The organism is Gordonia jinhuaensis (assembly GCF_014639795.1).
Classification (GTDB): Bacteria; Actinomycetota; Actinomycetes; order Mycobacteriales; family Mycobacteriaceae; genus Gordonia_B; species Gordonia_B jinhuaensis.
The window spans coordinates 1-50,223 of record NZ_BMGC01000029.1; the positions used below are offsets into that span (position 1 = coordinate 1).

Consider the following 50,223-nt stretch of genomic DNA (forward strand, 5'->3'; position numbering starts at 1 on the left):
CAACGGCTGGAACGACCGCAAACACCCCTTCGTATGGACAAAAACCGCAGACGAAATCCTGAAGAAAGCTCAACCCAAAACGTATTAACGAAACGAGACACTAGAGGGACTTGATGACCTTGGGTTTGCCGTGCTCGGTGTACCAGCGCTTGGCCAGCGAGACCCGCGACTGCGGGTCTTGGATGTCTTCGACGAAGTACCACTCCATGGTCGCCCGCTCGGGCGTGACCCCCAAGATCCCGAAGCCGTGGCTCGTCAGCTCGACGTCCTTGATCCACGGGTCGGCCGCCTTGATCGCGCTCTGCGCGACGGAGACCGCGTCGGCACATACCGACGCCGCGGCCTCGTTGAGCGCGATCTCGTCGTATCCGCTCGGTGCGGTGATGCTGGGTGGGGTGAACTCGCATGCCACCACACGACCCTTCGCATTCTTGCCGTAATGGACTGTGTTCAGCGGAATCTCACTCACCCAGGAGCTGTGGATGTCGCCGGTGACGAAGACGACGCTCTTCTTGCCCGCCGCGTCGATCGCCGACAGCAACTCGTGGCGCTCGTCGGCGTACCCGTCCCACTGGTCGTTGTCGACCAGCAACCCGTCTCGCGGGATATAGTCGAACTTGCTGTGCAGGAAATCGACGAGGTCGGGATTGATCACCCACGGGACCACCAGCGGGACGATCATCACCTCGTTGCCGACCACCTGCCACCGCGTCTTCGACGTAGTCAGCGAGGTCCGCAGCCAGTCTAACTGTGCGTTGCCGGTGATCGTCTGTTCGGGGGTGTCGGTACCGATGTAGGTCTGTTTGGAACGGTACGACCGCAGGTCCGGGACCACCAGATCGACGAGCTTGCCGAAGGTGAAGCGGCGATACAGGTGCTCACCACCGTCGATCGAGTTGGGGCGCACCGGCATCCATTCGAAATATGCCTCGTCGGCGGCCCGCTTCCGATCGGCCCAGCTGCCCTGGAACTCCGGGAAGTGGTCTTCGGCGCCACCGTCGTAGGAGTTGTCGGCGGTCTCGTGGTCGTCCCACATGCAGACCCACGGGTGCAGCGCATGGCAGCGCGCCAGATCCGGATCTTCGTGATGTTTGCCCTGCCGGATCCGGTAGTCCTTGAGCGTCACCGTGTTCTTGAGCGGTTGCACCCGGCGCACGATCTCCAGATACTTTCCGAGGTACTCGCCGCTGGCGTACTCGTACGTGTAGTCACCGAGGTGAAGCACGAAGTCGATGTCGTCGCGGTCGGCCATCGCCCGGTAGGCGTTGAAGAAGCCGGTCTCGTAGTTCGAGCACGAGCACACGGCGAACTTCAGCAGATCGTTGTCGGTGTCGGCCGGAGGTGCGGTCTTCGTCCGGCCGGTGACCGACGTGACACCCTTGTGCGGGCCGTCGGCGATGGTGAACCGGTAGAAGTAGCGGGACGCCGGCCTCAATCCGGTGGCGTCGACCTTCACCGTGTGATCACGATCGGGTGAGGTAACGTAGTCGCCCGACGACACGATCGCGGCGAACTGGGGCGATGTCGAGACCTCCCAGTGCACGGCCGTGGGACGTCCGGTACCGGAGCCGGGTACCGCGGCGTCATCGGGAGTCACCCGCGTCCAGAGGATTACCCGATCCGGAAGAGGATCGCCGGATGCCACCGAGTGCCGGAAGACGCTACTGGCCTGAGGTCCGGAGCCACCGGAGGTGGCGGCGTCGGCCGAAGCCGCGCCGGCCGTGGCGAGCGCGGCGGCACCCACGGCGGCAGATGCCGATCGCAGAAATGCGCGCCGGTCGAGTTGTGTTGCGGGGTCGCGTTCACCAAGAGTCACGAGTCATGATCGAATACCGATCCGGTTGCCGCCCAACCAACGACACGTGAATTCCTCACCGATGTGGAGTGGACCGGCGATTGTCATTCCGCGGCCTCGACATGAGCAGCGAGACGTGCTGCGGCGACCATGAACACCGCCACACACCGCCCGGCGTGTGCGGTCACGCCAAGTCCCTTCCCGACTCACACCGCATCTCCTTGGCGCCAGACCGGGCGGGCGCCTGTCAGATTGGCATCAACAGCTGCTTACGGGGCGGGATGGGACGCTGCTTGTCACGCAGTTGCCGCAGCGCCTTGCGCAGCTCGAGCCGGGTTGCAGACGGCTCGATGACGGCGTCGATGTAGCCGCGCTCGGCGGCGAGATACGGGGTGGCCATCATCGTGTTGTAGAACGAGATGAACTCACTGCGGATCCGATCCGCCTCCGCGGGTGTGGCATTCGCGGTCTGTCGGCGGGTGAGGATCGCCGCCGCCGATTCGGCACCCATCACCGCGATCTTCGCGGTCGGCCACGCGAAGTTGATGTCGGCGCCGAGCTGCTTACAGCCCATCACCGCATAGGCGCCGCCGTAGGCCTTGCGCAGCACGACGGTGATCTTCGGGACGTCGGACTCCACGTAGGCGAACAGGAAGCGTCCCGAACGCCGGATGGTGCCCTTCTCCTCCTCGGCCAGACCCGGCAGGATGCCCGGGGTGTCGACGAGGAAGATCAACGGGATGTTGTAGGCGTTGCAGATCCGCACGAAGCGGGTGGCCTTCTCCGAACTGTCGGTGTCGAGGACCCCCGACATCACGTTCGGCTGGTTGGCCACCACACCCACCGAATGCCCGTCGATGCGCGAGAATCCGGTGATGATGTTGGGGGCGAACAGTTCCGCGATCTCACAGAAGTCTCCGTCATCGAAGATCTTCACGATCACGTCGCGCATGTCGTAGCCGGCGTTGTCGTTGTCGGGCATGAACGAGTTGAGCGCGAGATCTTCCTCGGTGACCCCCGGTTCGAGCCCCGGGTTGATGATCGGGGGGTGCTCATGGCAGGTCGAGGGCATGTACTGCAGGTAGTTGCGCACCCACTCGAATGCGCCCTGCTCGTCGTCGGCGAGATGATGCAGATTCCCCCAGCGGGCCTGATTGTGGGCACCGCCGAGATCATCGGCGTCGATCTCCTCGCCGTTGACCTGTTTGAGCACGTCCGGGCCGGTGACGAACATGTAGCTCTCGTCCTTCACCCCGACGAGGATGTCGGTGTTGGCCGGGGTGTACACCGCGCCACCGGCGCACTTACCCAGGATGATCGACACCTGGGGTGCCATCCCCGACAGCAGCAGGTTGCGCCGGCCCATCTCGGCGTACCACGCCAGCGAGGTGACCGCGTCCTGGATGCGCGCACCGGCCGAGTCGTTGATACCGACCATCGGACAACCGATCTTGGCCGCCCACTCCATCAGCGCGGCGACCTTGCGGCCGAACATCTCGCCGACGGTTCCGCCCATCACGGTCTGATCATGGGAGAACGCCGCCACCGGACGGCCGTGCACCATGCCGTGACCGGTCACCACACCGTCGCCGTACCCGGTCTCGGCAGCACCGGCCATCTTGACCAGTGCACCCATCTCGACGAACGTGCCCGGGTCGAAGAGCATCGCCAGCCGCTCACGCGGCGAAGGGATCCCCTTCTTCGCCCGCTTCTCGTCGGCCTTGGCGCCGCCGGGATTGTCTGCCAGCGCGAGCTTCTCGCGCAAATCGGCCAGCTTCTCGGCCGTCGTCGTCAGGTGGGTCACTTGACACTCCCCTTCTCGCCTGAGGTCGCAACCGGCCCCACGTTCTTCATCCGTTTGGTCAGATCGGCACCGACCGAGGCGATGTAGGGCTCGTCGATGATCGCCAGGTGGTCGGGTGCACCCGTCTGGATGACCTCGAGGTCGGCGACGTAGGCACCCCAGCCGCCGTCCGGGTCGATCTCGGCGAACTGCGGCTCCAGCTCGATCGCACCGTCATGCATCTTCTCCGCCCGGTACAGCACGACCTTGCCGTCGTAGGCCGTCGGCTCGATGCTGGCCAGCGCACGGTTGTCGAGAAAGGACGTGCGCTGGTGTTCGATGATGCCGCCGGGGATCTTGGTGTCGCTCATCGCGATCATCTCCATGATGATGCGGAACTGCCCCTCGTCGTCGGCGTCCACGAGTCGGTCCATCGGCATCGGCGCATCCGGATCGATGCCATAGGTCTTGACGGCGAACGCCTTCCACCGCTCCAACCGGGCACGCTTGGCATCGGCGTCCTCGGGCACATGGTGTTTGGGCATCACCAGGTCGATGAAGCCGACCAGTGCCACTTCCTCGCCGGCCTCGCGCAGCGCCTGCGCGCAGCCGTAGGCCAGCACGCCACCGAGCGACCAGCCCACCAGCACATAGGGGCCGTGTGGCTGCACTTCGCGCAACTTCGGAAGGTATTGGGCCACACGCTCTTCGATACTTCCCTCAACTCGGTCGAAGCCGATCACCGGCTGCGACTCGGGCAATCGCTTGAGCAGCGGCTCATAGGCCGCGGTGGAGCCGCCGGCAGGATGGAACACCAGCATCGGTGTCGGGTCGTCGGGACCGTAGCCGTACCGCTTGCCCTCGGGGATCCGCAGGAAACGCAGGAAACCCTCGGTCGGTGCACTGTCCTCGAGGTGTTCGCGCACATAGTTCGCGAGCGTCTCGATGGTGTCGGCGTCGATGACGTCCTCGATGTCGATCTCGCCGCCTGCCCGCTCCGACAGCTTGGCGGTGAGCTTCTCGGCGGTCTCCTCGTCGAGGACCGGCAGCGGCGTGAAGATGCCTCCGGCCGACTTGCCCGTCACGCCGGCCCACACCGCGAAGGTGAGGCGCTCGGCCGCGTCGCGCGGCGGAACGTCGGCGCCGGCCGCCTCCGCGACCTTGGCCTGATCGGTCAGTACATCGGCCTGTGCCGCAGGCGCCTGGACCGGCGATGCCGCAGCAGGCTCGGTCGCAGCGGACTCGGCGGGCTCGGCGACAACGGGCTCGGCAGCAGCAGGCTCGGCCTTCGCCGACTCCTCGGCCAGCAGCTGCTCGCGCTGCTCGGGCGATGCGTCGATCATTTCCGAGAGTTTGGCGGTGTCGAGTTCCCCCTTGCCGTCGGCGTTCTCGGCCAGCGCCGCGATCTCGTCGCGGTTCTCCACGGCATAGGTCACGAACTTCACCACGTCGGCGAGGTTCGCCTCCCGCATCGCCTGCAGCTGCAGCTGCGGGATGTCGAACTCGTACTCCACCCGGTTCTTGATGCGCACGGCCATCAGCGAATCGAGTCCCAGCTCGATCAGTGGGATCTCGCGCGGCAGGTCCTCGGGTTCATATCCCATCGACTCGCCGACGATGATCGCCAGCCGGTCGTCCACCGACTCGCCGGACTCCTTGCTCCACCGCATACCGATGTCATCGGTGACGTCGGGCTCGCTTTCCACCTTCTCGGTGGCCGCCGGATCGGCGCCCGCCACCGCGGCGGCCGCGGGAGTCGTTGTCGCAGAACCGGAGTGGACCACCGCATGGGCCAGCGGGACGAAGTCGGCATCGGCGCCGACCCCGCGGACGTGCACCTGCACCGATGCGCCGCCGGGATGGCGGGTGAGCGTGGTGGTGACCGTTCCGGTGGTCGGCACCGTGCCGAAGACCTCGGTCGCCCCCAGCGACACCGCCGGGAGCACCTGCCCGGCCGCAGCGGTCACCAGCGCCGCGACGTCGGTCACCGCGGTGGCCGCGACCTCCCACACGTGTCGGCCGTCGGGCAATGCGACATGGGAGCCGGGAATCCGCCCCGACGAGTCACCGGCACTGATGGATGCGGTGAGCCAGAATGGCTTTCGCTCGAAGCGGGTGCGCGGGATGTTCGCGAAGTCACCGGGACCGAACAACGACGCCACATCGATGTCGGAGCCGTGGACGTAGAGCTTCATCAGCGCAGTGATCACACCGGCGCTCTCGTCCTCCTTACGCTTGAGGGTGTCGATCAACTCGACGTTCTGCATCCCCGCCCCGAAGGCGACCGCGGCAACCGACATGAGCACCACCGGATTCGGCGACAACTCGACGAAGGTGGTGTGCCCGTTCTCCACGGCCTTGGTGACCGCCTGCGAGAACCACACCGAGTGCCGCAGCCCCTTGGTGAAGTAGTCGATGGTGTGCACCGGTGCGTGGCCTGCCCGGTAGAACTGCTCACGATCGACCGAGCTGTAGAGACCGACCTCGAGCGGGCGCGGTTCGATGCCGGTGAGCTCGTAGGCCAGTTCGCCCAGCAGCGGATCGGTCTGTGAGGTGTGGCTGGACCCCTTGGTGGCCAGCCGGCGGCCGAGCTTGCCCTCGGATTCGGCGCGCGCGACGATCGCGTCGACCTGGGCCTCCGGCCCGCCGATCACGGTGTGCGTCGGTGCGGCGTAGACGCAGATCTCCAGATCGGGGAAATCGCCGAGGACGCCGGTGATGTCGTCGGCGCTGTACTCGACGATCGCCATCGGCCAGATGTCGTCGCCGGACAGACCGGCCTCGCCCTCGCCCATCAGCCGCGACCGCTGGGCGATCACACGCACGGCGTCCTCGAGCGAGAGCCCGCCGCTGAGATAGGAGGCGGTCGCCTCACCCATCGAATGGGCGATCAGCACACCGGGTTCCGCACCGTGGTGACGCAACAGCTCGGCAAGTCCGATCTGGATGGTGAAGATGCCGATCTGCGCGGTCTCCACCCCGTAGGTCTGCGAGTCGTCGAGGAACATCTCCACGATCGAGTAGCCGAGCTCATCCTGCAGGTAGCCGTCGACCTTGTCCACGGCGGCGGCGAAGATCGGGTTCTCGGTGTAGAGCTGTTTACCCATCTTGCGGTGCTGGGAACCGAATCCCGACAACAGCCACGCCGGCGACGCCGCATCGGGTGAGTCGACGGTGAACACAGTCGGGCTGATCTTGCCCTGCGCCACCGCGCGGACTCCGGCGATGGCCTCGTCGTGATCGTGGGCCATCACCACCGACCGGGTACGGCCGTGGTTGCGGTGGGCCAGTGCACGGCCGATGTCGACCAGGGGGGTGTCGCGGGCCTCGTCGGTCTCCAACCACTCGAGCAGATCCTGCGCGGCCTTGCGGCGTCGCGAGGAGATGAATCCACTGATGACCAGCGGGATGACCGAGCCGGGCACGGCGCATTCGGCGAAACCCGCTGTGGCGTCGGCCTTCTCGCTGGTGTCGGAGGTCTCCTCCGGTGCGCTGCGCTGGGCAGCCAGCGCCAGGCGCTCGACGTCGGTGAGGAAATCGTCCTCGTCGGCGTCGATATCGATATCGCCTGCCGTCTGCGCCGCGATGCTCGCGGAATCGTCTGCAGCGCGGGCATTCTCATCGCCGGTCAGGTCACTGGGCAACACCTCGCGGACCACCACGTGTGCGTTGGTGCCGCCGAAGCCGAAGCCCGACACGCCGGCGATCGCATGGCCGCTGTAGCGCGGCCAGGCCGTCGCCTCGTCGACGACCCGCAGATGTGTGGCGTCGAACTGGATGTAGGGGTTGGGGCCGCTGTAGTTCAGCGACGGCGGCAGTACGTCGTTGCGCAGCGCCAGCACCACCTTGGCCAGCGCTCCCGCGCCGGCCGCGGACTCCATGTGCCCGAAGTTCGTCTTCGCCGAACCGAGCAGTGCGGGGGTCTGGGGTTCGCGCCCCTTACCCACCACGCGGCCCAGCGCGTCGGCTTCGATCGGGTCGCCGAGGATGGTGCCGGTGCCGTGCGCCTCGATGTAATCGACCTCGCGCGGCTTGATCGCCGCGTCGCGGTATGCCGCACGCAGCACGTCGACCTGCGCCTCCGGGTTGGGCGCGGGCAGTCCGTTGGACCGGCCGTCGGAGTTGACCGCCGAGCCGGCCACGATCGCGAGCACCTCGTCGCCGTCGCGGCGGGCGTCGGAGAGTCGCTTGAGGACGAACAGGCCGCCGCCCTCGGCGCGGATCATGCCGTCGGCGTCGGCGGAGAACGCCTTGATGTGACCGTCGGGAGCCTGCACGCCGATCGAGTCGAAGCCCAGGGTCGCCGCAGGCGTGATGATCATGTTCACGCCACCGGCAAGGGCCACATCCGACTCGCCGCTGCGCAGCGACCGCACCGCCTGGTGCACGGCGACCAGCGACGACGAGCAGGCGGTGTCCATCGCGATCGACGGACCACGGAAGTCGAAGAAGTAGGAGATGCGGTTGGCCACCACCGACGTCGACGTGCCGGTGAGGGCGTAGGCGGCGGTGTCGCCGGAGGACTCGGGATCGGAGACCGCGAGCATCTGGTAGTCGTTGGTGGACGTGCCGACGAACACCCCGACCTGCTCGCCCTTGAGGTCGCTCGGCGGGATGTGGGCGTTCTCCAGTGCCTCCCAGGCCAGCTCGAGAGCCAGGCGCTGCTGCGGGTCGACCATCGTGACCTCGCGCGGACTCATCTGGAAGAAGTCGGCGTCGAAGCTCCTGACGTCGTCGAGGTAACCGCCGTGCAGGTTCGCCTTGTCGAGGATCTCGGCGATCTTGGGTACGGCCTTGAACTCCGCCCACCGATCGGCGGGCAGATCGGAGATGCCGTCACGACCGTTGATCAGCAGATCCCAGGTCTCCTCGGGCGTATGACCGGCCTTGGGGAACCGGGTCGACAGACCCACGATCGCGATGTCCTCGTCGTCGCCGCGTTCGCGTGAGTACCACTCGTCATCGGCGGTGGCGTCCACGTCGGGTTCGAGATCGCCGTCGATGATGCGCTGGGCGAGCGAGGCGATGGTCGGGTGCTGATAGACCACGGTGGCGGTCAGCACCACGCCGGTCTTGTCCTCCACGTCGGCGCCCAGGGACACCGCATCACGCGAGGAGAGCCCGAATTCCTCCATCGGACGGTCATCGGAGATCTGCGCCGGCGACATACCGGTCGCCGTGGCGACCCAGTCACGCAGCCAATCGCGCAGTTCGCCGACGGTCAACTCGCCGGCGGTCTCGCCATCGGTACCCGACGCATTCTCGATCTTCTGCGGGTCCACGCTGTCCTCAGCCATAACCTTCCAAGCTAGTTGCCTCGTGCCCCCCGATGTCGTCGACCCGGTGATCCGGCCCCGATTCGGGTGACGATGTGTGTCACGCGCACGAGCTCATCGTGCGCGCCCGGGTCATTCGTGTGGGGCGTCGGGGAAGGCCGTCTGCTGGTAGCCGCCGCGCAGCGTTCCGTCGATGTAGGCCGCCTTCGTGGCGCGGCGGGCGATCTTGCCCGACGACGTGCGGGGGATCGAACCGGCCGGCACCAGCAGCACGTCACGCGCCATCACACCGTGGCGGGCGGCGACCGCAGCGCGCACGGTGTCGGCGACCTCCTGCGGATCGACCTTCTTGCCCGGGCCGCGCTCGGCCACGATCACCAGCTCCTCCGATGCGTCATCGGCGTCGAAGGTGATACCGCTCGCGGAGTTCTCGAAGACCTCCCGCGGCAGTTCGTTGGCGGGCACCGCGAAGGCGGCGACGAAGCCCGGACGTAGCGCCGGCGACGCCTCCTGCGCACTGAACTCCACGTCCTGCGGGTAGTGGTTGCGTCCGTCGACGATGATCAGATCCTTGACGCGACCGGTGATGTAGAGCTCGTCCTCCCACCACACGCCGAAGTCCCCGGTACGCATCCACAGCGAATCTTCGGGCGCACCCTCGGAATGGCTGCCGGTCGACAGCGGGTTGAGCAGCTTGTTGTCGAAGGTCTCATGCGACTCGTCGGTCTTGTTCCAGTACCCCTTGCCCACATTCGCGCCGTGCAACCAGATCTCGCCGACATGGCCGTCGGGCACCTCGGTGGCCGTGTCGGAGTCGACGGTGCACGCCCACTGGCTCACCGACACCTTGCCGCACGACACCTGCGCGACCGCACCCTCGGCGTCGGAGTCGACCAGGGTGAACTCCCCGGCGTTCAGCGCGTCGCGATCGACGTAGATGACCTTGGCCTCGTTGTCGCGTGGTGTTGAGGAGACGAACAGCGTCGCCTCGGCCATACCGTAGGACGGTTTGATCGCGGTCTTGGGCAGACCGTAGGGACCGAAGGCCTCGTTGAACTTCTTCATCGAGCTGACCGTCACCGGCTCGGACCCGTTGATGAGGCCGATCACGTTCGACAGGTCCAGGCTCTCCCCGTCGCGCGGCAGGCCGCGTGCGGCGGCGTGCTCGAAGGCGAAGTTGGGGGCGGCGGCGAAGGTCTCTGCGCCATCGGACTCGGCGGCGAGCTCCTTGATCCAGCGACCCGGCCGACGGACGAACGCCTGCGGACTCATGATCGTGATGTATTTGCCGCCCAGCGCGGGCAGGATCACCGTGAGCAGCCCCATGTCGTGGAACATCGGCAGCCACGTCACACCGCGCGAATTGTGGTTGAGTTCGATCGCGTCGATCATCTGCAGCGCATTGGTCGCCACGCATTCATAGGCGATCTCCACGCCGGCGGGCACACGGGTCGACCCGGAGGTGTACTGCAGATATGCGATGTCGTCGAGCTGCGGCTTGGGTTGCACCCAGCCCTCGCCCACCGAATCAGGGACCGCATCGATGGCGATCACACGCGGACGCTCCTTGGCCGGCAGCGGCTTGAAGAAGTCGCGCACGGACTCCGCCGACTTGGTGGTGGTGAGGATCGCCGCAGGCTTGCAGTCGCCGAGAACCGCGTGCAGCCGGTCGGTGTGACCGGGCTCGTCGGGTGAGAACAGCGGCACGGCGATGTCACCGGCGTAGAGCGCGCCGAAGAAGCCGACCACGTATTCCAGCGACTGCTGCGCCAGGATGGCCACCCGGTCGCCGGGTTCGGTGACCTGTTGCAGGCGTGCGGCCACGGCACGGAGTCGCTTGCCGAACTGCGCCCAGGTCAGTTCCTGCGCCTCGCCGTCGCGCTCGCGGCTGTAGTCGATGTAGCGGTAGGCCAACGTGTCGGCCTGCTCACGAACGTTGCGTTCGACATAGTCGATGAGCGTGTCATCGCCCGAGAAGTGGATGTTGCCGGTCTCGTCGAGAAATTGCTCGAATTCGTCGTTCATTCAGTGCTCCTGGGGACAATCCGCTGTTCGCGGAGCGCGGCGGCGACCGGGGGTGCCGGTGCCGCCTGCTGTAGGTGCTGCTCTCACAAAGGTAAATGTCAGGCTGCGTGTGGTACGCAACCACCACACCCGTCAGTCGTCATCGGCCGACAGGTGTCTGGACGTCGACGGCGGTCACTGACCCTTCAGCAGGCCGATGACCGGCGCGAACGCCTCCATCTGGGTGGGGAACACACCGACATAGGACATCGTCGTCCGTCGCCGCACCTCGCGGATCTGTTCGGCGATCTCCTCGAAGGTGCCGAAGGCGAGGTAGGGGGAGTTGAGGATGTCCTCGACCGACAACCGGACATCCATCGCGATATTGGGCGGATACCCCTTGTCGAGAGCCGCCAGTGCCATCTCCGCGGTGGCCTCGCGGTCGTCGGTGATGACGATCGTCGCGATGGTCCAGTTGAGCTCGATCTCGTCGAACCGATCGCCTGCCGCCTGACGGATGACGTCGATGCGCTCGATCGTCTTCTCCATCGTCATGTCCGACAGCCGGAGCTTGCCCTCACGGGTGGTACCGGTGGCCACCGAGATGATGTCGGCATGTTTGGCGGCCAGTGCCAGCATCTTCGGGCCACCGCCGCCGACTGCGATGGGCGGACGCGGACCCTGCCGCGGGCGCGGCGAGCCGACCAGTCCCTTGATCTGGTAGAACTCGCCGTCGAAGTTGACCTCGTTGCCGCGCAGCAGCCCGTCGAGGATGGTCAACGACTCGTCGAGGCGACGGATGCGCGTGCCGGGTGACTCGAACTCGATACCCGCCTTGTCGAACTCCTCCTTCATCCATCCCGCGCCGATGCCCAGCTCGAGACGTCCTTTGGAGAGCACGTCGATGGTGGTGGCCTCTTTGGCCAGGATCGCGGGATGACGGAAGCCGTTGGCCAGGACCGAGGTGCCCAGGCGGATGCGTTCGGTGGACTGGCTCAGCGCGCCCAGTGCTGCGAGCGGGCCCACCTGGTTGCCGAGGTGGTCGGGAATGGCGAACGTGTCGTAGCCGAGTTCTTCGGCGGTCTGTGCAAGCTTGACGAACTTCCGCGCACCACCCTCGTCCTTGTTGCCTTCTCCCCCCGCCCCGAAACGGAATTTGCGCAGGCCCGATTCGGTCGGTTCCTGACGCGTTGCCGCTGCCGGAGATGTCATGGTTGGAATAGTCTCCTCACGCTTGGTGGTCCGCAAATCGTGGTCGTCGAGTGACCACCGCCACCCGGCCAGGCCGAGCAGCAGACAATGATGCCCGAATAATCGTATCGGCGACGAACCGGTACGGCGTTACGGTTCAACCAGACAAATGCCCCGTGTTCACGGCGGTTGTCTGTGACTGGTCACCACAGTGACCGGCAGTGGGCGGCCAGCGGAGTCCCTCTGAGCTCCCTCCAAGCCCCCTCCGAGAGCCTCGTCACGTCGCCGGGTCGGGCCGCGGCGCGCTGGTCGGGCCAGGCGCGATCAGTTGTGTGGCGGGTGCGGCGCCTTCTCGATGACACCCCGCGCCCACCCTCGCATCCACTGCACAGCCGTCTCGTCGCCGTTGATGTTCCAGTACTTGGGCGTTGCGTACATGGCGTGGATGGGGTTGTTGATCGCGCCCATCAGCTTCTGCACCCCGGTCAGCGGGTTGGTGATGGTCGGCGAGTCGCAGATGAGGTCGCCGGGTGCGCACAGCGAGTAGGTACGGTCGGCGACCGATCCGAAGCCGCCCGTGCGCGAACCGGTCATGGTGATGCCCGGGACCAGTTTGCCGATTCCACCGAGGGCCACCTCGGCGCCGACCCCCGACGGGTCGGGGCCCACGGTCCGTGCCTCACCCGGCTGACGACGCCCGTCGGCGATCAGGCCGACCCCCAGCAACCGGTCGGCCGGGATCGGGCCCTGACCGTTGCCGATCTGCGAGGCGATGTCACCGGAGATGACCGCACCCTGGGAGAACCCGAGGAGCACGAACCCGGTCAGCGGGCAGTGCTCGTGCACCTCGGCGATCTTGTCGGTGGTGCGCTGGGTGCCCTGTGCGCGCGAGTCGTTGTAGGTGGTCTGGTGATCGTTGAGGTTGGTGGGGTTGCGGAACTGTGCGACATACGGGGTCGTGTAGACGTCCGCCCGCGAGCCGTCGAACTCGTCCTGCAGGGTCGAGCTGACCTTGAGGATCAGTGAATTCGGATTGGCGTGGGGATGCTGCGGATCGTCGTCGGCTGAGGACTCCCACGTGCCCGGCACCGCGATCACCTGGACGTCGGGGCAATCGGCGGGCTGGGCGGTCGCGGTGGGAGCCGACGTCGTCGGCGCACCGGGGGTGGGCGCGGGACCCTGCGACGACGGCCGCAGCAACGTCACCACCAGAACGATCACCAGGATGATCGCGATGACGACGAGTGCGGCCACGCCCAGCAGCACCCAGGTGAGGGTGCGACGGCGGGAGGAACGACGTGCGGACATCTGTGGCGGTGCCTTATCTGGTCGGGCAGTAGTAGCGCTGCGCCGCGGCGATCAGCTTGTCGGTCTGGTCGTTGGCCTGTGCCGCATCCGTCTTACCCGACCCCACGATCGGCAGGACGTTGACCTTGATCTGGGCCGGTGAGACGTTGGCCTTGGTCTGCGCGCAGACCGTCTCGGCTGCGCCCAACGCGATCGAGTCATCGGTGTCGCCGAGCAGCGTCACCTTCTGGTCACGCAGGGCGTTGAGGTAGGCCTTGGCGTTGTTCGGCAAGGCCGCAATCGACCCGGCATTGCCCGCCGCCGGCTCGGTGGCCGGCAGCTGGGTCGGCGAACCCTCCGCGGCGGCCCCGGCGTCCCCGGAATCCGTGGCGCTGGCAGATGCCGAGTCGCGCGCAGAGCTCTCCGAGGCCGACTGCGTCGCCGGCGACGTTGCTGCCGCCGTCGTGGTCTGCGGTGCCGATGCGGGCGCACTCGCGGTGGAGTCGTCGCCGCAGGCGCTCAGCGCGCCGGCACCGATCAGCAGCGCGGCCAGTGCGGTGACACCGCCGGTCGTGCTGCGTGCCCGCGACCTGTTCCCCAGCGCCGTGCCCCCCACTGCCCTCATCCCACTTCCTCCACGATCTCTGCTCGTCACGCGACTCCTGCCCCCGCGGCGTGAACTCTCCGGCCGCAAGGGTACCGAAACAACCGAGACGGCCCCGCCGGTCGACGTGACGACGACTGACGGGGCCGCACTGGACTCACCCTGGGATCACCACTTACCGTGTACGACACCCGATTTCGGTGCCATTCAGCCAGATCGTTTTGAGCGCGAGCAGATCCCGACCGGCTACCTCCGGACGAGTGACCATCAGCGGACGACCACACCGGTACCGGTGGACTCGATCGAACCGTGCTGGAAGTTCACCCGGAAGCCACCCGGGATCTGCACCTGGTCGCTGATCGGATAGCCGAGTTTGCCGTTCTCGTAGCCTGTTTGACCCCAGGCGTCGAAGATCGGACCGGCCGGGATGGCGAAGGCGCCGCCCGTGGGCGTCCAGTAGATGTTGCCGCCGCCGAAGGAGTTGAACGCCCCGCCGCGCAGCGCGATCTCACTGCTGGTCGGGAACCCGAGCCAGCCCGCCTCGTAGTCGAGCGAGGCGTACTTGTCGAGGATCTTGCCCTGCACCGAGTTCGCACCGTTGGCGGCATTCCACCAGTAGGCGCCGATCTGGAAGCCCTGGACCTGCCCCTTGCCGTTGGGTGTGCCGATGACGTCACCGGTCGGATACCCGAGCGGTCCGCGTTCGTACCCGGCTTTACCCCACGAGTCGAGGATCTGCCCGGTCACCGCATGCGCACCGGTGGTGGCCGTCCAGTAGATGTAGCCGTTCTGGAACTTGTTGAACCGGCCCTTGCCGTCGGGTGTGACCGTCTCGTTGCTCACCGGGAAGCCCAGCGACCCGCCGGGGCCGCCCGCTGCCACGTAGGCACCGCCGATGGCCCCACCCACGATGTGGGCGCCGGAGGCCTGCGAGTAGATGATGCGTCCGCCACGGAAGTCCTGCGCGCGGCCGCCGGGTACCGCGTACTCCGGCGTGAGGCATTCGGCGAGTTCCGAATGCGCCTTGGCCAGCGCACCGATCGGCCCGCCGATCCCGCAGGAGGGCTTGTCGGCCGCGACGCCGAGCGCACTGGCGGCCTGCGGCCACGCCTGCTTCATCTCGAACTGCCAGTACTCCCACGTGTGCGTGCCCGAGGCGCGGTAGATCGCCTGTGCGGCGATACCGAGCTGGTTGAGCTTGGTGGCGAACTGCTGGCTGGTCACCCGAGAGAGCACCTCGAGCCCCACGCCGGCGTAGTTGGTCGCCAGATACGGGATGTCGGAGGGGGTGTCGTACTGACCCGGGAGTCCGTTACCCGACGAGATGTAGAGGCTGGTGCCTTTGAGCTTGGCCGCCAGCAGGTACGGGTCGTGTGCCTTCCACGCCGGATCGGTCGGCGGACCGAACATCTTGGCCGAGTCGTAGCCACCGGCATCGTTCATCGCGAACTGAACCGCCTGGGGCATGCCGAAACTCGACAGCTGCAGGATGCCCGAATACGACGCGACGAATTTGAAGAATCCGGGGTTGCGCGCGGCGAGCATCATCGCGGCGCTGCCGCCCATCGAGATGCCCTGCACACCGCGGACGTCGCTGGATCGCCACTGCCCCTGCAGAACCGGCGGGAGTTCCTTGGTGAGGAACGTCTCCCACTGGTAGTTCTTGCCGTTGTCGGGCTTCTGCCAATCGGTGTAGAAGCTCGACTCACCGCCGATGGGCAGCACGACGTTGACGTTCTTGTCCTTGTAGAAGTTCTCGATATCGGTGTTGATCGTCCAGCCGCTCTGATCGTCCTGCGCGCGCAGACCGTCGAGCGTGTACAGCTGAGGGAAGGTCGCCTTGGGATCGGAGTTCCAATCGCGGGCGAGCAGGATCTGCACCTGGATGTCGGTCCCCATCGCCGGCGAATGGACCCACAGGGCCACCCGGCGATCGGAATACCAGAAGGCGTTGGTCACCTTGACGCCGGGAACCGGCGCGGGGGCCGCCGTTTGATCGGCGGCGAGCACCGGGCTGACATGGCCTGGGGAAGAGGCCGGATGAACCCCGACTGCATGGAGCCCGAAGGCGGCCATGACGACCACCACCAGCCCCGTGACGCACGCGAACACATAGGTCCGCATCTGCCGCCAGATCGACACGACCACCCCTTCACCACACGACTGAACATCAACAGCGTCGTGAAGCGGTTCCCCAACGCTTCCCCATCGGAAACCCCAACGGCGACCACCCCTCGAGATGGCCCGACGCCCCCCGTGTCGAGAGACACGGTGTTTGCTTACACGGTGTTTCTTACACGGAGGGCGTCGCGTCGTGCGGTTGCCACACTGTTACGTGTGGGAATTTTGTTGTAGTTGTGACTCGAGAGGTTTGTTCACCTCAGTCGTGGAACCAACCCGAGTTCTTCGCGCGCCACACCATGTCGCTCCAATAACCCCAGGTGTGGGTGCCCACGATCGGGAAGTCCGTGGTGATCGGGACGTGGTTGACGAGGGCCTGAACCTGGAACGCGCGGGTCTGGGCCCAGGCCAGCTGCTCGAGCGGGGTGCCCTCGACGTTGCCGATGAAGTCACCGACGCTGCCCACGGCGTTGTACTGGCCCCAGAAGCCGCCGCCGGCACCGATGCGCACCTTCTTGTTGTGCATCTTGTTGATCTGCACGAAGGGATCGTTGTCATACCAGCGACCGCTCCACGGCGGTCCCCACATCGAGTCGGAGTTGAACGGTCCCATCCCGGCCTCGATACCGGCGTCGAGCATCGCCACGCGGATGGCGGTGCGCATACCGGGCGCCGACAGGTTCAGATATCCCGACATCGAGAACAGGTGACTGATACGCGGGTTGTTGGCGCCGATGATCATCGCCGAGCTGCCACCCATGGAGATGCCCATGATCGCGTACTTGTGCGCCGGCCCCACGGCCAGACCCTTCTGGTCGAGCATCGGGATGAGCCGGTTGTTGATCACACAGCTCCACATGTACTTGTACTTCTGGCCGTTGAGATTGCTCGGGGCATCCCAGTTGCTGTAGAAGCTCGCCATGCCGCCGATCGGCTCGATGACGTTGACGCCCGAGGACGCCATGTCCTGGATGCGGGTGTTGTACTCCCAGCCGCTCTTGTCATTGGTGGCGCGCAGACCGTCGAGTGCGATGACCGTCTTGTAGTTGCCGGGCCGCGTCCACGCGTGGACCTGAACCTTGGGCATGCCACAGCCGTCGAGCCACCAGGTCTGGCGGACCGGGGCCGCAGAGGCCGTGCCGGTGCCCACAGCGACCCCGAAACCGAGGACTGCACTCAACGCCACCAGCGCGGCGATCATCCGAGAGACCGGACCCGCCGATCTTCCTCTGGTGGGACGGGTGACGTTCTCAGATCGCAATCGCACGAGGTCTCTCTTTCGTCTCTTCATGCCGACCCCTGACAGAGGTCGACCTGACCGCCCGCGAGCGGTCGCCGCACACGATATCGGCCACACAACCGATGCCGTTACACTTTCGATATAAAAAAGTGCCGGATAACGGTCTGACATCGGCAGGCCCGTGTCCGAACCGTGACCTTACCTGCTCATTACTCTCGGCGACAATCGGGCCGGACCGAGCAGTTACCAGCGTCGCCTGATCGACTACTTTCCGAATCGCCTGATCGGGGAGGCGCCGGGTACAGGGTTGGGCAGCCCGCATTCCTGCAGCGCGTAGTACGGGATCCGGTTGAAGCGGTAGGCGGTCAGCTGCCGCGAGTCGCGCAGGTTCTGTTTGAAACGTGCCCACGTCATCGGCCCGGTGTAGGACTCGATCAGCTCCTTGGTCGCCGGACACCGCAACGCCGCACGCGCCTGCAGGGTCCACGACTGCGAGACCGCCCGGGGCAGTTCGGGGTAGTAGGGCACCGCGCGCGAGTCGGCGACCACCCATTCCGGGTCGAGATCCTTGTCGTGGCCGATACGTGCGTCGGGCAGTCGATGGGTGTGCGCGGCCAGCGGATAGGCCAGACCCATCTGGTCGACCACGCGCACCGACAGCGGCGCATTCATACTCGTCATGCCGAGGTTCAGGAAGTACACGGTGAGCTGTGTGGGGTGTGTTCCACGGATCTGCGGCACGTAATACCAGGTGTCGTAATCGCCGGAGGACAGCAGCACACCGCCGTCGGCCTGATGTTCTTCGATCGCGTCGACCATCGGCTGCATACGCGCGAACTGGCGGTAGTCCTCGGCGGTCAGCGGATGCTCGATACCCAGGTTCTGTGCGTAGTAGCGACGCTCGTCGACGATGCCGCTGCGCCCGATGTCGGTGCCGTTGCGCAATCCGTGCGAGTTCACGGTGATCACACCCCACACGACGAGCACGATCCAGGCGATCCCGAGCACACCGGTCGCCGCGGTCGAGAGCACCGCGGCACGGTCGCGACCCGGCCGCAACGACAGCGGGATCACCATCACCGGCAGGAGCATGAGGAACAGTGGCGCGAGCAGAACGCGCGCATGCATGAAGTCGCCGCCCTGGTGCACCCAGTAGACCGCCTCGGCGAGTCCGGCGACCACCATCACCACGACCACCGCACCGCGGCTGCGCAGCCGTGACTGCCCGGCGACCAGAACCCGCCGCAGGCGTGCCGGGGAGCCGTGGTCGGTCGCGTCGGCGGCAGTGTCGGTCGGGTCTGCATCGACCCCGTCTGTATCGGTGCTGTCGACTCCCACCTTGCGCCACTGGGCCCACAGCGCCAGTCCCGCGAGCACAGCCACCAGCACCGGCAGCAACAACACATACGGGCCGAACATGTTGGTCACATACGTCCACCCCTGCGACCACTTCGACCCGCTGGCGTCCTTGGCGACCGCGGTGTTGGGCACCAGCAGTCCGTAGTACCCCATCCGGAAGATCTGATAGCCGACCGGCACCAGCGCCGCGACGATCACGAACGCCACGCGCATCCACCACGACGGCATCCGTGAGAAGAACACCAGTGCCAGCACCAGCGCACCGACCAGCGCCAGTTCCGGCCGGATCAGCGGCGACAGGCCGGCGTTGAATCCGAGCAACAGCAGGAGCGTGATCTCCCGGCCGCGGGTTCGACGGGGACCAGCCGACCAGCTCACCAGCTGCGACCACAGCACCGCCGCCCAGAACAGGCACAGCGACACCTCCAGGCCGCTGGTCGCGAAGTCGCGCGCCGGGGGCAGGGCGATGTAGATGAGTGCGCCGAACGGCAGGAACATCGCCCACGACCGCAGCCGGTCGACGCGATAGAGACGCGCGGTGGCGATCATCGCGATGGGAAGTGCGAGCACCGACAGCACCAGCGCGATCCAGAGCACCACGTACTCGGGTTTGCCGCCGGTCATCCAGGTGAACAGCCAGATGAGATAGGTCCATGCGGTCGAGGTGTTGGCCTCCACGCGCTCGCCCTCATTGAAGACAGGACCGTTGCCCGCGAGCAGGTTACGGACCGTGCGCAGCACGATCAGTCCGTCGTCGGCGATCCAGCGACGTTCCCAGGCGCCGGCCGCGAACAGTGCCGCGACCACGAGCACACTCGCGGTCAGCGAGCCGATCGGCAGCCAGCGGCGCACGGACACGGCCCGTCGCGAGCCGTCGGTGCGCCCGGCGTCGGCGATGTGGGTCAGCTCGGTCGGCGACAGCTCAGCTGACGACATAGACCGCGACACCCACGCATACTAACCAGGCGAGGGCCAGGAACTGCAGGACGTGGTCGTGAAGCGCGATCGTTTCCGGTTCGCCGGCCTCTCCGCCGTCGATGTCGACCGCATAGCGCAGGATCGCGATGGTGAACGGGACCATCGAGATCGCGTACCAGACGTTGGATTCGTGACCCTCGTGTTTGTCGAAGGCCCACAGTCCGTAGACCACCACCTCGACGGTCGCGGCGAGTGTCCACACGAAACGCAGGTAGCTGCTCGTGTAGTACTGCAGCGATTTCCGGATCTTGGCACCGGTGCGTTCGGCGAGGATCAGTTCGGCGTACCGCTTGCCCGCGGCCATGAACAACGACCCGAAGGCCATGAGCAGCAGGAACCACTGCGACAGACCGTTGGGCAGTTCGGCGGCCACACCACCGGCGATGGCACGCAGCAGGAAGCCCGACGACACGATGCAGATGTCGAGCACCGGCTGGTTCTTCAGCCCGAAGCAGTACGCGAGCTGGATCACCAGGTAGACGGCGATGACCACCGCGGTCTGCCAGTTGGCGAGCGCGGCGATCACGAGCGCGGCGACGCCGAGGATCACCGCGATCGCATACGCCAGCTTCACCGGCACCACACCCGCGGCGATCGGACGGTAGCGCTTGACCGGGTGGTTGCGGTCGGACTCCACGTCCTTCGCGTCGTTGACGAAGTAGATGCAGGACGCCGCGAAGCAGAACGCGACGAATGCCAGCGCACAGCGGCCCAGCACGTGGACGTCGGTGATGTCACCGGCGGCCAGTGGCGCGGCGAGAACCAGGACGTTCTTCACCCACTGACGCGGGCGCAGTTCCTTGATGATCCCGTCGAATAGATTCTTCGGGGCGCGCTTGGACGCCTCGACCGAGCTCCGCTCGATCGCTTCCTCACTCATGTGGTTCTCCCGCGTGACAGCTTTCTCAAGACCGGACCGGCCACCACCGCGGGCCACCTGACTCCGTATCGCCGACGCAACATCTTGTCACCCTCGATGACGACCTTTGCAGCGACCGCACCCAAACCGGCGCCGGCGGCCACATCGGTGGGGTAGTGCACGCCGAGGACCAGGCGTGACACCACCATCGGTGGCACCAGAACCGCGGGCACGAGCCCGCGTGGAGTGTCCGCGGCGCGTTCGATGAGCAGTGCCGCGGCCGTCGTCGAGGTCGCATGACTCGACGGGAAGCTGAGCTTGCTCGGGGTGGAGACGCCGACGACGATGCGCGGGTCGTGCGGGCGCGGCCTGCGCACGATCCGCTTGATGATCACCGAGGCTGCGTGCGCGCCGAATGCGCCGACACCGACCTCGACCCACATCCGGCGGCGGTCGGCGTCACGGGAGGCGAGTGCACCCACGGCCGACACCGCGATCCACCCCAGCGAATGCTCACCGAAGTGCGACAGACCGCGCGCGGTGGCCAGCACCCCCGGCTTGTCGGCCAGTGCGCGCTGGATCCCCAGCAGGATCTTGACCTCGCCGGTGGGTTCGCCGAGTGCATCCGCACCGGTCGAGTCGAGATCAGTCGATTCCGAAGACACGCTTCCAGCTTTCTGCGCTCGCCAGCTCGGGGGCGGCGTCGCGATAGAGGGTGCGCATGGAGTCGAAGCGCTGCGCGAGTTCCTTGTGAAGTGCCCACGTCTCCCGAGCGAGCGCGACCATCTTGTCACGGTCGCGCTGTCGGTAGACCACCCCTCGGCCGTCGGCGGTGGTCACCGTGACACCGTCGACTCGGCCGAGGGAGAACCAGCGCGCCTCGATCGGCGGATAGTTGGCCTGCGGCACCAGGTGATGTTTCGGATCGGCGGGTCGGATGTTGTTGACCACCACCGCCGCCAGCGACTTCAGCTTCGCCAGCGGTGTGGTCGGCGGTGTGACGCCCAGATGGGTCGCCTCGCCGCTCGTGCGCGGCAGAACCGTCGCCGAGGGCAGGACCACTGCGTCGGGGTACACCTTGCGCATCGCGGCGATCTTGGGCAATGCGGTGGGCAGCAGATCGCGGATGTGATCGGGGCCCGCGAGGAAGTCCCGGATCGCCTCGTTCTGGATCGCGACGGTCGAATACTCAAGGCACAGAAGATGTTTGGCTGTGGCCTTGCGCATCGACGAGAGGATCCCGTCGAGCGGTCCGTCGTGATGCATGGCAGCGACCACCAGGCGGTTGCGCAGGTGGAAGTACGCCTGCCAGTCGATGGCGTCGTCCTTGTCACTCCAGGCCATGTGCCAGATCGCGATACCCGGCACGGTCGCAGTCGGGTAACCGGCCTTACCCGCACGCAGCGCATACTCCCAGTCGTCCCACTTGATGAACAGCGGCATGGGCAGCCCGATCTCCTCGGCAGCCACCCGCGGGATCATGCACATCCACCAGCCGTTGCCTTCGACGTCGATACGCCGGTGCAGGTTCTTGGACTCCTCGCGGTCACGCAGCGGGAAGGTGGCGAAGTCGTGGTCGTAGCGCACGAACGGCGCCGCCGTCCACATGAAGTTGTGGTGGTCGATGACCTCACCCATCGAATGCAGATGACTGCGATCCTGCAGGTTGAGCATCTGCCCGCCGACCAGCATGGGGCTGATGGCGAAGCGGCTCAGCGCCAGTGCGCGCAGGATCGAGTCGGGTTCGATCACGATGTCGTCGTCCATGTAGAGGACATAGGGACTGTCGGTCTGACGTAACGCCTCATACATGATGCGTGAATATCCGCCGGAGCCACCGAGATTGGGCTGGTCGAAGATCTGCAACCGGTCACCCAGAGCGGCTGCGGCCTCGGCGTAGCCGGGTTCGTCGACCACCTTCCTGGTGCCCTGGTCGGGCATCATGACCGCGTCGATCACACCGTCGACGAGCGGGTCGGAGGTCAGTGCCACCAATGCGTTCACCGCATCGGTGGGGCGGTTGAAGGTGGGGATACCCACGGTCACACGGCCCTCGCCGGGCGCCTCGATCGGGGCGTACCAGCCGGCGGCGACCACTTCGGTGTCGGTGTCGGTGGTCAGGTCGAACCAGATCCAGCCGCCGTCCTCGAACGGGCCGAGTTCGAGCTCGAACTCGATCGTGCCGTGACCCGACTCGTCGACCGGCACGAGATCCCCACCGATCGAGATGCGCGAACCGTCACTCTTGGAGCGGTAGACGTCCACCCGTGCGGTCCCGATCACCTCGACGCGCAGTACCACCGAGGTGAGGGTCGACCAGCGGCGCCAATAGGAGGCCGGGAAGGCGTTGAAGTACGTCTCGAAACTGACCTCGGAGTCGGCGCCGAGGGTCACCGACGTGCGGGTGGTCGAGTGCGCACGATGGGCGTTGCTGGGCGACTCGTCCATGTAGAGGGCGCGGACGTCGAGGGGTTCACCCGGACGCGGGAAGATCACCCGGGACAACAGCGACTTACCCATCTCGGCGACGCCGTCCGGTCCGGTCGAGTGCATCGGACTCGCGGTGACGCTCACTTGCTCTCCCCCGATTCGTCGGTCAGCGTGGCGCCGTCGCGCAGATGCGGCGCCAGGGTGTTCTCGAACATCGTCAGCGCGCTGGCGATGGCCATGTGCATGTCCAGGTACTGGTAGGTGCCCAGCCGCCCGCCGAAGAGCACCCGCTGCGATGCGGTCTCGGCCTTAGCCAGCGCGCGGTAGGCGCCGAGCTTCTCGCGGTCGTCGGGGGTGTTGATCGGGTAGTACGGCTCGTCGCCGGATTCGGCGAACCGGCTGAACTCGCGCATGATCACGGTCTTGTCGGTGGGGTACGCCCGCTCGGGGTGGAAATGACGGAACTCATGGATGCGCGTGTAGGGCACGTCGGCGTCGTTGTAGTTCATCACCGGGGTGCCCTGGAAGTCGCCGGTGGGCAGCACTTCAGTCTCGAAGTCGAGGGTGCGCCACCCCAGTTCCCCCTTGGAGAAGCCGAAGTAGCGGTCCAGCGGTCCGGTGTAGACCACCGGGGCGTCGGGGCTGGCGGCACGCAACTGGTCGCGCACGTCGAACCAGTCGGTGTCGGTGCGTACCTCGATGCGCTCGTCGGCGGCCATGGTCGACAGCCACGCGGTGTAGCCGTCGACCGGCAGACCCTCGTAGGTGTCGTTGAAGTAGCGGTTGTCGAAGGTGTAGCGCACCGGCAGCCGGGCGATGTTGGAGGCGGGCAGCTCGGTGGGGTCGGTCTGCCACTGCTTGGCGGTGTAATCCCGGACGAACGCCTCGTAGAGCGGGCGTCCGATCAGGCTGATCGCCTTCTCCTCGAGGTTCTTCGCATCGGCGGTGTCGATCTCACCGGCCTGTTCGGCGATCAGCGCGCGCGCCTCGTCGGGGGTGAAATAGCGGCCGAAGAACTGGCTGACCAGCCCCAATCCCATCGGGAACTGGTAGGCCTGGCCGGCGTGCATGGCGAACACGCGGTGCTGGTAGTTCGTGAAGTCGGTGAACTGGTTGACGTAATCCCACACCTTCTTGTTGGAGGTGTGGAACAGATGCGCACCGTATTTGTGGATCTCGATCCCGGTGGCCGGTTCGGGCTCGGAATACGCGTTCCCGCCGATATGCGAGCGCCGCTCCACCACGAGAACCCGCTTGCCCAACTGCGTGGCCGCACGCTCGGCGATGGTGAGCCCGAAGAATCCGGACCCCACCACGAACAGGTCGTAACGGTTCGGATCGTCCCGTTTCGGGTCATCGCTTGTTTCGTCCACCACGGGTGTTCAGGGTAACCGACCACCACTCGAGCACCGGGGATGCCGCCGCCGGGGCATCGCGGGCGGCTGGTCGGCGCGTGGTCCGCCGCCCGCTGAACTGGTTGCGTCTGTGCCCGCGCGACTGGTCGCCAGCCTGCAGAACTGGTTGCGTCTGTGCCCGCGCGACCAGTTCTCACCGACGCAACCATTGCACAGGATGCACACTCAGAAACTGGTTGCGCGAATCCCCGCGCAACCAGTTCAGTCCGCGCAACCAGTTCAGTCCACGCAACCAGTTCATGGGGACGATGCCGACCGTCGAGAGGTGACATGGCCGACACAAAGCCCAGCACGAAGCCTGAGGCCGACGCGATACCCGAGGCCGACGCGATACCCGAGGCCGACGCGATGCCCGAGGGCACCGCCACCCCGGCGGGGTCGATCACCACCCTGGCGGAGTCGATCGCGGTCGACACCGCAGCGGGCACGTGGAGGTTCTCGCCGCCATGCGGACCGGTCATCGGCGATGTCACCGACGAGGTGGTGGTGGCTCGTGCGATCCCCTATGCGCAGGCGCAACGATTCGCGCGACCAGAACCCGTCGCGCCGTGGACGACGCCCCACCACAGCACGACCCCCTCACCGAAGGCGCCCCAGGTTCCCTCTCCCTACACCGACAAGACCCTCGGCGGGCGTTCCGATCGAGTCGGGTCCGACCTCCCCGAATCCGAGCAGTGCCTCAACCTCACGGTGACCAGACCGGCCACATACCCGACACCGGCCACATCTCCCACACAGCCGCTCCCGGTGGTGGTGTGGATTCACGGCGGGGCCTATGTGATCGGCGCCGGCGACGACCCGCACTTCGACCCGGCAGCCCTGGTCGGTGAGCAGCAGGTGGTGTTCGTGGCGATCAACTTCCGCCTCGGCATCCTGGGCTACCTGGGCGATGGCAGCGACGCCCGACCCGCCAACCTCGGACTGCTCGACCAGCTGTCCGCTCTGCGGTGGGTCGGCGAGAACATCGCGGCATTCGGCGGCGACCCGGACTCGGTGACGGTGATCGGACAGTCCGCAGGCGGCGACGCCGTGGCACATCTGATGGCCACACCGAATCCGCATGAGCTCTTCCGCCGGGCCATCATCCAGAGCGCACCGCTGGGCCTGCGCCACCGCCGCCGGCGGCTCGTGTCGTGGATGTTCGATCGCACCGCCGACATCACCGCAGCGACGAAGATCAGCTCGATCCTGCTCACCCAGACCGAGATCTCGCGTAAGGCACTGCGTTTCGGGCTCAAGGCGGCAATGGCGTTCGGCACGCAGTACGGCCTGCCGCCGCTGCCCGAGGAGTCGGCGATCACGACATGGTGGGAACGCGCAGCACCGCATATCGATCTGCTCATCGGACACAACCGCGACGAGACGCACTACTTCTTCTCCACCCACCCCTCGAACCCGGTGCTCAAAGCACCTGTCGTCGACTGGTGTGCGCGCCGTGTGATCAGCCCCATCATCAGCCATGTGGTCTACGCGCGAGACGATTCGGCATTCGCCGGCCGCCACGCCCGCGCGGGAGGGCGCACGTACCACTACCGAATCGACTGGGCCGCACCGGGAAACAAGTTCGGATCGTGTCACACCATCGAACTCGCCCTGCTCTTCGGCACACGCGAGGCATGGGAGGGCGCCTGGATACTCGACGGCGCCTCACGCGAGGATGTCGAGCGCGACGGGGCGGCGCTTCGGGAACTGTGGGGCAGATTCATTCGCGGTGAGGACCTCGGCGACCGCGAACCGACATCCCTCACGCCGATCATCGGCTACCGTCGCGTCCGGTGACGGCTCAGGCATCTGCGCCGGCGTTGTGACACCGTGCGCTGTGATCGGCGTTACACTCGAACGACCCGATGACCGGCGAGCGTGAATGCACAACCGGGGAATGCGAGCACGATGGATCTACTGCGATGGAGCACGAGACCGGCTCGTGATGTCGAGGCGGTGTCGCCGCGTACCAATGTGATCCGCGGGCTCCTCGCACGTGCCACCACCCCGCTTCTCCCCGACGATTACCTCCACCTCATCAACCCCCTCTGGTCGGCGCGCGAACTGCGCGGGCGGATCGTCGACGTCCGACGCGAGACCGCCGACTCGGCGACCGTGACCATCGAAACCGGTTGGGGATTCTCCCACGAGTACGCCGCCGGCCAATACGTGGGCATCGGCCTGATGGTGGGTGGGCGCTGGCATTGGCGCTCCTACTCGCTGACCTCCATCGGGGACCCCGACGACAAGCGCATCTCGATCACCGTGAAGGCCACCCGCGACGGGTTCCTGTCCAGTCACCTCGTCGACGGTGTGGAGCCGGGCACCGTGGTGCGTCTGGCCGCACCACGCGGCGACTTCCGGCTCCCCGATCCGCCGCCGGGAAAGATCCTGTTCCTCACCGCAGGCAGCGGGATCACACCGGTGATGGCGATGTTGCGGTCACTGCGACGCGAGATGAGCGAACGCGACGGGGCAACTGTGGAGGACGGGGCGACTGTCGATATCGTGCACATCCACTCCGCCCCGACCCGCGACGACGCCATCTTCCTCGACGAACTCGAACAGCTCGCAGCGCAGTGGCCGTCATATCGACTCACACTCCACTTGACCTCCAGCGCAGGGAAACTCGACCCCGAATCGTTGGGCGAGGATGTCGCCGACCTCGCCGATCGGCAATGCTGGGCGTGCGGTCCGGCGAAATTCCTCGACGCGCTGGAGAAGCTGTTCGATCACGAGGGCCTCGAGGAGCAGCTGCACGTGGAACGGTTCGCGATCGCGCGCACCGACCACGGTGGCGAGGGTGGTCGACTGACGTTCTCGGTATCCGATAAGAGCATCGACATCGACGGTGCGACAACCATTCTCGAGGCCGGGGAGAGTCTCGGGGTCCAGTTGCCCTTCGGTTGCCGAATGGGCATCTGCCAGACCTGCGTGGTACCGCTGGCCACCGGGTACGTCCGCGACCTCCGCACCGGCGAGGAGCGCCGCGAAGGCGAACGCATCCAGACATGTATCAGCACCGTGTCCGGCGAATGCTCGATCGACATGTGAGGCGACCGCGCGCAGAAGCCGACTCCGGCATCTGACGCGCGGCCTCATCCCAGCAATTGCGAGGATCATCCCAGCAATTGCGAGGAACACCATGGCAATCACCGATATCGACGTCTACGCGCACCTGACCGAGTCCGACGTCGAGACACTCGGCGCCGAACTCGACGCCATCCGCCGCGACATCGAAGAGTCCCGCGGAGTCGACGACGCCCGCTACATCCACCGCACCATCGCACTGCAGCGCGGTCTCGCCGCAGGTGGGCGCGTGGTGTTGTTGTTCAGCAACCACAAACCCGCCTGGCTGGTCGGAACGGCGCTGCTGAGCACCGCGAAGATCATCGAGAACATGGAGCTCGGCCACAATGTGATGCACGGGCAGTGGGATTGGATGAACGACCCCGAAATCCACTCGTCATCGTGGGAGTGGGACACCACATGTCCGAGCGTGCAGTGGAAGCACTCGCACAACTACATTCACCACAAGTACACCAACATCGTCGGGATGGATGACGATGTGGGCTACGGGATCCTGCGCGTCACGCGCGATCAGCGGTGGGAATGGTGGAATGTCGGCAACCCGCTCTACAACGCGCTGTTGGCGGTGTTCTTCCAGCACGGTGTGGCACTGCATCACCTCGAGGTGGCCAAACTGCGCACCGGCCAGAAGACCTACCGGCAGGCGCTGAAGGATCTCCGGCTCATCGGCGTCAAGGAAGTCCGCCAGAACGCCAAGGACTACTTCATCTATCCCCTTGCCTCGGGCCCGAACTGGAAGACCAGCCTCACGGCCAACCTCACGGCGAACCTGATCCGCAACCTGTGGGCCTACATGGTGATCTTCTGCGGTCACTTCCCCGACGGCGCAGAGAAATTCACCACCGACGAGTTCGAGAACGAAGACCGTCCGCGCTGGTATCTGCGACAGATGCTGGGGTCGGCCAACTTTCGCGCCGGGCCGCTCATGCGTTTCTTCAGTGGCAACCTCAGCCATCAGATCGAACACCATCTGTTCCCGGATCTGCCGAGCAATCGCTACGAGGAGATCGCGGTGCGGGTACGCGCACTGTGCGACAAGTACGACCTGCCCTACACCACCGGGTCGCTGCCGGGCCAGTACCTGCTGACCTTCCGTACGATCGCGAAACTCTCACTGCCCAACGCACTTCTGCGCGCATCGGCCGACGACGCCCCGGAGACCGCATCCGAACTGCGTTTCGATGTACGCGGCGGGCTCAAGCGTCACTTCGGTGTCGACCCGGCGACCGGTCGTCGGCGTGGCCTGCGGACCGCGCTGCGCGAACTCGCCGACAGCAGGGTGGCCGCCACACAGACGTAGTATCAGCTCGTGGATCCGAGCACGCAGCCGCCCGCCGCAGACGGTGGCGACGAGGTCACCGGCAACGACCGCACCGCTGCCGCCGAGCACATGCGGCGGGCCGCCGGATTCCTGGCCCGCACCGACCGCAACGAGCGACTGGTCGCCGCCGCGCGCGTCGCGCGACGGCTCGCCCCCGAGGCACCTGTCCCGGAACTGGACGTGAGCGCCCGCTCACGACTGTCGGACCGGCTGTATCGCCTCATGAGCGAGAAGGATCCCGCCACCACCGATCTGACGCGCGGCGAGGACCCGGGCACTGCGGACCGTTCACCGAGTGCGACCCGCGAACTGACACTGGCGATCGTGGCGGTGTGGCGTGCGCTGTCGAGCAAGCGCACCGGGACCACCGTCGAGACGGCCGATGTGACAATCCTGTTCACCGATCTGGTGGGCTTTTCCACGTGGGCGCTACATGCCGGTGACGAACGCATCATCGAACTCATCGGTGAGGTCAACCGGGTGAGCAGTGAGATCATCACCGCACACCGCGGGCGGATCGTGAAGTCGCTCGGCGATGGCGTGATGGCGGTGTTCGCCGATGCCGCAGAGGCCATCCACGCCGCCTTCGAACTGTGCGGAGCGGTCAGTGCGATCCGCCTCGACGACTACCGGCCGTCGTTACGCGCAGGCCTGCACACCGGTTCGCCCACCCGGGTGGGCAGCGATTTCCTCGGTGTCGACGTCAACGTGGCGGCGCGGGTCGCCGATGCGGCCGGCGAAGGGGAGGTGCTGGCGACCAGCGACACCCTCGCCTCGGCCGACCCCGGCGCCTACGTCCGCCGCCGGCGCCGATTCCGCGCGAAGGGCACCCCGAAGGATCTCGAGGTGTTCGCCGTCATCCCGCGCTACGAAGACTGAACCGACCGGCGGCCGGTGTCGGCGCCGATCAGTTCAGCTGATCGGCGGCGGGGAATCCCTTCACCAGTTGCGCACCCTGCGCGAGGAACGCCTGCAGTGCCTGCCCGATGAGCGCATGCGCACCGGTGTCCTGCGAGAAGTAGACGTTGCCGTTCTGGAAGGCCTGCACCGCACCGGGGAGCCCGGGCAGCGCCAGGACCGGACCGAGTGCCTGGCCGAGCGCACCGTTCGTGCCGCCGAGTTCGGCGACCTTGGCCGCGATCGCCGTGGTCGCGGCGTTCACCAGGTCCGAGACGCTGCCCAGCGACCCGAGCCCCGGGATCGAGATGTCGCCGGGAAGTGTTGCCGCCGGGCCGCTTCCACTCGACACTCCGGCCGAGGGCGCGACGATCTGCGGCTTCGGCTGACCGGCGATGGAAAACCACGCCGACTTGAGTTGCAGTTTGGTGCGCGCCTGGTCGCCGGTCACCGTGACGGTGCCACCGGTGCCGGTGACACGCACCTCCAGCGCACGCCCGAATTCGGCGCCGAGCCCGTTGGCCTTGGTGACCGCGATGTCGGTGAGTTGCCCCACCCCGAATGCCGAACCGATCGAGGCCGCACTCACCTGAGCCGTCCAGTTGTGGTTGGGCGAGAGCGCATCCCCGTCGTCGACGGCGGCCGGAAAGCCCACACCCGCGCTGTATCCGCCGGTGGACGAGGAGAACTCGGTGAACGCCGGCTTGCCGTCGGTGCCGTTGAGCACCTGACCCGCAGTCGCGTCGGCCGCGGCGTTGGTACGTGGATCCTCACCACTCGCACCGCCGTAGACCTGCGAGTTCTGGGTGTCGTCGATGACCTTGCCGCGGTTCATCGCGGCGAGCACGTAGCTGCGTGCGGCCACGGCCTGGGCCTTGAGCGCCTCGGTGCCGCCCTGATCACCCCAGACCGGCAGCGCCTCCCGTGGTGTCACACCTTTGACGTAGTCGTCGACCGACAGCACGTTGATCACGTCACCCGACGGGTTGTAGCCCAGCGACCCGCGGAAGGCATCGTTGTTGCCGCAGAACTTCAGCCACTCGTTGGCCGGACGGTTGGCACCGGCGTTGACCGGTGACACCAGTCCGTTCGGGGCGGTCACGGTGCTCACCACCGCCCCACCGCAGCCGGCGGTGATGGTGGCGGTGGACCCGGACAGCCTGACCGCCTGCCCGGGTGCCACCACCTGATTTCCCACTCGCATGCCGGCGTCCGCATGGACATTGACCACGTCACGTTCGGTGAGAACCACCGTGACGGGAGGATTGTCCACCTTCCCCGCGGTTGTGCCGCCGTAGAAATGGCTCAAGATCTGAGCCGAACTCCACCCCTGTTTGGCGTATCCGAAGGCTCCCCACTGGCCCATACCGCGGCCATGACCGAGACCGTGGCCGATCAGCGTGATCTCCGAGTTCGCGGCCAGCCGCACCCCGGAGTCGTGTCGATCGCCGATCTCATGTCCCAGGAGAGTTCCACCCAGCACGAGCACAGGGGCACATCCCATCGCCGCCCAGGACAGACGTCGTCGCCGACCCGCTCGGCGCGGCGCGTGGAACATCGGTACGCGTCGAGCCATGACAATCAACCTCCGGGTGCAGCGAGAACGCGAACCACATCCACCGGTGACGTCGCTGATGCCTGGTGTCTGTTGTGGGATGTGGTGATACCTGTGTGACTAATGAGACCGAAGTGACCATAGTCAATTCACACCAGTAACAACAACCTCAGGAAGTAACAACAGAATCACGAGTTTCGCGCCACGCCGAGCGCGGTGATGGACATCTGATGTCCGATTCCCAACGATTGCCCTCGATGCGTACACAGCGATCGCGGGACGAACAGACCACCCTGTCCGCCCGCTTCTCCAGGTCCCGGCTGGGTCGATCTCGGCTGCTGAACACCCGGCCGACGCGCCCCTCTCGCGAGTCGCGCCGCCCGTCGGTCGTGCTCGGTGCGGTGGCGACCCTCGTGGTGGCCAGTCCGGCCATCGTGCTGGCCACCAGCTCGACCACCGCGACCAACGTGGACAAGCACGCACCGCTGAGTTCGGAGAAGACCCGCATCAACGAGGTGAGCCTGGACCAGGTGCCCTCGCTCGTGCTCAACATCGTGTCGTCCGGACTGGCCAAGGCCGGTGTCAGCCTGCCGCCGATCGACCTGTCGAAGGTCCATCTGCCCGATATCGACGTCCCGGTGCCCGACGGACTCGTGCCGTCACAGTTGCTGCCCCAGAGTTCGGCGACACAGACCTCGACGACACAGGCTTCGACGACACCGGCCTCCACGACTCCGGGCACCCCGGGTTCGAGTACCGCACCCGGCCGCCCGGCCGCCGCCGGCGAAGCAGTTCCCGCCGGCGCGGTGGTCAAGGAGATCTCGCAGAAGACGCCGTTCTCGATGGTCGGGCTCACCTGGGATGGAATCGCCGACACCACGGCCTATATCCGCGCACGCCAGGCCGACGGTTCCTGGGGTCCGTGGATCGCCGCCGACCCGGCCGAGGGCAGCGCGAAGAAGACCGCCAAGGATCCCAACAAGCAGGGAACCGAACCCATCTGGGTCGGCAAGACCACTCTGGTGCAGGTGGCGGTGACGCAGAAGGGACTGGCCACCCCGGCCCCGCTCGACAGCACACCGGCACCGTCGGCAGGTGCGACCACCACCGCGGTGACCCCCTCGTCTGCGGCCGCCCCGGCCACCACCACCCACCCATCTACGACGCGGACACCCGCGCAGGCGTCGGTCCCCACCACTACGGTGTCCCGAGGCGGGATCGCACCGCGGGCCTTCCGCGAGGAGCCCGCACCCGCGCCGGGCACCTCCGATGCGGCCGGTGCACTGTCCTCGGCGGCGATGGATGCCGTCAACGGCGCTGCGCAACAGATCATCTCGACACTGCAGGCAGCCCTGATCTCGCCGGGACCCGGCGGTGCGGCAGCGCCGACCGGACTCGCCGCGACCCCGCCGGGCGCCGAGCCGCCGGTCATCACGCGCGCCCAGTGGGGTGCCGACGAGTCGCTGCGGTGCTCGGACCCCACCTATGACGACTCGGTCCGCGCGGCGATCGTGCACCACACCGCGGGCACCAACGACTACACGCCGGCGCAGTCCGCCGAGATCGTGCGCGGCATCTACGCCTATCACGCGCAAACCCTCGGCTGGTGCGACATCGGCTACAACGCCTTGATCGACAAGTACGGCCAGGTGTTCGAGGGCGCATTCGGCGGGCTCGACAAGAACGTGGAGGGTGCTCACACCGGCGGCTTCAACCCCGACACCGTGGGTATCGCACTGCTCGGTGACCTCGACCAGGCGCAGCCCACACCGGCGATGATCAACGCGGCCGGCCGCTTTCTCGGCTGGCGCCTGAAGCTCGCCGCGATCGATCCCAATGCGATGTCACATCTCACCTCGATCGGCTACTCCACCGCGCATTACGCCGCCGGTGAGGTCACCGATCTGCCAGTGATCTCCGGTCACCGCGACTACGACTCCACCGAATGCCCCGGCCAGTACGGCTATGCCGCGCTCCCGCAGATCCGCGCGATCGCAGCGGGCGGCCCGCTGCTCACCGACCCGGTGCTCACCGCCCCGCAACCCCCGGTGGCAGCGGTGGCCGGTGACGCCGCCGCACAGGCGAATACACCGGCCGGCGATGCACCCGCGACGGGTGCGGCCGACCAGAATCTGTTGAGCGGCACCAATCTCGGACCGCTCAATGCGGCGAACCTCGGTGAGATCGCCAAACAGTGGCTGGCACTCGGTGGCGCCGGCGGCCCCCTCGGTGCGGCGCTGACCGGTGAGCAGACCGGAACCGACGGCATCTCCAAGTACGTGCACTTCGCCAACGGCGACGTCACCTGGTCGCCCGATACCGGCACCCAGGTGGTGCAGGGGCTGCTCAGCAAGGCATGGGATCAGCTCGGCGGTGCCACCGGCAGTCTCGGGTTGCCGACCGGCGGTCAGACCACGAGCACCGTCGACGGACAGCAGGTGCTCACGCAGGTCTTCCAGTTCGGTCAGCTCGTTCTCAACACGGTGACCGGTGCGGTCACCAAGGTGGTCACCACCTACACCGACACCTATAACCAGCAGATGAGCCAGCCTGCGGCACCCGCGGCGGTGCCCACCGCCCCTGCGGCGGCACCCGCCTCGCCCTAGGATCACCGATGTGTCCGACCACGTAACCGACGTCCCGACCGACCCACGGCTCACCGACCCACAGGTGGCGCGCCATGTCGCCGCCATCTACCGCAGTCGCACCGGCGCCCCGCCGGCCGACATCCACGAGAAGCGGGAACGAGCACAGAAGGTCCGGCTCGCCGATGACGACCAGGTGTGGACCCGCGATGTGATGGTCACCGGCGGCGCCGGTGACCAGGCGGCGCGGTGGTACTTCCCCACCGAGAAGCGTTCGGGCACAGTCACTGTGTTCTTCCACGGCGGCGGCTGGGCGATGGGGGATCTGGAGAGCAACGACGCGCTGACGCGTGAACTGGTCGCGCGGTCGGGGTCGATCATCCTCAGCGTCGACTATCGCCTGGCCCCCGAGAACCCCTTTCCCGCAGCGCTCGACGATGCGACCGCGGCGCTGGGGTGGCTGCACGAGGACCCGATCGGCCGCGACGCCGACCGACTGGTGGTCGCCGGGCACAGCGCCGGCGGTAACCTTGCGGCGGCCCTGGCACTGCGCAGCCGCGACGGCTCCGCTGCGCACATCGACGCTCAGCTGTTGATGTGTCCGGTGCTCGACTGCGATCTCGACCGGCCCTCCTACCACGAGTTCGCCTCCGGCCTACTGCTCACGCGTGACGAGATGGTCGAGTACTGGGACATGTACCACCCCCGGCTGCAGGGCCGCGACCATCCCGATCTGAGCCCGCTGCGCGCCGAATCGCTACGCGGCCTGGCCCCGGCGACACTGATCGTCGGGGGTGCCGATCCGCTGCGCGACGAGGGAATCGCCTACGCCCGCCGACTCGAGGCAGACGGTGTGGAGACGGTCTGCCATGTGCAACCGAGTGCCCCGCACCTGTTCCTCACCTTCCCGCCGATGGAGGCACGCGACCGGTCACTGGAGGTCGCGGCGGACGCGCTGCGCTGAGCGCCGTCGGTGAGACGACTTCAGTCGAACCAGCGCTCGAGCACCTGTCCCACCGCATCGTGGTTGTTGTCGTAGGCGCCCACCTCGTCGGCGGCGGCCTTGGTCGCGTCGTGGGCATTGAGCACCGCGACGCCGTGTCGTGCCCACCGCAGCATCTCGATGTCGTTGGGCATGTCGCCGAAGGCGATCACCCGCTCGGTGCCCAACCCCACCATCTCGGCGAGCGTGCTCAGTCCGGACGCCTTGTTGACTCCGGGTCGCGCGACCTCGATCAGTCCGTTGTTCGTCGAGTAGGTGATTGCGGCGAGTTCATCCATCCCCGCCGCCACCATCGCCGCCGACAGCGTGGTCATCATCGCGTCGCTGGTCATACCCGTATGGCGCACAAGGAGTTTCACCGCCGACTGATCGAGGATCTCGTCGTCGCCAACCTCGAGATGATCGGGGTTGAGCCAGGCGTGCTGATAGCCGCTGGTCGCCACGAAGGGGGCGGTCGCCGAGTCGTGGGCAGACCGGCCGACCCGCTCGGCCGCCAGCCCCGCACCGGGCAGGTGTTCGTGGGCCAGCGCGGCGATCTTGCGCAGCACGTCGGGTTCCAGAGTGGCACTGTGGAGCACCCGATCGGCGGCGATGTCGTAGACGATCGCGCCGTTGGCGCACACCGCGAAGGAACTCGCCGGCAGCTGGGAGGTGATCTCGTGGATCCAGCGCGGGGGGCGACCAGTGGCCAGAACCAACGGCACTCCCCGCTGCGATGCGGCCACGACGCTGCGAACAGTCAACGGCCGCACGATGTTACGGTCGTCGATCAGCGTTCCGTCAACATCACTGACGATCAGATCGGGCGGATCGGGGGTAGTTCGTGTCACCCGAGTACTCTACGCGCCACGCTGGGTAGCCTGCCGACGCGCGTCCTGCTCGCCGCGTACCTCGTCGAGCATCGCGACCATCACCGAATGCAGCGCCTGGGTGTCTGCCTCGATCGCTTCGAGATCGGTGACCGCACCGCCCGACGGCCACACGGGTGCCCCGAAGCGCACCGACACCGGGTAGTGATGGCGACCCATCGACCGGTGTCCCTTCGTCCACTGCCGTTGTGCGCCCCAGACGATGGTCGGGATCAGCGGCACACCCGCCTCGAGAGCCATGCGTACCGCACCGGTCTTGAATTCCTCGATCTCACAGCTGCGGCTGATGGTCGCCTCGGGATAGATCGCCACAATCTCCCCGGCGGCGAGCCGCTCCACGGCCACCGCATAGGCCTGTGCGCCCGCGGAACGATCCACCGGAACCGACCCGGTGTGCGCGACCACGAACCGCATGATGGCCGACTCCATCAGCTCCGCCTTGATCATGAACCGCGCCCGCCGGCCCGACCGGCGCATTGCCACCACCACCGGCAGAAAGTCTACGTAGGCAGTGTGATTGATGGCGAGCACCGCTCCCCCGTCGTCTGGGATGTGATCGATGCCGCGCACCGACAAGTGCACATCCTGCGCGGAAGCGAGTGCGCCGAACGCGAGCTCCAGACTCCGGTAGACCGGTTCCATATCGTGCACAGTAGTGAGTACGAACCCCGTCGAGAGGACAGATCCGTGAATCGCGCCGAACTGACAGAGATGATCGTTGCCGCCAAGATCGCCGGCGGGATCAGCTGGGCCGACGTCGCCGACCGGGTGGGTCTGTCCAAGGAATGGGTCACCGCGGCCTGCCTCGGGCAGATGACGCTCAACGCCGACCAGGCGGCCATCGTCTGCGAGATCTTCGACCTGCCCGACGACGCGATGCCCGTGCTGCAGACCGTGCCGTACAAGGGGTCCCTACCCACCGCGGTGCCCACCGACCCGCTGATCTACCGCTTCTACGAGCTGGTGAGCGTCTACGGCACCACGTTCAAGGAGCTCATCCACGAGGAGTTCGGCGACGGCATCATGAGCGCCATCGACTTCCGGATGAACCTCGAACGCGAACCCGATCCGGCCGGTGACCGCGTGAAGATCACCATGAGCGGCAAGTTCCTGCCCTACAAGTCCTACTGAGGCCAAGTCCTACTACTGGGGTCAAGTCCTACTGGGGCCGCGGCGCCGACAGGGCCACGTGTCACCGAAGCGCAGCACCCGCCGAGCCGGACTACTGCTCTGTCTTCTTGTTCTTGCGCCGCGCGGCCTCGTCCTCGTCCATCCGGTTGGCCTCCTCGAGCGTCGGCGCACCGCCGCCGAGCCGCGCCGGCACCCAGAACGCACCGGCGGGCATCGGCGGGTAGCCGTCCTGCACCTCGAGCAGCTTCTCGCTCATCACCTTGTGCAGTTCCTCGGTGAGTGAGGCCGGGTCGCCGTGCGGTTCGATGGGCTCGGCCACCCCGATGTGGATCGCAGCGTTCGAGCGGCCCAGGTTCTTGGGGTGACCCTTGGTCCACACCCGCTGCGCACCCCAGATGACCGTCGGGACGATCGGCACGCCGGCGTCCAGGGCCATCCGGGCGGCGCCGGTCTTGAACGCCTTGATCTCGAAGCTGCGGCTGATGGTCGCCTCGGGGTAGACCCCCACCAGTTCGCCACGCTTGAGGTAGTCCACGGCGGTGTCGTAACTCGGTTTGCCGTTGGCACGGTCGACCGGGATGTGCTTCATCGCACGCATCAGCGGTCCGCCGATTCGATCGTCGAAGACTTCCTTCTTGGCCATGAAGCGCACCTTGCGCTTGCCGTTGATCCAGGCGGGCAGCCCGGCATAGGTGAAGTCCATGTAGCCGGTGTGGTTGAGGGCGATCACCGCACCGCCGGTGCGCGGCACGTTCTCAGCCCCCGTGACCTCGAATTTCAGGCCTTCGGCCGCCCACAGCCCGAGCGCGATCCTGATCACGCTGTCATACACCGGTTCCATGCCGAATACCCTAGACGACCGCCGAGAGCCCGTTGGGCACATCGCGAGGACATACGGCTCACGACCGACTCCGGCGCCGGGCGATACGCTGGCTTGTTGAGTGTGGGCGCACACGGCCACGAGCACCGCGCGCACACGGAGAATGACGAACCACGGAAAGGCTCCACCTGTGCAGGTGACCAGCATCGGCCATGCCGGCTTCCACATCCAGACCGACGCCGGCTCCATCCTCTGCGACCCCTGGACCAACCCGGCCTACTTCGCCTCGTGGATACCGTTCCCGGACAACTCTGAGCTGGACTGGAAGACACTCGGCGACTGCGACTACCTCTACGTCTCGCACCTGCACCGCGACCATTTCGACGAGCGCAACCTCGCCGAGAACATCAACAAAGACGCCACCGTGCTGCTGCCGGACTACCCGGTGCCCGATCTCAAGCACGAGCTGGAACGACTCGGCTTCCATACCTTCGTCGAGACCCAGGATTCGGTGAAGACCACCGTCACCGGCGACAAGGGGTCGCTCGACATCATGATCATCGCCCTGCGCGCCCCGGCCGACGGCCCGATCGGCGACAGTGCGCTGGTGGTCGACGACGGTGAGACCGTCGCGTTCAACATGAACGATGCCCGCCCGGTCGACCTGGACGTGCTCAGTGAGCAGTTCGGCCCGGTCGACGTGCACATGCTGCAGTACTCGGGCGCCATCTGGTATCCGATGGTCTACGACATCCCCGAACGCACCAAGGCGACCTTCGCCGCGCAGAAGCGTCAGCGCGGTATGGACCGTGCCCGCTCCTACATCGAGCAGGTCGGCGCCACGTGGGTGGTGCCATCGGCCGGCCCGCCGATGTTCCTCGACGACGAGTTGTTCGGCCTCAACGACATCGGCGACGACCCGACGAGCATCTTCCCCGATCAGGTGAAATTCCTCGACGAGATGAAGATCCACGGCACCGACGACGGTGTGAAGCACAAGGGTGTCCTGATGGTGTCGGGGTCGAGCTTCGACATCCACGGCACCGAACTGACGAATCTCACCCACCCGTATCCGCCGGAGGAGGTGTTCGGCGAGAACAAGCGCGGCTACCTCGAGCGGATGGCCGAGAAGTTCGCACCGGTCATCGCCGCGGAGAAGGCGAGCTGGGCACCGGCCGAGGGTGAACCGTTCCTGGAGCCGCTGCGCGAGTTGTTCGAGCCGATCATGGGTCAGAGCGACCTCATCTGCGACGGCATCGGCTACCCGGTGGCGCTGGTGATCGGCGAGGGTTCCGACCTCAAGCCCGGCGACGAGAACGCCGAGACCGTGGTGCTCGACTTCCCCAACCGGATTGTGCGCGAACCCAAGGACGGTGAGGTCAAGTACCGCTACGGCTTCCGGATCGCGCCACAGATCGTGCGCACGGTGCTGCGTGACAACGAACCCGACTGGGTGAACACCATCTTCCTGTCGACGCGGTTCTCCACCTGGCGTATCGGCGGCTACAACGAATTCCTCTACACCTTCTTCAAATGCCTCACCGACGAACGCATCGCCTACGCCGACGGCTGGTTCGCCGAGGCGCACGACGACTCGGCCACGATCACCAAGGGCGACTGGGAGATCCAGCGTCGCTGCCCGCATCTGAAGGCCGACCTCACCAAATTCGGTGTGATCGAGGGCGAGAAGCTCACCTGCAACCTGCACGGCTGGCAGTGGGATCTCCCCAGTGGCCGCTGCCTCACCACCAAGGGGCATGAGTTGCGGAGCAAGAAGATCGACTGAGTGGTGGCCGATGGGCGGTGATCGATGGGCCGTGGCCGATGAGGGGATAGCCGACGGGTCACGCCGCCCGGCGTGTCCCCCGAATTGAGGTCACGATCGACGCCCGGAGCCGCTGAATCTCGGGGTCGTTGGCGCGACAATGACCGTGGATGTTCGCCCCAGCGAACACTCCCTCGGCCATACCTCAACGGGGTGCGCGATGACGACCGACCACACGGACACGACCGGTGACGCCAGCAGAACGCCGGAACCCTCGGGGTCAGATCACGAAACACCGGAAGCCGCCACGTCGGAACAGGCGTCGGCAGAGCACAGCGGGGATGAGCAATCGTCGGGGATCCGGCCACCCAGCCTGACGGACGCGATCATCCCGATCGTCGCACTCGCGGCGCTGATCGCCGGATCGCTGGCGCTCTTCGGCCTCGACGCCCTCGACGGTCCGCTGCAGGTCGCCCTGATCCTGTGCTGCGCGATCGTCACGATCATCCTGTTCAAGAACGGCTGGCGCTGGGACCACGTGGAGGAGGCCAGCCGCGGCGCCCTCGCCTCGGTCACGTCGGCGCTGTTCATCCTGCTCTCGGTGGGTGCGTTGATCGGCACGTGGAATCTCTCCGGCACCATCCCCACACTGGTGTACTACGGCATCCAGATCCTGTCGCCGGGCTACTTCTACCTCGCCGCCGCACTCGTCTGCGGCATCATCGCCATGTCGATCGGGAGTTCGTGGACCACCGTGGGCACCATCGGGGTCGGGCTGGTGGGCATCGCCGGCCTGATGGGCGTGTCCGTCGCGATCTGCGCCGGCGCCTGCGTCTCGGGCGCCTACCTCGGCGACAAACTGTCCCCCCTCTCGGAGACAACGGTTCTCACCGCGCAGATGGTGAAGGTCGATCTGTACACCCACATCAAGAGTCAGGCCTGGACGTCGTTACCCGCGTTCGGCATCGCCTGTGTCGTCTTCGCGATACTGGGAGTCGCGGGGCCGGCGGTGAAGGACACACCCGGCGAGGAGGTCGAACTCGCCGGGCTGAACAAGGTGTTCTGGATCAGCCCGGTGGCGCTGCTCCCGCTTTTGGTGTTGATCGTGCTGTCGGTGCGCAAGTGGCCGCCCTTCCTCGCCTTGCTCACCGCATCTGTGTTCGCGGCGATTATGGCGCCGTTCACTCAGCACGACGCCCTCACGCATTTCGTCGATACCTTCGACGGGTCGCACAATCCCGTCGTCGCCGCAGTCCAGGCCGGCTGGAAGGCGATGGCCAACGGCTTCACCGCCAACACAGGCGTCTCCGACATCGACCGGCTCGTGTCCCGGGGCGGTATGGACAGCATGCTGCTCACCATCTGGCTGATCATCGGTGCGGTCACCTTCGGTGCGCTGCTGGAGAAATTCGGTCTCATCAACCGCATCATCGATCCGCTGATCGCCGCGGCCCGAACCCGAGGCCGGTTGTACCTGACGGTCTGCGCCACATGTCTGGGACTCAACATCGTCGCCGGCGACCAGTACATCGCACTGGTCCTGCCGAGCAAGATCTATCGGACGGTGTTCATCCAGCGAAAACTGGCCCCGCAGAACCTCTCTCGACTGTGCGCGGACAGCGCGACGGTCACCTCACCACTGATCCCGTGGAACTCGTGTGGCGCCTTCATGGGCGCCGTCCTCGGCGTCGCAACGCTGTCGTATCTTCCGTTCGCGGTGTTCTGCTATGCGAGCCCGATCCTGAGCGTCATCTACGGATTCACCGGGTTCCGGATCCGCACGCTCACCGACGAACAGTCCGAGCAACTGCAGAACGCGTCCTGACCGTCATGACGGCGCAGGGTGATCACGCACGATGAAACCGTCGTCCACCGCCGCCGTGTACAACTCGGACTTGGTCCTCGCATGCTGTCCGACCAGCTCGTATTTGTGACGGACCCGGTCGATGTACTGTTTCGCGGTGCTCGGTGCAATCCCCATCCGCCGCGCCACACTGTCGAGCTTCATTCCGCACGCATAGAACCGAAGAGCTTCGAGCTCTTTGTGCGACAACGCTGGTCGCTGTGCATCCGGGTCGTCGAGGACGGCTCGCGCCAGGGTCGGTGTCATCCAGGTCGATCCGGCCAGCGCCGCCTCAACCGCCTTGTGGAGGTCGCTGAGTTCGTCGTGTTTGGACACCACGGCCGCCGAGCCGGCGCGAATCATCCGCCGCACGTGCCGCGAACTCGCCAGCGCCGAGAGGATGACGACCCCCACTCCGGACCCGACCAGTCGCTCGACCACGGCATCGTCGGCGATGCCGGCCGCACCGAGGTCGAGATCGAGCAGCACCACGTCGATGTCGTCTCGGCCGACCAGCTCGTCGAGCTGTTCGGCCTCGGCCACCACGCGATATCCCCACCCGGTCATACGGGCAGAGACCGCTTCCCGAACCAGCCGATGGTCCTCGACAATCGCCAGTCGCGCCGTCATGCGTCACACCTCCCAGGCGTCCACGTGAATTCATGGTCGACATCGGCGGAGATCACAGAGACGCGTCCCCCGTCGCCGGCACTGAACGCACTGACCGATACGTGCTCACCAGGCCGGATGTGATGGATTCTGGCAGCGACGGCGCAGATCAGCTCGTCGGGCACCTCCCCGGCGACGAGGCCGCTCGCGCCGAAGAAGTGGAGGGAGACAAGCACGTGGGCCGATCGGGCCGCGTCCACCACCGCCATCCAGCGAGCCTGCTGACCCAGCGGGATCGAGATCATCGCACGCAGGTAACTCTCCTCGGCACGCGCCGACGTGCGGACGTCGGCGTCGCCGACCCGGTCGGGGTCGGCGATCAGCGTGGTCAGCAGCCACCGGGCAGGCTCCAGTGCCGACCTGCCCCCCGTGGTGCGCAACGCCGATCCGGCGGCCCGCCGCTCGGCCTCGGCGCGGCTCACCAATCCCTCGCGATGGCGCCGTTCCAGGTCTGCTGTCATCGCCGACAACTGCGCGCGCACCACGACGAAGACCGCGATGAGCAGAGCGTCGGCGAACAGCGTCGCGGCGGCTGACGCAGCCGTATGACCTGACATCACCGTCGCCGCGGCCACCGTCGCCGCACTGAGCACCAATGGCGGGATCACCACGGCTCGACGGCCGTCGACGAGGATCAGACAGATACAGACCGCGGCCACCGCGTCGCCGGCCCAGGCCAGATTCGCGGGTGTCACAGCGCCACCGCTCCCCGCGCCCCCACTCCCCGCGCCACTGCCCTGATGCGTCGACAGTGCGACGATCGCGCCCGCGACGAGCACCCCGATGTAGGTGAGTACCACCACGGCGCCCGGCAGATGCCCCTGTGGCCGCCGCGACGTGGCGATCAGTGCCAACACTGTGCCCACCACAAGCCACAATGCCAACGCGGGGACGATCGCCTGCACCGACCACCCGGTTCGAAAGGTGGTGGCAACGAGCCCGACAACCAGGAACTCAGCGAGCATCGGCCGAGTCAATCGTCTCGGGATCTCTCCGATCGCGTCGGCGAGCACATCGCGCCCATCGACGCTGTGCAACGGTGGAACGATCACCGTCACCGTCGTTCCCGACGATGGTGGGACTCGACGTCGATCAGCGCCATGGCATCACGTGCCCGGGGCCGGAGAGTGTCCGCCAGCATGTCGACGTCGGCTGTCCCGGCACCGAGGTCGCGGACGATCACCTGATCGGGCTGCCTACGTACGCAGATCGTCACCTGTTCGGCGCCGGAATGCTTGGCGGCGTTGGTGATCGATTCCCCGATGAGTCCGACGATCTCCTGGCGCCGCCACGGTGGTTGCCGATCGATGAGTCGGCGCAGCATCGCCTCGTCGTCGATCACCGCATCGATGCCCAGCGCGCAGGCGTAGGCGTAGGCGATCAGATCGGAGATCGCCGTGGTGGTCGGCACCCGCTGCGCTTCGATCTCCTCGATCGCGCACAGGTCGGCGCGACATCGCGCACTCACAACATGCCCGTCGCTGACGATCGAGCCGTTGGCCACCGCACCCAGCGTGTTGATCACGGTGTCGTGCAGTACCCGGGACCGCCGGGTCGCGAGTTCCGCGGAGGCCAGGTCGCGGGTCAGCCGCTGATCGATCCTCCCCCGGTGCCGCTGGTGGGTGTCCGCCGTCTGCGCCACCTCACGCCAGACCGTCGTCAGAATCGACACGGCCAGCGTGGAGCAGACGGTGTACACGACGATGAGCAGCGAGTAGTAGACCGTGAGTCGAGACGGTCCGGCGGTCTCGGTGGCGTCCCACAGGGTGCCGGCGGAGTCGCAGAGGATGAGCAGGGCGGCCACCGACGTCGACAGCGTCACGGCCAGTGCGAGCGCAGCCGTCTGCGTGGCGAGCAGACCGGCGACGATTCCCACACACAGACACATGTTGAGCACGATCCGCAGTGCGGCCACATCCGATGTGTCCGGGCCGGCAACAGAGATCGCCGCACCCAGGCAGATCAGGATCCAGGTGCCCACCGGAAACCACACCGTCGCGCCGCGCCACACGGTCAACGCCCAGCAGAGCGCGTGAAGCGCGAACAATCCGACCATCAGTTGACCGTTGCGGAACGAATCGGCTGACGCCGCATACGCGACCAACTGGGCGACGGGCATCAGTGCGGCCCAGGACAATGCGCCGGAGCGCAACACGCGAGCGACCCCGCCGGCATACCCGCCGACCGCGGCCACCCGACCGGTCTGCGCGCTCGGTCGGTGCGAGATCATCGGACCTGCCATCGCTGAACCCCCGTCTCGGTCCCTGGAGGTGCAGTTCCTCTCCGCCGACGGTTACAGATGCCCACGACCGGAGTGCGACCTGACGGCGAATTCGGGACCAAAGTCCCTGTCAGTGTGCACCGCCGACGGCGACGACGCGTTCCAGGATGAACACTGGGTGCCCCCTGCGCAAACATCCGGATACCCGCTCTGCCTGGACCAGCGATGATGCGGGGCGACCCGTTGCGTGACCCCCAAACTGCGGACGTGGAGACGACAACCGGTCACAGCGATGCGCGAGACCATTGAGCCACCCCACCCTCACCGCACCACCTTCTCGATCCAGGAGTGACGCCGATGGCAACAGCGGAGTCTGCGACGACGACGCAGGAGACCGACCAGAAGGTCAATCTCCCCACCCTCACCGCGATGGTCGTCGGATCGATGGTCGGGTCAGGGGTGTTCCTGCTCCCTCGCCGGTTCGGCACCGAGACGGGTGTGTTCGGGGCGCTCATCGCGTGGGCGATCGCAGGCACCGGCATGCTGATGCTGGCGTTCGTCTTCCAGCGCCTCGCGGTGCGCAAACCCAGCCTCGACGCCGGCATCTTCGCCTACGCGAAGGCAGGTTTCGGCGATTACGTCGGTTTCAATTCCGCCTTCGGATTCTGGGCGTCGGCCTGTGCGGGAAACACCTCCTACTGGGTGCTGATCATGGCGACCATCAGCGCACTGTTCCCCGCACTCGGCGACGGCACCACGGTGCTGGCCGTGGTGTTGTCGTCGATCGGACTCTGGCTGTTCTTCTGGATGATCAGTCGCGGCGTGCAGCAGGCCGCGATCATCAACCGGATCGCCACCATCGCCAAGGTGGTCCCCATCCTCGTGTTCATCGTGCTGGCCTTGGTCCTGTTCAACGGGGGCTACTTCTCCGACAACTTCTGGGGCGGAAACGGCATCGAGGTCGGGTCGCTGTGGACCCAGGTCAAGGGCACGATGCTCATCACGGTGTTCGTCTTCCTCGGCATCGAAGGCGCGAGCATGTACTCCCGCTTCGCCAAACGACGCGAAGATGTCGGCCGGGCCACGGTCCTCGGATTCCTCGGCGTCCTCGGCGTGTTCGCTCTCGTCACCCTGGTCTCCTACGGTGCGATGCCACAGGGCGAACTGGCGGCGATCGACCAGCCGTCGATGGCGTCGGTCCTCAAATCACTGGTAGGTGAATGGGGTTCGGTGTTCATCCGGATCGGCGTGATCCTCTCGGTGCTCGGCGCCTACCTGGCGTGGACGCTGATGGCCGCAGAAGTGCTGTTCGTACCGGCACGCAGCAACGACATGCCGAAATTCCTGGCGCGCGAGAACAAGTCGGGTGCTCCGGTTCCCGCACTGCTCTTCGCAACCGGACTCGTGCAGATCCTGCTCATTCTCATCATCTTCGTCGATGACGGACTCGACTTCATGCTCGACCTGACCGCGGCACTGGCACTGCTGCCCTACCTGTTCGCCGCGGCGTACCTACTCAAACTGACCTTCACCGGCGAGACCTACCGCGAGCCGGGCGCCGACGGCGGCGCCCGGAGGAAGGATCTGGTGATAGCGGCGATCGCCGTGGTGTACACCGGATTCCTGGTGTGGGCCGCCGGTCTCGACAAACTGTTGCTCTCGTGCATCCTCTACGCCCTGGGCACCATCCTCTACGTGATCGCGCGGCGGGAACGGAATCTGCCCGTCTTCCGCCGCGCCGAGGCGGTCTTGTTCGTGGCACTCATCGCCGGCGCCATCGGCGGGATCATCTACCTTGCAACAGATTCCGAAGACATCTTCGAACACCCCGACCACGAGCGACATTCGTACTACGTCAACGACCCCGCCGATCATCATCACCCGGACGGACTGAAAGGCACCTCATGACTGCACCCGCGTCGACCACACCCTCCTCGCAGTACGGGGTTCATTCCGAAGTCGGCCGCCTTCGGAAGGTTCTCGTCTGTGCGCCCGGGCTGGCACATGAGCGGCTCACGCCCACCAACGCCGACGAGTTGCTGTTCGACGACGTCCTCTGGGTGCAGAACGCCAAGCGTGACCATTTCGACTTCATCACCAAGATGCGTGACCGCGGCGTGGATGTGGTGGAGCTACACAACGCGCTGTCGGAGACGATGGACATTCCACAGGCGCGGACCTGGCTTCTCGATCGCAAGATCGTCGCGAACGAGACCGGCATCGGGCTGATCGGCGCAACCCGTCAGTTCCTCGACGAACTCGATTCCCGTGAACTGGCCCGGTTTCTGATCGGCGGTCTGTCCACCGTCGATCTGCCGATCGAATTGCGCCCCAGGTATGTAGCGCTCGCCAACGAGGCACACGGGGTGGGCGAGTACCTGATGCCCCCGCTACCCAACACCCTCTACACCCGTGACACCACCTGCTGGATCTACGGCGGCGTCACGCTCAACCCGCTCTACTGGCCGGCCCGCCACGACGAGACCCTGCTGATGAAGGCCATCTACGAATTCCACCCCGACTTCATCGGCTCGACGGTCTGGTGGGGCGATCCGGAAAAGAGCTGGGGCAGTGCGACGATCGAAGGCGGCGACGTTCTGATCCCAGGCAACGGCGTCGTCCTCATCGGCATGAGCGAACGAACCTCACGGCAAGCGGTCACCCAGGTCGCGGCCGCACTCTTCGCGGCCGGCGCCGCGACGAAGGTCGTCGTGGCCGGCATGCCCAAGCTGCGGTCGGCGATGCACCTGGATACCGTGTTCACCTTCGCCGACCGCGACCTCGTCTCGGTGTATCCGCGCATCGTCGACGCGATCACGTCCTTCACCCTCGTGCCCAGTGACGCCGACCCCGGGGTCGAGGTGATTCCCGAGAGCGACCACTTCCTCAAGGTCGTGCAACAGGCACTGGGTCTCGACGGACTGCGAGTGGTGGAAGCCGGCGGCAGCGCCTACGACTCCGAGCGGCAGCAATGGGACAGCGGCAACAATCTGATCGCCGTGGAACCGGGTGTGGTGTTCGCCTACGACCGCAACACCTACACCAATTCGCTACTGCGCAAACAAGGCGTCGAGGTGATCGAGATCGTGGGCGCCGAACTCGGCCGCGGCCGCGGCGGTGGCCACTGCATGACCTGTCCGATCATCCGCGACCCGCTCAGCGACTGAGAGAACCCGTTCGGGCAATCGCCACGACAGCTGGTCGAGCTGTGCCCCCGCGACTGCCGCGCACCTTCGGCTCGGTGATGCCATCGATATGGCATGTCGTGGCGGAACATGTCAGGTCATGGTGGGTGCCTCCGACACGACGACGGCAGGTTCCACCGTATCGTCGGCAGCCGATGGTGTGGCAGCGTGCTTTCCGATCGGCTCCGATCTCATCGACCAGTAGTAACCTTCGTCGATGTCCGGCCAGCCCAGACGCTCGCGCAGCTCGGCGAGATAGTCCATGTAGGCCGTGGCATCAACGTAAGAGGAGTGGCGCGGTGAATCGACATAGCGCACCCCACCGCGCAGGTCCGGGTGGTCGTGGGCTTTGAGCCACTGCAATTCATCGCGGCAGACGCCGGTCTCGCGGGCGCGGATGTCCATGAGCACCATCTGCGCCATCTCATCGAATCGCTTGTAGGCGGCATCGACGAACTCGATGAAACCAACGACGTAGAGGCCCTCGTGTTCCCGGCTGAAGATGTTCAGATACAGGTCGGGCCGTCCGCCCTTCCAGTCGAAGAGTTCCCTGTCGATGAAGGGGAGCTCGTAGGTGTACCCCGTCGCCATGATCACGTGGTCGACCTCGATACGCGTGCCATCGGTGAACGTCACACCGGACGTGTCGAAATGCGAGATGTCGGGTTTCGCGACGAGGTCGCCATGCCCGAGATGGTGCAGCACATCGGTGTTCATGATCGGATGTGTCTCGAACGGGGCGTGGTCGGGCGCGGGCAACCCGAATCGGGTCAGATCACCGACCAGTTGGTCGATGATGTCGGCCGGATCCATGGTCATGGTCCCGCCGATCTCCGGCGGTACGAGCACCCCGGCGAGCAGGGCGTCGGTCGGGATGCCGGCGATGTACTTGGGCACATATCGATACCCGCGACGCACCGAAAGATAGGCCGCCTCAGCGTGAGTTGCCGCCGCACAGGCGATGTCGACGCCCGAGTTTCCCGCGCCGACCACCAAGACTGTCTTGCCGGCCAGCTCGCGACCGCACCGGAAATCTCTGGAATGGCTCACTGTCCCGATGAAGTCGCTCATCCCGGGGTAGTCGGGCATCGAGCCATGCCAGGTGACGCCGGGAGCTGCGATCACACCCGCATAGTCGCGCGTCTCTCCGTTCGAGAGGACAACTCGCCACCTGCCATCGTCGACCGGACTCGCCGAGATCACCTCCGTGTTGAACGTGACGGCATCCCGGAGTCCCCACTCGTCACCGAACTGTCTTATGTAGTCACGGATCTGCCGCCAACTCGGGTAGTCGGGCAACGGATACATGTACATCGGTGCGCCGTAGAACCCGCTGATGAACTTCGAGGTGATGAAGTGCGCCTCTTCGTACATGGGTGATCCGGTGTTGTCGATATCCCAGATCCCGCCGAAATCGGAGTGTCTCTCGAACCAATCGAAGGGCACACCCTCCTTGAGCATGGCACGTGCCATCACCATCCCGGCCGGCCCCGCACCGACGATGACATATGTGCTCGTGTAGTCGACCGGGGACAGCACGACATCGGTCCGCGGACGTAGCTGTGTTCTGGCGAAACGGAAATACGCTGACGGATCACGCTTGCGCAAGCGGACAACAACGATGAAGCCGAGCACACCCGCCAGCGGCAACAGGTACGGAATCGAGGCCACCGCCGGACTCTGGGAATCGGTGAGGGTCGAGAAGTGTATCGCAGCACTCACGAAGCCGATGACCAGACCGATGGTGGCCGCGACGGGCGCGACCACACCCGACCACATCTTCCGGTCATTGCGCCGCGCGAAGAAACCCAGCACCGCTGAAGCTGAGATCGCTTGGACCAGAATGATACCGAGAGTCCCCAGGCCCACCAGCCCCGCCGAGATGACCACATACGGGTCTGCACCTCCGAGGCCCAGCAATCCGACGACGACAACAGTGAGGACCGATATACACAGGCTGGCATAGTGCGGACTTCGATGGCGGGCATGAAAGGACGCGAGCCTCTTCGGCGCAATGCCGTCGGCCGCGATCGCGAAAGTGTAGCGAGCTGACGCATTGTGCAGAGCCAGATAGGACGCGAGAACACTGGTCAGCAGGAGAACGGCGCAAAGATCTTTGAGGAGCTCACCGCCGAATTCATCGGCGATGTTCAGAACGAACATGGCCGGATCGTGTCGCGCCTTCGCGACGGCATCGTGAGGACCGGCGGCTCCCACCATGACCCACGTGGTGATGAAGTAGAAGATCGCGATCACCACGACCGAGATGTACGCTGCCCGTGGGATACTCCGCTCCGGATTTCGCGTCTCCTCACCGTACAGTGCAGCAGACTCGAATCCGACGTAGCTGGCGAAGGCGAACATGAGTGTGATCCCCACCGACGGCGCGAAGACCTCATGCGGGGCGAACACCGCACTCGGGAATGCGTGAATCCCTTTCCTGGCCATGATGATCAGGTCGAGAACGATGAGAACAGCGAACTCCGCCGCCATCAACACGCCGAGCACCTTCGCCGACAGGTCCACATTTCGGTACCCCAGGAATGCGACGACAGCGATCCCCACCGCTGTGAACACCCACCACGGCACATCGATGCCGATACTGGGGTCAGCGAGCGTCTCGTGGAAGAAATATCCGAATGAGGTCACCAATCCCATCGACAGTCCGGTGTAGGCCAGAACCGCGATGTACGCCGACGCACCGGCCACCGGCTTCCCCAACCCACGCGCAACGAGGAGATAGAAGGCACCGTTGTTCGCGACTCGCCGGGTCATCGCGGAGAACGCGACGCAGAAGCACAGCAGAATGGCTGTCGCGATCACATACGACGACGGGATGGCGGGGCTGGTGCACGAGTAGGTGACATCTGATCTGGCTTGCCCTGCCGGGCGGCCTGGAAGGATGCCAGCTGTGCCCAAGCCCTATCCCCAGGAGTTCCGCGACG

Annotated in this window: 33 protein-coding genes; 11 read left to right on the plus strand and 22 right to left on the minus strand. The window is 66.1% G+C overall.

Features of this window, described 5'->3' with window-relative positions; translation table 11 throughout:
• Positions 1-100: 100 nt before the first annotated feature.
• The 14 genes from IEW22_RS15540 to glf all read right to left on the minus strand — a co-directional run bounded on the left by IEW22_RS15540 (position 101) and on the right by glf (position 24,303).
• Positions 101-1,816 (minus strand): alkaline phosphatase D family protein, encoded by a 1,716-nt coding sequence (locus IEW22_RS15540; protein WP_229742774.1) that lies wholly within the window; start codon positions 1,814-1,816, stop codon positions 101-103.
• Between the two features lie 226 nt (positions 1,817-2,042).
• The gene (locus tag IEW22_RS15545) at positions 2,043-3,590 is read right to left on the minus strand and encodes an acyl-CoA carboxylase subunit beta (RefSeq protein WP_188587586.1); all 1,548 of its coding nucleotides are present in this window, start codon (positions 3,588-3,590) and stop codon (positions 2,043-2,045) included.
• Positions 3,591-3,595: 5 nt separating this feature from the next.
• A complete protein-coding gene (gene pks13 / locus IEW22_RS15550; RefSeq protein WP_188587539.1) occupies positions 3,596-8,875 on the minus strand; it encodes a polyketide synthase Pks13 in 5,280 nt (1,759 codons plus the stop codon).
• A 111-nt stretch (positions 8,876-8,986) separates the two neighbouring features.
• Positions 8,987-10,879 carry a long-chain-fatty-acid--AMP ligase FadD32 gene (fadD32, locus tag IEW22_RS15555; RefSeq protein WP_188587540.1) on the minus strand — a complete coding sequence of 631 codons (1,893 nt, stop codon included), beginning with the start codon at positions 10,877-10,879 and terminating at the stop codon, positions 8,987-8,989.
• Between the two features lie 174 nt (positions 10,880-11,053).
• Positions 11,054-12,070, minus strand: a complete 1,017-nt coding sequence (locus IEW22_RS15560) for an LLM class F420-dependent oxidoreductase (RefSeq protein ID WP_188587542.1) — start codon at positions 12,068-12,070, stop codon at positions 11,054-11,056.
• Between the two features lie 303 nt (positions 12,071-12,373).
• The gene (locus IEW22_RS15565; protein ID WP_188587544.1) at positions 12,374-13,357 is read right to left on the minus strand and encodes a cutinase family protein; all 984 of its coding nucleotides are present in this window, start codon (positions 13,355-13,357) and stop codon (positions 12,374-12,376) included.
• 13 nt (positions 13,358-13,370) lie between these two features.
• Positions 13,371-13,961 (minus strand): DUF732 domain-containing protein, encoded by a 591-nt coding sequence (locus tag IEW22_RS15570; protein WP_188587547.1) that lies wholly within the window; start codon positions 13,959-13,961, stop codon positions 13,371-13,373.
• A 246-nt stretch (positions 13,962-14,207) separates the two neighbouring features.
• Positions 14,208-16,016, minus strand: a complete 1,809-nt coding sequence (locus IEW22_RS15575; RefSeq protein WP_373284213.1) for an alpha/beta hydrolase-fold protein — start codon at positions 16,014-16,016, stop codon at positions 14,208-14,210.
• 304 nt (positions 16,017-16,320) lie between these two features.
• Positions 16,321-17,262, minus strand: coding sequence for an alpha/beta hydrolase-fold protein (locus IEW22_RS15580; RefSeq protein WP_188587549.1), 942 nt, complete (start codon positions 17,260-17,262; stop codon positions 16,321-16,323).
• A gap of 303 nt (positions 17,263-17,565) precedes the next feature.
• Positions 17,566-19,596 carry a flagellar motor control protein ZomB gene (gene zomB / locus IEW22_RS15585; protein WP_229742776.1) on the minus strand — a complete coding sequence of 677 codons (2,031 nt, stop codon included), beginning with the start codon at positions 19,594-19,596 and terminating at the stop codon, positions 17,566-17,568.
• A complete protein-coding gene (locus IEW22_RS15590; RefSeq protein WP_188587551.1) occupies positions 19,583-20,518 on the minus strand; it encodes a decaprenyl-phosphate phosphoribosyltransferase in 936 nt (311 codons plus the stop codon). Before IEW22_RS15590 ends, zomB begins: the two co-directional genes overlap by 14 nt.
• Complete coding sequence (locus IEW22_RS15595; protein ID WP_188587552.1) at positions 20,515-21,162, minus strand: phosphatase PAP2 family protein; 648 nt, start codon at positions 21,160-21,162, stop codon at positions 20,515-20,517. The genes IEW22_RS15590 and IEW22_RS15595 overlap by 4 nt, the downstream gene beginning before the upstream one ends.
• Positions 21,143-23,050: a glycosyltransferase gene (locus IEW22_RS15600; RefSeq protein ID WP_188587592.1), complete on the minus strand. Its 1,908-nt coding sequence runs from the start codon at positions 23,048-23,050 to the stop codon at positions 21,143-21,145. The genes IEW22_RS15595 and IEW22_RS15600 overlap by 20 nt, the downstream gene beginning before the upstream one ends.
• A 17-nt stretch (positions 23,051-23,067) precedes the next feature.
• A complete protein-coding gene (gene glf / locus IEW22_RS15605; RefSeq protein WP_229742778.1) occupies positions 23,068-24,303 on the minus strand; it encodes a UDP-galactopyranose mutase in 1,236 nt (411 codons plus the stop codon).
• Positions 24,304-24,612: 309 nt separating this feature from the next.
• Here glf and IEW22_RS15610 point away from each other — a divergent pair, with 309 nt between their 5' ends.
• The 4 genes from IEW22_RS15610 to IEW22_RS15625 all read left to right on the plus strand — a co-directional run bounded on the left by IEW22_RS15610 (position 24,613) and on the right by IEW22_RS15625 (position 29,614).
• The gene (locus IEW22_RS15610; RefSeq protein WP_229742780.1) at positions 24,613-26,121 is read left to right on the plus strand and encodes a carboxylesterase family protein; all 1,509 of its coding nucleotides are present in this window, start codon (positions 24,613-24,615) and stop codon (positions 26,119-26,121) included.
• Between the two features lie 111 nt (positions 26,122-26,232).
• Positions 26,233-27,378, plus strand: coding sequence for a ferredoxin reductase (locus tag IEW22_RS15615; protein ID WP_188587553.1), 1,146 nt, complete (start codon positions 26,233-26,235; stop codon positions 27,376-27,378).
• Between the two features lie 91 nt (positions 27,379-27,469).
• A complete protein-coding gene (locus IEW22_RS15620) occupies positions 27,470-28,714 on the plus strand; it encodes a fatty acid desaturase family protein (protein WP_188587554.1) in 1,245 nt (414 codons plus the stop codon).
• A gap of 9 nt (positions 28,715-28,723) precedes the next feature.
• A complete protein-coding gene (locus tag IEW22_RS15625; RefSeq protein ID WP_229742781.1) occupies positions 28,724-29,614 on the plus strand; it encodes an adenylate/guanylate cyclase domain-containing protein in 891 nt (296 codons plus the stop codon).
• A gap of 28 nt (positions 29,615-29,642) precedes the next feature.
• On the opposite strand, the gene IEW22_RS15630 is transcribed toward IEW22_RS15625, so the two are convergent.
• Positions 29,643-31,208: a SpoIID/LytB domain-containing protein gene (locus IEW22_RS15630; protein ID WP_229742783.1), complete on the minus strand. Its 1,566-nt coding sequence runs from the start codon at positions 31,206-31,208 to the stop codon at positions 29,643-29,645.
• Between the two features lie 236 nt (positions 31,209-31,444).
• On the opposite strand from IEW22_RS15630, the gene IEW22_RS15635 reads away from it, so the two are divergent.
• Together IEW22_RS15635 and IEW22_RS15640 are read left to right on the plus strand one after the other, a co-directional pair.
• A complete protein-coding gene (locus IEW22_RS15635; protein WP_188587555.1) occupies positions 31,445-33,793 on the plus strand; it encodes an N-acetylmuramoyl-L-alanine amidase in 2,349 nt (782 codons plus the stop codon).
• A gap of 10 nt (positions 33,794-33,803) precedes the next feature.
• Positions 33,804-34,736, plus strand: coding sequence for an alpha/beta hydrolase (locus IEW22_RS15640; RefSeq protein ID WP_188587556.1), 933 nt, complete (start codon positions 33,804-33,806; stop codon positions 34,734-34,736).
• Positions 34,737-34,756: 20 nt separating this feature from the next.
• On the opposite strand, the gene IEW22_RS15645 is transcribed toward IEW22_RS15640, so the two are convergent.
• A complete protein-coding gene (locus tag IEW22_RS15645; RefSeq protein WP_188587557.1) occupies positions 34,757-35,605 on the minus strand; it encodes an HAD family hydrolase in 849 nt (282 codons plus the stop codon).
• A 9-nt stretch (positions 35,606-35,614) separates the two neighbouring features.
• Positions 35,615-36,286 (minus strand): lysophospholipid acyltransferase family protein, encoded by a 672-nt coding sequence (locus IEW22_RS15650; RefSeq protein ID WP_188587559.1) that lies wholly within the window; start codon positions 36,284-36,286, stop codon positions 35,615-35,617.
• Positions 36,287-36,331: 45 nt separating this feature from the next.
• Here IEW22_RS15650 and cynS point away from each other — a divergent pair, with 45 nt between their 5' ends.
• On the plus strand, positions 36,332-36,775 hold the full coding sequence (gene cynS, locus IEW22_RS15655) for a cyanase (protein WP_188587562.1): 444 nt from the start codon (positions 36,332-36,334) through the stop codon (positions 36,773-36,775).
• A gap of 91 nt (positions 36,776-36,866) precedes the next feature.
• Here cynS and IEW22_RS15660 read toward each other — a convergent pair whose 3' ends face one another.
• Entirely contained in the window at positions 36,867-37,616 is a 750-nt protein-coding gene (locus IEW22_RS15660; RefSeq protein WP_188587564.1) for a lysophospholipid acyltransferase family protein, read from the minus strand.
• Between the two features lie 169 nt (positions 37,617-37,785).
• Between IEW22_RS15660 and IEW22_RS15665 the strand changes: the two genes are divergently transcribed.
• Both IEW22_RS15665 and nhaC read left to right on the plus strand, forming a co-directional pair.
• Complete coding sequence (locus tag IEW22_RS15665) at positions 37,786-39,381, plus strand: Rieske 2Fe-2S domain-containing protein (RefSeq protein ID WP_188587566.1); 1,596 nt, start codon at positions 37,786-37,788, stop codon at positions 39,379-39,381.
• 199 nt (positions 39,382-39,580) lie between these two features.
• Positions 39,581-41,185 carry a Na+/H+ antiporter NhaC gene (nhaC, locus tag IEW22_RS15670; protein ID WP_188587568.1) on the plus strand — a complete coding sequence of 535 codons (1,605 nt, stop codon included), beginning with the start codon at positions 39,581-39,583 and terminating at the stop codon, positions 41,183-41,185.
• A 3-nt stretch (positions 41,186-41,188) separates the two neighbouring features.
• Here the strand turns inward: nhaC and IEW22_RS15675 are convergent, their stop codons facing one another.
• From IEW22_RS15675 to IEW22_RS15685, 3 genes are all read right to left on the minus strand, one after another.
• Entirely contained in the window at positions 41,189-41,833 is a 645-nt protein-coding gene (locus IEW22_RS15675; protein WP_188587571.1) for a response regulator transcription factor, read from the minus strand.
• The gene (locus tag IEW22_RS15680; protein ID WP_188587573.1) at positions 41,830-42,837 is read right to left on the minus strand and encodes a hypothetical protein; all 1,008 of its coding nucleotides are present in this window, start codon (positions 42,835-42,837) and stop codon (positions 41,830-41,832) included. The genes IEW22_RS15675 and IEW22_RS15680 overlap by 4 nt, the downstream gene beginning before the upstream one ends.
• A gap of 89 nt (positions 42,838-42,926) precedes the next feature.
• Positions 42,927-44,114 (minus strand): sensor histidine kinase, encoded by a 1,188-nt coding sequence (locus tag IEW22_RS15685; RefSeq protein WP_188587575.1) that lies wholly within the window; start codon positions 44,112-44,114, stop codon positions 42,927-42,929.
• A gap of 336 nt (positions 44,115-44,450) precedes the next feature.
• Between IEW22_RS15685 and IEW22_RS15690 the strand changes: the two genes are divergently transcribed.
• Both IEW22_RS15690 and IEW22_RS15695 read left to right on the plus strand, forming a co-directional pair.
• The gene (locus tag IEW22_RS15690) at positions 44,451-46,001 is read left to right on the plus strand and encodes a basic amino acid/polyamine antiporter (RefSeq protein ID WP_188587577.1); all 1,551 of its coding nucleotides are present in this window, start codon (positions 44,451-44,453) and stop codon (positions 45,999-46,001) included.
• Positions 45,998-47,260 (plus strand): arginine deiminase, encoded by a 1,263-nt coding sequence (locus IEW22_RS15695; RefSeq protein ID WP_188587579.1) that lies wholly within the window; start codon positions 45,998-46,000, stop codon positions 47,258-47,260. The genes IEW22_RS15690 and IEW22_RS15695 overlap by 4 nt, the downstream gene beginning before the upstream one ends.
• A gap of 111 nt (positions 47,261-47,371) precedes the next feature.
• Here the strand turns inward: IEW22_RS15695 and IEW22_RS15700 are convergent, their stop codons facing one another.
• Positions 47,372-50,197, minus strand: coding sequence for an amino acid permease (locus tag IEW22_RS15700; RefSeq protein WP_188587581.1), 2,826 nt, complete (start codon positions 50,195-50,197; stop codon positions 47,372-47,374).
• Between the last annotated feature and the right edge of the window lie 26 nt (positions 50,198-50,223).

What these genes read in the sequence shown, in the direction of transcription:
- pks13 (WP_188587539.1), bottom strand. Translation starts at nt 8,875, where the DNA reads ATGGCTGAGGACAGCGTGGACCCGCAGAAGATCGAGAATGCGTCGGGT.
- fadD32 (WP_188587540.1), bottom strand. Translation starts at nt 10,879, where the DNA reads ATGAACGACGAATTCGAGCAATTTCTCGACGAGACCGGCAACATCCAC.
- IEW22_RS15560 (WP_188587542.1), bottom strand. Translation starts at nt 12,070, where the DNA reads ATGACATCTCCGGCAGCGGCAACGCGTCAGGAACCGACCGAATCGGGC.
- IEW22_RS15565 (WP_188587544.1), bottom strand. Translation starts at nt 13,357, where the DNA reads ATGTCCGCACGTCGTTCCTCCCGCCGTCGCACCCTCACCTGGGTGCTG.
- IEW22_RS15570 (WP_188587547.1), bottom strand. Translation starts at nt 13,961, where the DNA reads ATGAGGGCAGTGGGGGGCACGGCGCTGGGGAACAGGTCGCGGGCACGC.
- IEW22_RS15575 (WP_373284213.1), bottom strand. Translation starts at nt 16,016, where the DNA reads ATGGCCGCCTTCGGGCTCCATGCAGTCGGGGTTCATCCGGCCTCTTCC.
- IEW22_RS15580 (WP_188587549.1), bottom strand. Translation starts at nt 17,262, where the DNA reads ATGATCGCCGCGCTGGTGGCGTTGAGTGCAGTCCTCGGTTTCGGGGTC.
- zomB (WP_229742776.1), bottom strand. Translation starts at nt 19,596, where the DNA reads ATGTCGTCAGCTGAGCTGTCGCCGACCGAGCTGACCCACATCGCCGAC.
- IEW22_RS15590 (WP_188587551.1), bottom strand. Translation starts at nt 20,518, where the DNA reads ATGAGTGAGGAAGCGATCGAGCGGAGCTCGGTCGAGGCGTCCAAGCGC.
- IEW22_RS15600 (WP_188587592.1), bottom strand. Translation starts at nt 23,050, where the DNA reads ATGCACTCGACCGGACCGGACGGCGTCGCCGAGATGGGTAAGTCGCTG.
- IEW22_RS15610 (WP_229742780.1), top strand. Translation starts at nt 24,613, where the DNA reads ATGGCCGACACAAAGCCCAGCACGAAGCCTGAGGCCGACGCGATACCC.
- IEW22_RS15615 (WP_188587553.1), top strand. Translation starts at nt 26,233, where the DNA reads ATGGATCTACTGCGATGGAGCACGAGACCGGCTCGTGATGTCGAGGCG.
- IEW22_RS15620 (WP_188587554.1), top strand. Translation starts at nt 27,470, where the DNA reads ATGGCAATCACCGATATCGACGTCTACGCGCACCTGACCGAGTCCGAC.
- IEW22_RS15630 (WP_229742783.1), bottom strand. Translation starts at nt 31,208, where the DNA reads ATGGCTCGACGCGTACCGATGTTCCACGCGCCGCGCCGAGCGGGTCGG.
- IEW22_RS15635 (WP_188587555.1), top strand. Translation starts at nt 31,445, where the DNA reads ATGCGTACACAGCGATCGCGGGACGAACAGACCACCCTGTCCGCCCGC.
- IEW22_RS15650 (WP_188587559.1), bottom strand. Translation starts at nt 36,286, where the DNA reads ATGGAACCGGTCTACCGGAGTCTGGAGCTCGCGTTCGGCGCACTCGCT.
- IEW22_RS15660 (WP_188587564.1), bottom strand. Translation starts at nt 37,616, where the DNA reads ATGGAACCGGTGTATGACAGCGTGATCAGGATCGCGCTCGGGCTGTGG.
- nhaC (WP_188587568.1), top strand. Translation starts at nt 39,581, where the DNA reads ATGACGACCGACCACACGGACACGACCGGTGACGCCAGCAGAACGCCG.
- IEW22_RS15675 (WP_188587571.1), bottom strand. Translation starts at nt 41,833, where the DNA reads ATGACGGCGCGACTGGCGATTGTCGAGGACCATCGGCTGGTTCGGGAA.
- IEW22_RS15680 (WP_188587573.1), bottom strand. Translation starts at nt 42,837, where the DNA reads ATGCTCGCTGAGTTCCTGGTTGTCGGGCTCGTTGCCACCACCTTTCGA.
- IEW22_RS15685 (WP_188587575.1), bottom strand. Translation starts at nt 44,114, where the DNA reads ATGGCAGGTCCGATGATCTCGCACCGACCGAGCGCGCAGACCGGTCGG.
- IEW22_RS15690 (WP_188587577.1), top strand. Translation starts at nt 44,451, where the DNA reads ATGGCAACAGCGGAGTCTGCGACGACGACGCAGGAGACCGACCAGAAG.
- IEW22_RS15695 (WP_188587579.1), top strand. Translation starts at nt 45,998, where the DNA reads ATGACTGCACCCGCGTCGACCACACCCTCCTCGCAGTACGGGGTTCAT.